Origin of the sequence: Sulfitobacter aestuarii, assembly GCF_042685005.1 — a bacterium.
Lineage (GTDB): Bacteria > Pseudomonadota > Alphaproteobacteria > Rhodobacterales > Rhodobacteraceae > Sulfitobacter > Sulfitobacter aestuarii.
This window is the reverse complement of the sequence record NZ_JBHUMP010000014.1, coordinates 1-55,287: the sequence shown is the minus strand read 5'-3', so window position 1 is coordinate 55,287 and position 55,287 is coordinate 1. Positions and strand designations below refer to the sequence as shown.

General features: G+C 63.9%; 57 protein-coding genes, 1 tRNA gene and 1 riboswitch (1 of these 59 only partly in view). Of the genes, 38 read left to right on the top strand and 20 right to left on the bottom strand.

Going from position 1 to position 55,287, the window contains the following annotated elements; genetic code table 11:
* The 3 genes from ACFSUD_RS14865 to fabA form a co-directional block, all read right to left on the bottom strand.
* Positions 1-114, bottom strand: the 5' portion of a protein-coding gene (locus ACFSUD_RS14865; protein WP_386375285.1) for an enoyl-ACP reductase FabI. Its footprint begins 678 nt before the window's first position; the window shows 114 of its 792 coding nt (coding positions 1-114); it begins with the start codon at positions 112-114; its stop codon lies off the left edge, out of view.
* A gap of 7 nt (positions 115-121) precedes the next feature.
* Positions 122-1,351: a beta-ketoacyl-ACP synthase I gene (gene fabB / locus ACFSUD_RS14860; protein ID WP_386375284.1), complete on the bottom strand. Its 1,230-nt coding sequence runs from the start codon at positions 1,349-1,351 to the stop codon at positions 122-124.
* A gap of 68 nt (positions 1,352-1,419) precedes the next feature.
* Complete coding sequence (gene fabA / locus ACFSUD_RS14855; RefSeq protein WP_386375283.1) at positions 1,420-1,929, bottom strand: bifunctional 3-hydroxydecanoyl-ACP dehydratase/trans-2-decenoyl-ACP isomerase; 510 nt, start codon at positions 1,927-1,929, stop codon at positions 1,420-1,422.
* 275 nt (positions 1,930-2,204) lie between these two features.
* On the opposite strand from fabA, the gene irrA reads away from it, so the two are divergent.
* A complete protein-coding gene (gene irrA, locus ACFSUD_RS14850) occupies positions 2,205-2,627 on the top strand; it encodes an iron response transcriptional regulator IrrA (RefSeq protein WP_386375282.1) in 423 nt (140 codons plus the stop codon).
* 38 nt (positions 2,628-2,665) lie between these two features.
* Here irrA and ACFSUD_RS14845 read toward each other — a convergent pair whose 3' ends face one another.
* The gene (locus tag ACFSUD_RS14845) at positions 2,666-3,535 is read right to left on the bottom strand and encodes a hypothetical protein (protein ID WP_386375281.1); all 870 of its coding nucleotides are present in this window, start codon (positions 3,533-3,535) and stop codon (positions 2,666-2,668) included.
* A 113-nt stretch (positions 3,536-3,648) separates the two neighbouring features.
* Here ACFSUD_RS14845 and miaB point away from each other — a divergent pair, with 113 nt between their 5' ends.
* The 9 genes from miaB (at position 3,649) to trmB (ending at position 12,252) form a co-directional block, all read left to right on the top strand.
* On the top strand, positions 3,649-4,953 hold the full coding sequence (gene miaB / locus ACFSUD_RS14840; protein ID WP_386375280.1) for a tRNA (N6-isopentenyl adenosine(37)-C2)-methylthiotransferase MiaB: 1,305 nt from the start codon (positions 3,649-3,651) through the stop codon (positions 4,951-4,953).
* Between the two features lie 209 nt (positions 4,954-5,162).
* A complete protein-coding gene (locus tag ACFSUD_RS14835) occupies positions 5,163-5,738 on the top strand; it encodes an OmpA family protein (RefSeq protein ID WP_386375279.1) in 576 nt (191 codons plus the stop codon).
* Positions 5,739-5,753: 15 nt separating this feature from the next.
* Entirely contained in the window at positions 5,754-6,074 is a 321-nt protein-coding gene (locus tag ACFSUD_RS14830; RefSeq protein ID WP_386375278.1) for a hypothetical protein, read from the top strand.
* A gap of 148 nt (positions 6,075-6,222) precedes the next feature.
* Positions 6,223-7,212: a PhoH family protein gene (locus ACFSUD_RS14825; RefSeq protein ID WP_386375332.1), complete on the top strand. Its 990-nt coding sequence runs from the start codon at positions 6,223-6,225 to the stop codon at positions 7,210-7,212.
* Positions 7,212-7,796 carry an rRNA maturation RNase YbeY gene (ybeY, locus tag ACFSUD_RS14820; RefSeq protein WP_386375277.1) on the top strand — a complete coding sequence of 195 codons (585 nt, stop codon included), beginning with the start codon at positions 7,212-7,214 and terminating at the stop codon, positions 7,794-7,796. The genes ACFSUD_RS14825 and ybeY overlap by 1 nt, the downstream gene beginning before the upstream one ends.
* 10 nt (positions 7,797-7,806) lie before the next feature.
* Complete coding sequence (locus tag ACFSUD_RS14815; protein WP_386375276.1) at positions 7,807-8,706, top strand: hemolysin family protein; 900 nt, start codon at positions 7,807-7,809, stop codon at positions 8,704-8,706.
* Positions 8,703-10,196, top strand: coding sequence for an apolipoprotein N-acyltransferase (gene lnt / locus ACFSUD_RS14810; protein ID WP_386375275.1), 1,494 nt, complete (start codon positions 8,703-8,705; stop codon positions 10,194-10,196). The genes ACFSUD_RS14815 and lnt overlap by 4 nt, the downstream gene beginning before the upstream one ends.
* 30 nt (positions 10,197-10,226) lie before the next feature.
* Positions 10,227-10,276, top strand: a riboswitch (SAM-SAH riboswitch).
* Positions 10,277-10,280: 4 nt separating this feature from the next.
* The gene (metK, locus tag ACFSUD_RS14805; protein WP_386375274.1) at positions 10,281-11,462 is read left to right on the top strand and encodes a methionine adenosyltransferase; all 1,182 of its coding nucleotides are present in this window, start codon (positions 10,281-10,283) and stop codon (positions 11,460-11,462) included.
* Positions 11,463-11,550: 88 nt separating this feature from the next.
* Positions 11,551-12,252, top strand: a complete 702-nt coding sequence (gene trmB / locus ACFSUD_RS14800; protein WP_386375273.1) for a tRNA (guanosine(46)-N7)-methyltransferase TrmB — start codon at positions 11,551-11,553, stop codon at positions 12,250-12,252.
* Between the two features lie 61 nt (positions 12,253-12,313).
* On the opposite strand, the gene ACFSUD_RS14795 is transcribed toward trmB, so the two are convergent.
* Positions 12,314-13,483, bottom strand: coding sequence for an aldehyde dehydrogenase family protein (locus ACFSUD_RS14795; RefSeq protein ID WP_386375272.1), 1,170 nt, complete (start codon positions 13,481-13,483; stop codon positions 12,314-12,316).
* 71 nt (positions 13,484-13,554) lie between these two features.
* Here ACFSUD_RS14795 and aroA point away from each other — a divergent pair, with 71 nt between their 5' ends.
* The 6 genes from aroA to ACFSUD_RS14765 all read left to right on the top strand — a co-directional run bounded on the left by aroA (position 13,555) and on the right by ACFSUD_RS14765 (position 19,048).
* Positions 13,555-14,907: a 3-phosphoshikimate 1-carboxyvinyltransferase gene (gene aroA, locus ACFSUD_RS14790; RefSeq protein WP_386375271.1), complete on the top strand. Its 1,353-nt coding sequence runs from the start codon at positions 13,555-13,557 to the stop codon at positions 14,905-14,907.
* Positions 14,908-14,929: 22 nt separating this feature from the next.
* A complete protein-coding gene (cmk, locus tag ACFSUD_RS14785; protein ID WP_386375270.1) occupies positions 14,930-15,550 on the top strand; it encodes a (d)CMP kinase in 621 nt (206 codons plus the stop codon).
* Positions 15,551-15,770: 220 nt separating this feature from the next.
* Positions 15,771-17,459: a 30S ribosomal protein S1 gene (gene rpsA / locus ACFSUD_RS14780; RefSeq protein WP_386375331.1), complete on the top strand. Its 1,689-nt coding sequence runs from the start codon at positions 15,771-15,773 to the stop codon at positions 17,457-17,459.
* Positions 17,460-17,734: 275 nt separating this feature from the next.
* Positions 17,735-18,019 (top strand): integration host factor subunit beta, encoded by a 285-nt coding sequence (gene ihfB, locus ACFSUD_RS14775; protein ID WP_386375269.1) that lies wholly within the window; start codon positions 17,735-17,737, stop codon positions 18,017-18,019.
* Positions 18,019-18,369 carry a lipopolysaccharide assembly protein LapA domain-containing protein gene (locus ACFSUD_RS14770; protein WP_386375268.1) on the top strand — a complete coding sequence of 117 codons (351 nt, stop codon included), beginning with the start codon at positions 18,019-18,021 and terminating at the stop codon, positions 18,367-18,369. The genes ihfB and ACFSUD_RS14770 overlap by 1 nt, the downstream gene beginning before the upstream one ends.
* Before the next feature lie 4 nt (positions 18,370-18,373).
* A complete protein-coding gene (locus ACFSUD_RS14765; RefSeq protein ID WP_386375267.1) occupies positions 18,374-19,048 on the top strand; it encodes a phosphoribosylanthranilate isomerase in 675 nt (224 codons plus the stop codon).
* Between the two features lie 92 nt (positions 19,049-19,140).
* On the opposite strand, the gene kdsA is transcribed toward ACFSUD_RS14765, so the two are convergent.
* From kdsA to ACFSUD_RS14745, 4 genes are all read right to left on the bottom strand, one after another.
* Positions 19,141-19,974: a 3-deoxy-8-phosphooctulonate synthase gene (gene kdsA / locus ACFSUD_RS14760; RefSeq protein ID WP_386375266.1), complete on the bottom strand. Its 834-nt coding sequence runs from the start codon at positions 19,972-19,974 to the stop codon at positions 19,141-19,143.
* The gene (locus ACFSUD_RS14755) at positions 19,971-21,794 is read right to left on the bottom strand and encodes a capsule biosynthesis protein (protein WP_386375265.1); all 1,824 of its coding nucleotides are present in this window, start codon (positions 21,792-21,794) and stop codon (positions 19,971-19,973) included. Before ACFSUD_RS14755 ends, kdsA begins: the two co-directional genes overlap by 4 nt.
* Complete coding sequence (locus ACFSUD_RS14750) at positions 21,772-22,431, bottom strand: ABC transporter ATP-binding protein (protein ID WP_386375264.1); 660 nt, start codon at positions 22,429-22,431, stop codon at positions 21,772-21,774. Before ACFSUD_RS14750 ends, ACFSUD_RS14755 begins: the two co-directional genes overlap by 23 nt.
* Positions 22,432-22,654: 223 nt before the next feature.
* Entirely contained in the window at positions 22,655-23,425 is a 771-nt protein-coding gene (locus tag ACFSUD_RS14745) for an acyl-homoserine-lactone synthase (protein ID WP_386375330.1), read from the bottom strand.
* Between the two features lie 271 nt (positions 23,426-23,696).
* Between ACFSUD_RS14745 and ACFSUD_RS14740 the strand changes: the two genes are divergently transcribed.
* Positions 23,697-25,136, top strand: coding sequence for a sensor histidine kinase (locus ACFSUD_RS14740; protein WP_386375263.1), 1,440 nt, complete (start codon positions 23,697-23,699; stop codon positions 25,134-25,136).
* Here ACFSUD_RS14740 and ACFSUD_RS14735 read toward each other — a convergent pair.
* The 3 genes from ACFSUD_RS14735 to ACFSUD_RS14725 form a co-directional block, all read right to left on the bottom strand.
* The gene (locus ACFSUD_RS14735; RefSeq protein WP_386375262.1) at positions 25,124-26,371 is read right to left on the bottom strand and encodes a Na+/H+ antiporter NhaA; all 1,248 of its coding nucleotides are present in this window, start codon (positions 26,369-26,371) and stop codon (positions 25,124-25,126) included. The two genes, ACFSUD_RS14740 and ACFSUD_RS14735, sit on opposite strands and share 13 nt — an antisense overlap.
* 122 nt (positions 26,372-26,493) lie before the next feature.
* Positions 26,494-27,396 (bottom strand): cation diffusion facilitator family transporter, encoded by a 903-nt coding sequence (locus ACFSUD_RS14730; protein WP_386375261.1) that lies wholly within the window; start codon positions 27,394-27,396, stop codon positions 26,494-26,496.
* Between the two features lie 81 nt (positions 27,397-27,477).
* Positions 27,478-28,365: an extensin-like domain-containing protein gene (locus tag ACFSUD_RS14725; protein WP_386375260.1), complete on the bottom strand. Its 888-nt coding sequence runs from the start codon at positions 28,363-28,365 to the stop codon at positions 27,478-27,480.
* A gap of 106 nt (positions 28,366-28,471) precedes the next feature.
* On the opposite strand from ACFSUD_RS14725, the gene ACFSUD_RS14720 reads away from it, so the two are divergent.
* Together ACFSUD_RS14720 and ACFSUD_RS14715 are read left to right on the top strand one after the other, a co-directional pair.
* Positions 28,472-29,068 carry a uracil-DNA glycosylase family protein gene (locus tag ACFSUD_RS14720; protein ID WP_386375329.1) on the top strand — a complete coding sequence of 199 codons (597 nt, stop codon included), beginning with the start codon at positions 28,472-28,474 and terminating at the stop codon, positions 29,066-29,068.
* Positions 29,061-29,843, top strand: a complete 783-nt coding sequence (locus tag ACFSUD_RS14715; RefSeq protein WP_386375259.1) for an SseB family protein — start codon at positions 29,061-29,063, stop codon at positions 29,841-29,843. The genes ACFSUD_RS14720 and ACFSUD_RS14715 overlap by 8 nt, the downstream gene beginning before the upstream one ends.
* Positions 29,844-30,009: 166 nt before the next feature.
* Here the strand turns inward: ACFSUD_RS14715 and ACFSUD_RS14710 are convergent, their stop codons facing one another.
* Complete coding sequence (locus tag ACFSUD_RS14710) at positions 30,010-30,588, bottom strand: GcrA family cell cycle regulator (RefSeq protein WP_386375258.1); 579 nt, start codon at positions 30,586-30,588, stop codon at positions 30,010-30,012.
* Positions 30,589-30,690: 102 nt separating this feature from the next.
* Positions 30,691-31,599: a DMT family transporter gene (locus ACFSUD_RS14705; RefSeq protein WP_386375257.1), complete on the bottom strand. Its 909-nt coding sequence runs from the start codon at positions 31,597-31,599 to the stop codon at positions 30,691-30,693.
* A 296-nt stretch (positions 31,600-31,895) separates the two neighbouring features.
* On the opposite strand from ACFSUD_RS14705, the gene ACFSUD_RS14700 reads away from it, so the two are divergent.
* Both ACFSUD_RS14700 and argF read left to right on the top strand, forming a co-directional pair.
* The gene (locus ACFSUD_RS14700) at positions 31,896-33,071 is read left to right on the top strand and encodes an aspartate aminotransferase family protein (RefSeq protein WP_386375256.1); all 1,176 of its coding nucleotides are present in this window, start codon (positions 31,896-31,898) and stop codon (positions 33,069-33,071) included.
* Between the two features lie 71 nt (positions 33,072-33,142).
* A complete protein-coding gene (gene argF / locus ACFSUD_RS14695; protein WP_386375255.1) occupies positions 33,143-34,048 on the top strand; it encodes an ornithine carbamoyltransferase in 906 nt (301 codons plus the stop codon).
* 66 nt (positions 34,049-34,114) lie between these two features.
* Here argF and ACFSUD_RS14690 read toward each other — a convergent pair whose 3' ends face one another.
* Both ACFSUD_RS14690 and ACFSUD_RS14685 read right to left on the bottom strand, forming a co-directional pair.
* A complete protein-coding gene (locus tag ACFSUD_RS14690) occupies positions 34,115-35,596 on the bottom strand; it encodes an inorganic phosphate transporter (protein WP_386375254.1) in 1,482 nt (493 codons plus the stop codon).
* A 249-nt stretch (positions 35,597-35,845) separates the two neighbouring features.
* A complete protein-coding gene (locus ACFSUD_RS14685) occupies positions 35,846-36,304 on the bottom strand; it encodes an NUDIX hydrolase (protein WP_386375253.1) in 459 nt (152 codons plus the stop codon).
* 147 nt (positions 36,305-36,451) lie between these two features.
* Between ACFSUD_RS14685 and gndA the strand changes: the two genes are divergently transcribed.
* On the top strand, positions 36,452-37,873 hold the full coding sequence (gndA, locus tag ACFSUD_RS14680) for an NADP-dependent phosphogluconate dehydrogenase (RefSeq protein WP_386375252.1): 1,422 nt from the start codon (positions 36,452-36,454) through the stop codon (positions 37,871-37,873).
* A 69-nt stretch (positions 37,874-37,942) separates the two neighbouring features.
* Here gndA and truA read toward each other — a convergent pair whose 3' ends face one another.
* On the bottom strand, positions 37,943-38,737 hold the full coding sequence (truA, locus tag ACFSUD_RS14675; protein WP_386375251.1) for a tRNA pseudouridine(38-40) synthase TruA: 795 nt from the start codon (positions 38,735-38,737) through the stop codon (positions 37,943-37,945).
* Positions 38,738-38,826: 89 nt separating this feature from the next.
* On the opposite strand from truA, the gene ACFSUD_RS14670 reads away from it, so the two are divergent.
* The 5 genes from ACFSUD_RS14670 to ACFSUD_RS14650 all read left to right on the top strand — a co-directional run bounded on the left by ACFSUD_RS14670 (position 38,827) and on the right by ACFSUD_RS14650 (position 45,237).
* On the top strand, positions 38,827-40,254 hold the full coding sequence (locus ACFSUD_RS14670; protein WP_386375250.1) for a YcjX family GTP-binding protein: 1,428 nt from the start codon (positions 38,827-38,829) through the stop codon (positions 40,252-40,254).
* Positions 40,251-40,724 (top strand): GNAT family N-acetyltransferase, encoded by a 474-nt coding sequence (locus ACFSUD_RS14665; RefSeq protein WP_386375249.1) that lies wholly within the window; start codon positions 40,251-40,253, stop codon positions 40,722-40,724. Before ACFSUD_RS14670 ends, ACFSUD_RS14665 begins: the two co-directional genes overlap by 4 nt.
* Positions 40,724-41,734, top strand: coding sequence for a YcjF family protein (locus tag ACFSUD_RS14660; RefSeq protein ID WP_386375248.1), 1,011 nt, complete (start codon positions 40,724-40,726; stop codon positions 41,732-41,734). Before ACFSUD_RS14665 ends, ACFSUD_RS14660 begins: the two co-directional genes overlap by 1 nt.
* Before the next feature lie 268 nt (positions 41,735-42,002).
* The gene (gene ileS / locus ACFSUD_RS14655; RefSeq protein WP_386375247.1) at positions 42,003-45,005 is read left to right on the top strand and encodes an isoleucine--tRNA ligase; all 3,003 of its coding nucleotides are present in this window, start codon (positions 42,003-42,005) and stop codon (positions 45,003-45,005) included.
* Positions 44,983-45,237 (top strand): DUF3253 domain-containing protein, encoded by a 255-nt coding sequence (locus ACFSUD_RS14650; RefSeq protein ID WP_386375246.1) that lies wholly within the window; start codon positions 44,983-44,985, stop codon positions 45,235-45,237. Before ileS ends, ACFSUD_RS14650 begins: the two co-directional genes overlap by 23 nt.
* A 20-nt stretch (positions 45,238-45,257) precedes the next feature.
* Here the strand turns inward: ACFSUD_RS14650 and ACFSUD_RS14645 are convergent, their stop codons facing one another.
* Positions 45,258-45,956 (bottom strand): CDP-alcohol phosphatidyltransferase family protein, encoded by a 699-nt coding sequence (locus ACFSUD_RS14645; RefSeq protein WP_386375245.1) that lies wholly within the window; start codon positions 45,954-45,956, stop codon positions 45,258-45,260.
* A gap of 184 nt (positions 45,957-46,140) precedes the next feature.
* Between ACFSUD_RS14645 and rpmB the strand changes: the two genes are divergently transcribed.
* The 3 genes from rpmB (at position 46,141) to ACFSUD_RS14630 (ending at position 47,393) form a co-directional block, all read left to right on the top strand.
* Positions 46,141-46,440, top strand: a complete 300-nt coding sequence (gene rpmB, locus ACFSUD_RS14640; protein WP_386375244.1) for a 50S ribosomal protein L28 — start codon at positions 46,141-46,143, stop codon at positions 46,438-46,440.
* Between the two features lie 103 nt (positions 46,441-46,543).
* The gene (locus tag ACFSUD_RS14635) at positions 46,544-46,888 is read left to right on the top strand and encodes a hypothetical protein (RefSeq protein ID WP_386375243.1); all 345 of its coding nucleotides are present in this window, start codon (positions 46,544-46,546) and stop codon (positions 46,886-46,888) included.
* A 37-nt stretch (positions 46,889-46,925) separates the two neighbouring features.
* Entirely contained in the window at positions 46,926-47,393 is a 468-nt protein-coding gene (locus ACFSUD_RS14630; RefSeq protein WP_386375242.1) for a copper chaperone PCu(A)C, read from the top strand.
* 65 nt (positions 47,394-47,458) lie between these two features.
* Here ACFSUD_RS14630 and ACFSUD_RS14625 read toward each other — a convergent pair whose 3' ends face one another.
* Both ACFSUD_RS14625 and ACFSUD_RS14620 read right to left on the bottom strand, forming a co-directional pair.
* Entirely contained in the window at positions 47,459-48,154 is a 696-nt protein-coding gene (locus ACFSUD_RS14625; RefSeq protein ID WP_386375241.1) for an NAD-dependent deacylase, read from the bottom strand.
* Between the two features lie 86 nt (positions 48,155-48,240).
* Entirely contained in the window at positions 48,241-49,206 is a 966-nt protein-coding gene (locus ACFSUD_RS14620; protein WP_386375240.1) for a LysR family transcriptional regulator, read from the bottom strand.
* A gap of 178 nt (positions 49,207-49,384) precedes the next feature.
* Between ACFSUD_RS14620 and ACFSUD_RS14615 the strand changes: the two genes are divergently transcribed.
* From ACFSUD_RS14615 to ACFSUD_RS14580, 8 genes are all read left to right on the top strand, one after another.
* On the top strand, positions 49,385-50,263 hold the full coding sequence (locus tag ACFSUD_RS14615; protein WP_386375239.1) for a carbon-nitrogen hydrolase family protein: 879 nt from the start codon (positions 49,385-49,387) through the stop codon (positions 50,261-50,263).
* An 81-nt stretch (positions 50,264-50,344) separates the two neighbouring features.
* The gene (gene infA, locus ACFSUD_RS14610; protein WP_005978431.1) at positions 50,345-50,563 is read left to right on the top strand and encodes a translation initiation factor IF-1; all 219 of its coding nucleotides are present in this window, start codon (positions 50,345-50,347) and stop codon (positions 50,561-50,563) included.
* 70 nt (positions 50,564-50,633) lie between these two features.
* A complete protein-coding gene (locus tag ACFSUD_RS14605; RefSeq protein ID WP_386375238.1) occupies positions 50,634-51,212 on the top strand; it encodes a Maf family protein in 579 nt (192 codons plus the stop codon).
* Positions 51,209-52,231: a ribonuclease E/G gene (locus ACFSUD_RS14600; RefSeq protein ID WP_386375237.1), complete on the top strand. Its 1,023-nt coding sequence runs from the start codon at positions 51,209-51,211 to the stop codon at positions 52,229-52,231. Before ACFSUD_RS14605 ends, ACFSUD_RS14600 begins: the two co-directional genes overlap by 4 nt.
* Positions 52,228-52,419 carry a DNA gyrase inhibitor YacG gene (locus ACFSUD_RS14595; protein ID WP_386375236.1) on the top strand — a complete coding sequence of 64 codons (192 nt, stop codon included), beginning with the start codon at positions 52,228-52,230 and terminating at the stop codon, positions 52,417-52,419. Before ACFSUD_RS14600 ends, ACFSUD_RS14595 begins: the two co-directional genes overlap by 4 nt.
* Before the next feature lie 103 nt (positions 52,420-52,522).
* A tRNA-Phe gene (locus tag ACFSUD_RS14590) sits at positions 52,523-52,597 on the top strand.
* A 163-nt stretch (positions 52,598-52,760) separates the two neighbouring features.
* The gene (locus ACFSUD_RS14585; protein ID WP_386375235.1) at positions 52,761-53,951 is read left to right on the top strand and encodes a tyrosine-type recombinase/integrase; all 1,191 of its coding nucleotides are present in this window, start codon (positions 52,761-52,763) and stop codon (positions 53,949-53,951) included.
* An 8-nt stretch (positions 53,952-53,959) separates the two neighbouring features.
* Positions 53,960-55,138, top strand: a complete 1,179-nt coding sequence (locus ACFSUD_RS14580) for a hypothetical protein (RefSeq protein ID WP_386375234.1) — start codon at positions 53,960-53,962, stop codon at positions 55,136-55,138.
* Positions 55,139-55,287 lie beyond the last annotated feature (149 nt).

Sequence of the window (55,287 nt, the reverse complement as noted above, 5' to 3'; positions counted from 1 at the left end):
GAAGGCGAGCTCGGCCCCGGCCTCGGCCGATGCCTTGGCGATGCCCCAGGCGATGGAGCGTTCATTGGCGACACCCATGATGAGGCCGCGTTTGCCTTTGAGCAGATCAGTCATAGCGGCCTCAGCCTTTGTATCTGGACAGGATCATCGAGCCATTGGTGCCGCCGAACCCGAAGGAATTGGTCATCACCGAATCGAGCCCGGCGTCATCGACGCGTTCGAGCGCGATTTCGGACGGATCAAGCGCGGGGTCGAGTTCCTGTATGTTGATCGAAGGGGCGATGAAATCGTCCTGCAGCATCAGCAGGCAGAAGATCGTCTCCAATGCACCGGCGGCGCCCTGGGCATGGCCGGTCATCGACTTGGTCGAGCTCACCGGCGGGGTGCTGCCCTGGCCAAAGACCCGGCGCACCGCCTCGATCTCGCCGACATCTCCGACCGGGGTCGAGGTGCCATGGGCGTTGATATAGCTGACTTCGCGCCCTTCGGGCAGGGTTTCGAGCGCCAGCCGCATGGCCCGCTCGCCACCCTCACCGGAGGGTGCGACCATGTCATGACCGTCGGAGGTCGCGGCAAAGCCGGTAACCTCGGCATAGATCCGCGCTCCGCGCGCCAGCGCATGTTCGAGATCCTCGAGAACCACCATGCCGCCGCCGCCCGAGATCACGAATCCGTCGCGGCCCGCGTCAAAGGCGCGCGAGGCGGTCTCGGGCGCGTCGTTATACTTGCTGCTCATCGCGCCCATCGCGTCGAACAGGCAGGACAGCGTCCAGTCGAGCTCTTCGCCGCCACCGGCGAACATCACATCCTGTTTGCCCAGCATGATCTGCTCGGCGGCATTGCCGATGCAATGCAGCGAGGTCGAGCAGGCCGAAGTGATCGAATAATTGATGCCATTGATCTTAAAGGCGGTCGAGAGGTTGGCGCTGACGGTCGAAGACATCGCCTTGGGCACCGCGAAGGGACCGATGCGCTTGGTCGCGCCGGTCTTTTCCACGGTGTCATGCGCAACCTTGATCGCCGAGGTCGATGGCCCGCCGGAGCCCGCGACAAGGCCGGTGCGCGGGTTGCTGACCTGATCCGCATCAAGCCCGGCATCGGCGATCGCCTGATCCATGGCGATATAGGCATAGGCGGCACCCGGACCCATGAAGCGCAGGGTACGCTTGTCGATATGCTCGGAAGGGTCGATCTTGAGCGTGCCCGCGATCTGGCTGCGAAAGCCGTGTTCGATCATTTCCGGGCTGGCCTCGATCCCGCTCTTGCCCGCTTTCAGCGAGGCGAGGACCTCTTCGGCATTGTTTCCGATGGATGAGACGATGCCCAGTCCTGTAACGACGACGCGGCGCATGGCGCACTCCTGTTTTTGAAAATCGCGGCTCTGAGGTGAGGGGGGCGCCGGGGGCGGCGCAGCACCGCTCAGCTTTCGGACAGAGCCACTTTCATGTCCTTGACCTGATAAATCACTTCGCCATCCGCCTCTACGATCCCGTCGGCGACACCCATGGTCAGGCGGCGGGTCTGGATCGCCTTGGTGAAATCGATCTTGTAGGTCAGCATCTTGCGGTCCGGGCGCACCATGCCGGTGAGCTTGACCTCGCCCACACCCAGCGCATAGCCGCGCCCCTGCCAGCCGCGCCAGCCAAGGTTGAAACCGGTGAGCTGCCACAGCCCGTCAAGGCCGAGACAGCCGGGCATGATCGGGTTGCCGGGAAAGTGGCATTCAAAGAACCACAGGTCCGGGGTAATGTCGAATTCTGCGGTGATATGCCCCTTGCCATGCGCCCCGCCATCGGCGGAAACATCGGTGATGCGGTCCATCATCAGCATCGGCGGCGCGGGCAATTGTGCGTTTCCGGGGCCGAAAAGCTCCCCCCGGGCGCATTTCAGCAGACCCTCTTTGTCAAAGCTGGTGGGGTAATCGGCCATAAAAGCGCGTCTCCTTCGAGGGTCACATCAGATTGGGCTGATCTAGCAGAGGCTTTGGGGCTCCTGCAAGGGCGGGCGGCGGCAGGCTGGACCAAACCTTAGTGCATCGGCAATGAAAATGATGCTGGTTTCATCGGATTAGCCCGAAATGAGCCGACGATTGCCGGGCCGCCGGGCGGCGGTTTCGGGCGGCTTGCCGAGCGCGAGGCAGATTTTCAATTGAAAACCGGCGTTTTCAGTCCTTATATACACAGTGAATTCGCAATGAGGCGGTGATGACCGACGCACAGCAACGCACCGGAACCGAATGGCTGGCCCGTGCCGGGTTGCGCCCGACGCGCCAGCGCGTCACCTTGGCGACCCTGCTGGTCGGCGACGGGCAGGACCGTCACGTCACGGCCGAGAGCCTGTTCGAGGCGGCCAAGGGGCAGGGCGAGGCCGTGTCGCTGGCCACGGTCTACAACACCTTGCGGGCCTTTTGCGATGCCGGGCTGCTTCAGGAGGTGACGGTGGACGGGTCGAAAAGCTATTTCGACACCAACACCCATGACCATCCGCATTTCTTCTGGGAAGACGAGGACCGGCTGAGCGATGCGCCCAGCGAGGAGCTGGTGATCGCGCGATTGCCCGACGCGCCCGAGGGGGCCGAGATTGCCAGTGTCGATGTCGTGATCCGCCTGCGCCGCAAATCCCGCTGACCCGCGCGCGGGCGTGTGTCCGCCTTAGAAGGCGTCGCTCAGAACCATTGCCCCGGCTCCATCAACCCCAGATCCAGCAATTGCCGCGAATGCCATTCGAACGGTGCTGAATTGTGCCACGTGAAACTTTCGATCTGATCGCTGCTTCCGGGATTGCGTTTCAGCGCCTTGGCGGTGCGGAAGGAACAGATCGCGGCAGTGATGTTGTGATGCCAGGGACAGGCGAAGGTGTTGTATTCCTCATCGTTGAACGTGTGATCGGCCCGCAGGCGCAGCCCGGGCTTGGCGCGAAACAGCGCGATGCGGTCGATCTTGCGCCGGGCGGGCGGCACATGCTCTTCATAACGCCAGCGCAATCCGCCGAAGAAATCGAGCTGACGGTCCTTGGGGCCGCCGTCTTGCGCCGGATCGATGCGCGCCAGCGCGTAATAGCCTGACCGGTCGAGATAGGCGCTGTCGAGCGAAACCGCATCGGGATGTCGGGCGAGGTCATCGGCATAGAGATCGACCACATAGGTAATCATCGCATCGCGGCGCTCTTCGCTGTGAAAGTCGAGCAGTTCCACAATGTTGCGGCTTTCGCAGAAGGGGTGGAACAGGTATTCCGCGTTGAAACAGTAATGCAGCCAAACTCCTGGGGCCGCCTCGATCAGTCGGTTCACCGCCGTTTCGACCGCCTGTTCGGCAGTGGCGTCGTAATCGATACGCAGCACGCTTTCCTGCAGATCGCGCGACAGGGGGAAGTCCGGTGGCATCAACGCCAGTACAGCGCGGAAACCGGCCTGTTGCAGGTGCCGCAGGGTCGTGTCGATCTCCACGTCATCCTCCACGAACACGATCGCGAGCGGCCCGGCGGCAAGCCGCGCGCCTGCTCCCCTGATGAGATGGTTAAGATTGCTGAACTGCATGTATCCTCGTCTGGCCTGGTCTGACGCAGACTTGGCCAATTCCCGCAGCATTGCAAGACGGGCGCGGCGCTGCTAGAGGACGGACCTGCCCCCATCATCCCCGGATTTCCGCCATGACCGCTCCGAAGAAGCTTTTCATCAAGACCTACGGTTGCCAGATGAACGTCTATGACAGCGAACGCATGGTCGAGGCGCTCGGCGAGCAGGGCTATGTCGAGACCAAGACGGCGGAAGACGCCGACATGATCCTGCTCAATACCTGCCACATCCGCGAGAAGGCGGCGGAGAAGGTCTATTCCGAGCTGGGCCGCCTGAAGCCGCTGAAGGCGCTGAACCCGAATCTGAAGATCGGTGTGGCGGGCTGCGTTGCGCAGGCCGAGGGCGAGGAGATCATGCGCCGACAGCCCGCGGTCGATCTGGTGGTCGGGCCGCAATCCTATCACCGGCTGCCGCAGATGGAGGCGAAGACGCGGGAGGGGAGCAAGGCGCTCGACACCGATTTTCCCGAAGAGGACAAGTTTGAACATCTGAAGTCGCGCCCCAAGGCGAAGCGCGCTCCGGCGGCGTTTCTGACCGTGCAGGAAGGGTGCGACAAGTTCTGCGCCTTCTGCGTGGTGCCGTATACCCGTGGCGCAGAGGTCAGCCGCCCGGCCGCGCAATTGCTGGACGAGGCGCGCAACCTGGTCGGGCGCGGGGTGCGCGAGCTGACGCTGTTGGGTCAGAACGTCAACGCTTACCATGGTGGCATGACTTTGGCGGCGTTGATCCGGGAGCTGGCCAAGATCGACGGGCTGGAGCGGATTCGTTACACCACCAGCCATCCCAACGACATGGGCGATGACCTGATCGCCGCGCATGGCGAGATCGAGAAGCTGATGCCCTATCTGCATCTGCCGGTTCAATCGGGCTCGGATCACATCCTCAAGCGGATGAATCGCAGCCATACCGCCGAGAGCTATCTGCGTCTGATCGAGAAGATCCGCGCCGCGCGACCCGATATCGTGATGTCGGGCGATTTCATCGTCGGTTTCCCTGAAGAGAGCGACGCCGATTTCGAAGCCACGATGGAGCTGGTCCGGCAGGTGCGCTACGGCTATGCCTATTCGTTCAAATACTCGACCCGCCCCGGCACCCCGGCAGCGGAACGCGCCCAAGTCGATCCGGCGGTCGCCGATGCGCGGCTGCAGCGGTTGCAGGGCCTTATTTTCGAGCAGCAGCAAGAGATCCAGCAGGGCATGGTCGGGCGCGAGCTGTCGGTGCTGGTGGAAAAGCCCGGTCGCAATCCGGGGCAGATGGTGGGCAAGTCGGAATATCTGCACGCGGTGCATATCGACGAGGCTAATGCCGCGATCGGCGACATCGCCAGGGTGGGAATCGTCGGCGCGCAGCGCAATTCGCTGACCGCCCGGGAAATCTGACCTGGTGCTCTTGCGCAGCTGAAACGCGGCACTGTTGCGATTGGTCTGACAGTCCACGCCAATCCTGGGGATTTGTTCTTATCGAACCACAATATATGGGATTTGGCGCTTTAAACGGCGGTTCGCTTGCCTTATTCTGACCGCAATCTTTCAAAACCCCGGCAAAAATGTGCCGGGGCGTAGCTTTGGTAAGTGGTGAGGTGAATATGGTGCTGGTGACGATTTCCAGTGTGATGCGCCGGGTGGCGGTTCCGGCGGCGGTCGTGTCTCTCGGTCTGCAGGTCGGGGCGGCGGACGCGCAGGCTTCCTCGCAGCAGGGCCGTGACGACGGTGTCTATGTCCCGGCGATCTGGGTCGATCCGGACGGCTGTGAGCACTGGGTGATGGACGACGGCGCGGAAGGCTATATGTCGCCGCATCTCACGCGGGAGGGCCTCCCGGTCTGTCGTCGCGGCAATATCTGCGGCGTCATGGAGACCGACCAGTTCTTCGCAACAGACAGCTATCGGATCAGCGCGCGCGGCAAGGCGCGGCTGGCGCAATTCTTCAAATCCACCACGGCGGTATCCTATATCGTCACCGGCCATACTGACAGCCGTGCCTCGGATGCCTATAACATGCGCCTGTCGCTGAACCGCGCCAATGCGGTGGCCCGCGTCGCGCAGGCCCACGGGGCCCGGATCGCGGATGTGCGCGGCTATGGCGAGCGTATGCCCGCCGCCCCCAACACAACCGCCGCTGACATGGCCAAGAACCGCCGCGTCGAAATCATCTGCATTCGCTGAGGGAAGGTCCGAGGGATGAACGGTAAACTGATTCTGATCACCGCCTGCGCTGCCGCCCTGTCGGCCTGCGTGGATTACGAAGCCGGGCCGGGCCGCGGCCATGGACCGGACAAGACCCATGACCGGGGTCTCGGGATGAAACATCTGAGCCAGTTGCAGGCCGGGATCTGGGTCGATCCCAATGGCTGTGATCACTGGATCATTGATGACGGGGTCGAGGGCTATCTCTCGGCGCGGCTCGACAGATTCGGCAAGCCGGTCTGCTCGGGCATCGCACCGCCAAACCACACGGTGGGCGATTTCAAACGCGGCTCCGACGTGTCGGATCCGAACTGACCTTGCGGCCCGTTTGCCACTTTTTTCGCCGGAGCGTTTGGCGCTCCGGCCTTTTTGCGTTTCAGGGGGCTGCGGCCGGGCCATGCTGCCCCTATATTGAGATTCTGAAATGCTTTAACAGGAGCAGGCATTGCATCCAAACGAGCTCATGACCCCGCCCTCCACCGCCAGCGAGCATGCGGTGGAATTTCCCGACAACCGGCTGCTGATCGATCTGTGCGGTGCCTATGATGCGCATCTGGCATTGATCGAAAAAGCCTTCGAGGTGCAGATCCTGCGGCGCGGCAATCATCTGTCCATCCATGGTGAGCCGGAGGCGATCGGCCAGGCCGAACAGGTGCTGAACGCGCTCTATGCCCGGCTCGAGGGCGGCCGTTCAGTCGAGACCGCCGATGTTGAGAGCCTGCTGAGGATGGGCAATTCGGAGGCCGATACCGGCGTGCGCGACGGCGATCAGCTGGAAATGCAGATCGCCGGGGGCATCGAGATCCAGACCCGCAAGAAACGCGTCGAACCGCGTACCGCCGCGCAGAAGGCTTATGTGCAGTCGCTGTTCGACAACGAGCTTGCCTTCGGCATCGGCCCGGCCGGTACGGGCAAGACCTATCTCGCCGTCGCGGTGGGCGTGTCGATGTTCATTACCGGACACGTGGACAAGATCATTCTCAGCCGCCCGGCGGTCGAGGCGGGGGAGAAGCTCGGCTATCTGCCCGGGGACATGAAGGACAAGGTCGATCCCTACATGCAGCCGCTCTATGACGCGCTGAACGATTTCCTGCCGGGCAAGCAGCTCGCCAAGTTGCTGGAGGAGAAGCGCATCGAGATCGCACCGCTGGCCTTCATGCGCGGTCGGACTCTGTCGAACGCCTTCGTCGTGCTGGACGAGGCGCAGAATGCCACGTCGATGCAGATGAAGATGTTCCTGACCCGTCTGGGCCAGGGGTCGCGCATGGTGATCACCGGCGACCGTACCCAGGTCGACCTGCCGCGCGGCACCGCCTCCGGTCTGGCCGATGCCGAGCGGCTGTTGAAGACGATCCCGAAGATCGGCTTCAATTACTTCACCTCCAAGGACGTGGTGCGCCATCCGCTGGTCGCGGCAATCATCGAAGCCTATGAAGCGGACGATGCGGCTTGATGTCGCAGTCTCCGCCATCGGTGCTTCCGCGGGACGAGGCGGTCACCGCGCTTGAGGCGCTGGAGCTGGTGATCGCGGATGACCGCTGGGCCGCGCTCGCGCTGGAACCGCTGGTGCAGCGCGCGGCCACGGCTGTTTTGGCGCGGTTCGGACTTGATCCGGCACTTGCCGAGGTCTCGATCCTGGCGTGCGATGACGCGCATATCGCCCGGCTCAACGGCGAATTCCGCGACAAGCCCCGCCCCACCAACGTGTTGAGCTGGCCCGCCGAGGAACGCGGTGCAGAGCAACCCGGCGATACGCCCGCGCAGATCGAACCCGGCTTTGACGGGATGATCGAACTCGGCGATATCGCGCTGGCCTATGAGACCTGCGCCGCCGAAGCCGAGGCGGCGAGCAAGCCATTTGCCGATCATGTGACCCATCTGACAGTGCACGGTCTGCTGCATCTGCTTGGATACGACCATCAGAACGAGGCGGATGCGCGCCTGATGGAGGGGCTTGAGGTGGAAATACTTGGCAATCTGGGTCTCGATGACCCATATAGGGATATTGAGGCGGGTCCGACCCGCTGCAACGATTAGACAGGACCCAATGGGCGACACAGACGGATCATCTGACGCGGCGCAGCGCGCGCTGTCGGATATCGACACGGACAACAATGATGCAGGCCAGGCGCGCGGCGGTGGATTTTTCTCCCGCATGTTCGACGCGCTGACTCCCTCGGAAACGGATTCGCACGAGATCCGGGAGCCCGCCCCCGACCGCTATGCCAGCCCGCCCGGCATGATCAACCTGCGCCGCATGCGGGTCGATGACGTGGCGGTGCCGAAGGCTGACATCACCGCCGTGCCGGTGAGCTACGGGCTCGACGAGCTCGTACAGGTTTTCAAGGAAAGTGGCATGACCCGGCTGCCGGTCTATGACGGCACGCTCGACACGCCGATCGGCATGGCCCATCTCAAGGATCTGGCGCTGAATTACGGCTTCAACGGCCATTCCGATGATTTCGACTTGCGCGCGCTGTTGCGGCCGCTGCTCTTCGTGCCGCCGAGCATGACGATCGGCGTGCTGCTGACCAAGATGCAGGCGGAGCGGCGCCATATGGCGCTGGTGATCGATGAATATGGCGGCGTGGACGGTCTGGTGACCATCGAGGATCTGATCGAACAGGTGATCGGCGAGATCGAGGACGAACACGACGTCGATGAAGGCAAATACTGGACCGTCGAGAAGCCGGGCAGCTATCTGGCGCTGGCCAAGACGCCGCTGGAGGATTTCGAGGCGGAGATCGGGTATTCGCTGACCGATCATGACCGCGTCGATGAGGAGGAGATCGACACGCTCGGCGGGCTGGTCTTCATGCTGTCGGGCCGGGTGCCGACCCGGGGCGAGGTGGTGCTGCATCCCGATGGGCCCGAATTCGAGGTGATCGACGCCGATCCGCGCCGGATCAAGCGGCTGCGGGTGCGTCTGCAGGGTTCGCACGGGTGATTTCGGGAAACGGCGCGATCTGGCGCTTCGGCGCCCCCTTCGGCTTGGGCGTGATCGCGGCGCTGGGGCAGGCGCCCTATGATCTGCCGCTGCTCATGCTGGCGGCGATGGTGTTGGTTATACGGCTCTTCGCGACGCGCGGGACGCCGTGGCAGGCGGCGTTGCTGGGTTGGCTCTTCGGGGCGGGATATTTTATTCATGCGCTGCGCTGGATCGTCTCGCCCTTCCTGGTCGACGTTGAGCGGCATGGCTGGATGGCGCCTTTCGCGCTGGTATTGCTGGGCGCGGGCATGGCGCTGTTCTGGGGGCTGGCATTTTGGGCCGCGCGCAGGCTGTCGCCGCGCGGCTGGGGGCTGATCTTGTGCTGGCCTGCCGTCGAATTGCTGCGGGCCTATATCTTCACCGGTTTTCCCTGGGCGCTGCCATCGCAGGCGCTGGTCGATGTGATGGCCGGGCAGGCGCTGGCCTGGGTCGGGCCCTATGGTCTGACGCTCTGGCTCGTGGCGCTGGCGGTGTTGCTCGGAATGCGCGCGCATGGCCGCAAGGCGCTTGTCGCTACGCAGATAGTCGCGGGGCTGGCTGGCGCGGCGCTGCTCCTGTTGCCGGTGCAGGCGCCGCCCGCGCCGCTGGGCGAGCGGGTGATCCGGCTGGTGCAGCCCAATGCGGCGCAGCGCGACAAGTGGGCGCCGGAGATGATCCCGGTTTTCTTTCGCCGTCAACTCGATTTCACCGCCGCAGCGCCGGAACGGGGGGGGGCGCCCGATCTGGTGATCTGGTCGGAGACCGCGATCCCCTGGCCGCTCGACCTGGCCGAACCGGCCCTGACGCAGATCGCCACCGCGGCGCGCGGCACGCCGGTGATGCTGGGCGTGCAACGCCGCGGCGCCACCCGGTTCTACAATTCCCTGGTGGTGCTCGACGGGGAGGGGGCGGTGGCGCAAAGCTACGACAAGCACCATCTCGTGCCGTTCGGCGAATATGTCCCCTTCGGTGATCTGCTCGGTCAATTCGGAATCCACGGTCTCGCGGCGCAGGCGGGCAATGGATACTCGTCGGGTCCCGGGGCGATGCTGCTCGATCTGCGCGGTATCGGTCCGGCGCTGCCGCTGATCTGCTACGAGGCCGTGTTCGCCCATGATGTCAACGCCGCGCCGACCCGTCCCGCGCTGCTGATCCAGCTCACCAACGATGCCTGGTTCGGCAAGAACGCCGGACCGCTCCAGCATCTCGCGCAGGCGCGGATGCGCGCCATCGAACAGGGGCTGCCGCTGGCACGGGCCGCCAATACCGGGGTTTCGGCAATGATCGACCCGCAGGGCCGGATCCGGGCGATGCTGCCGCTCAACGAGGCCGGGTTCCTCGATGCGCGGCTGCCGCTGCCCGGCGCGCCGACACTCTACAGCCGCAGCGGGGATTTGCCGCTGGCCCTGCTGTTGCTGGCAGGACTCGGCGTCGCGGCGCTGCGCGCGCGGCGCCGATTTGGCGATTGACGCGACCCGGCGGTCTGTTAAGCCTTCTCCATCCCGCCACAACGGCTTCCTGACGTGGCGGATGTATTCATATTGGAGCACGACATGTCCCGCCAGAATTATATCTTTACTTCGGAATCCGTTTCCGAAGGCCACCCTGACAAGGTCTGCGATCGCATTTCCGATGCGGTGCTCGACGCGTTTCTGAGCGAGGAACCCGAGGCGCGGGTTGCGGCGGAAACTTTTGCCACCACGAACCGCGTGGTCATCGGGGGTGAGGTCGGGCTGTCCGACAAGACCAAGCTGGGAGAATACCTCGAAAAAATCGAGGACATCGCCCGCGCCTGTATCAAGGATATCGGCTATGAACAGGCCGAGTTTCACCACGAGACCTGTGAAATCACCAATCTGCTGCATCCGCAATCGGCGCATATCGCGCAGGGTGTCGATGCGGGCGAGGGCAAGGACGAGGGCGCCGGCGATCAGGGCATCATGTTCGGTTTTGCCACGGACGAAACGCCTGAGCTGATGCCCGCGCCGATCCATTACGCCCATGCAATCCTGCGCCGCCTTGCCGAAGTGCGCAAGGATGGCAGCGAGCCGAGCCTGCGCCCGGATGCCAAGAGCCAGTTGTCGGTGCGCTACGAGGGCGGTCGCCCGGTCGGGGTGAGCTCGATTGTGCTTTCGACCCAGCATGCCGATGCCAGCCAGAGCAGTGCCGACATCCGCCATATCGTTGAACCCTATATTCGCGAGGTGCTGCCCGAGGGCTGGATCGATGCGGAAACGGTCTGGCATGTGAACCCCACCGGGACCTTCGTGATCGGCGGACCGGACGGCGATGCCGGGCTGACCGGGCGCAAGATCATCGTGGACACCTATGGCGGCGCGGCCCCGCATGGCGGCGGCGCGTTTTCCGGCAAGGACCCTACCAAGGTGGACCGGTCGGCGGCCTATGCCGCGCGCTACCTTGCCAAGAACGTCGTCTCGGCCGGTCTGGCGCGAAAATGCACCATCCAGCTGTCATATGCGATCGGGGTGAGCGAGCCTTTGTCGATCTATTGCGACACCCATAACAGCGGCGAGGTCGATGACGCGGCGATCGAGTTGGCGATCCGCGAGGTAATGAGCCTGACGCCGCGCGGCATCCGCGAGCATCTGCAGCTCAACCGCCCGATCTACCAGCGCACTGCCGCCTATGGCCATTTCGGCCGCGCGCCGGAGGCCGATGGGGGGTTCTCCTGGGAACGGGTCGATCTGGCCGAGAAGCTCACGGCCGCGCTCTGAGCACATCAGCCGCGCCCCGCCCAGGTCGGGGCGCGCGCCGCTCTGCCGCATGTTGCAGCGCCCCGCGCGCCGCGCTAAAGGCAGCGCCATGAACACACCGTCCAGACCCCGCCGCAATTTCTATGGCCGCCTCAAGGGCAAGGCCCTGAAGAAATCCCAGAAGGGCTATCTCGAGGAAGACCTCGCCGCGCTGTCGCCCGGTGCCGTCGATTGGGAGAGCAACCCGGAGCGCAGACCGCTCGACCTGCCGGACCTGTTCGGCGGGCGTCCGACCTGGCTCGAGATCGGCTTTGGCGGCGGCGAGCATCTGGTTCATCAGGCGCAGAGCAACCCGGATGTCGGGATCATTGGCTGTGAGCCCTATATCAACGGCGTGGCAATGTTGCTTGGCAAAATCCGCCGCGCCGGGGTCGATAACCTGGCGATCCACCCCGGCGATGCGCGCGACATGTTCGACGTCCTGCCGGAGGCCTCGATCGAGCGGGCCTTTCTACTCTACCCTGATCCCTGGCCGAAGACACGCCATCACCGGCGCCGTTTCGTCACGTCTGAACATCTGGCGCCGCTGGCACGGGTGCTGAAGCCCGGTGCGATCTTTCGGGTGGCGACGGATATCGAGGATTACGTACGCCAGACGCTGGAACAGGTCCCCCGGCACGGGTTCGCTTGGCTGGCCGAGGGCCCGACGGATTGGCGCGAGCCCTGGGATGACTGGTATTCGACACGGTACGAACAGAAGGCGCTGCGCGAGGGCCGGGTGCCGCATTACCTGACGTTTCGCAGGATGTGAGCGCCGGGGGGCTGTCTGCCCCCCGGACCCCCCGAAGGTATTTTGGGTCAGAAGAAGCGGCTCATTCGTCCATGACGAGAACGGCCTTGGTATTGGTGATTTCCAACATGCCGAAGCCGCCGTGTTCGCGCCCGTAACCTGAATCCTTGACGCCGCCGAAGGGCATGTTCGGGGTGGCGAGACCGAAGCCGTTGATGAAGATCATGCCGGTGTCGAATTCGGTTTCGGCCAGTTCGACGGCGCGTTGAACGTTTTGAGAGATGATGCCGCTGCCCAGGCCGAACTTGCTGTCATTGGCGATGCGCATGGCGTCTTCGTCGTCCTTGGCATGGATCAGCGCGGCGACGGGGCCGAAAAGCTCGTCGTCATAGGCGGGCTGGCCCGGTTTGACGTTGCCGAGCACGGTCGCGGGATAATAATGACCTTCGCTTTCTGGCAATCCGCCGCCGAAGAGGATTTCCGCGCCCTTTGCCACGGATTGCTGCACCTGTTCATGCGGGTCGTCGCGCAGGTCCTTGGGGGCCACGGGGCCGATGTCTGACTTCCCGTTCGTGGGATCCCCGGGTTTCAGCCCCTTGATCGCGGCCACGGAAGCGTCCTTGAAGACGTCATAGACAGCGTCGGCCACGATAAAGCGCTTGGCGGCGACGCAGGTCTTGCCGTTGTTGTAGATCCGTCCGGTGACGCAGATGCGCGCGGCTTTCTGCACATCGGCGTCCGAGAGCACCAGATAGGCGTCGTTGAAGTTGAGTTCGAGCACGGTCTTTTTCAGCTCCTTGCCGGCTTTCTGGGCGATCTCGCGGCCCGCATCTGGGCTGCCGGTCAGGGTGACGTCGCGTATGCGGCTATGGGCGATCTCGCGATCCTCGGGGGCCAGCACGTCGGGGCCCTGTTCGGCGGTATAATCGCAGATCGCAGCGCAGAGCGCGATCTCCTGTTCGGATTGGCCCAGGAGTTTGCCCATTTCCCGGGTCATCAGCGCGGCGAGCTCGTCCTTGCGCGCGCGCAGGACTTCGCCGATGGCTTGAATGATCTTGCCGCGCTCCGCGTGGGATTTCAGACGCCAGTCGCGGAATGCCGCGTGGCAGGCCTCGATCCTAGCCTCGAGTGCGCTGTCCTCGAGATAGCGATGGGTGGCGATGGTCTCTTCAGTGGCGGGGTTGATCGTGTCGAACTGCTTGGTCGTGGAGTGCTCCTTCTGGCTTGGGGGGGCAACCCCGGGGCGCGGCAAGCGTTCCGTGCATGGACGGGGGCTGATCGCTCCGTTAAGACTCGGGCCAGAAATTTTTTGCAGGTATCCGCATGTCCAGCCACAGCTCTCCGATTCCGATGACCTCCTCTGCCTGCGGCCCGTTGAGCGGCCGGGCCGATGTGCCGGGGGACAAGTCGATTTCCCATCGTGCGCTGATCCTCGGGGCGATGTGCGTCGGCGAGACCACGATCAGCGGCCTGCTTGAAGGGCAGGATGTGCTCGACACCGCCAGGGCGATGCGCGCCTTCGGGGCCGAGGTCAGCGATCTAGGCGGCGGGCGCTGGTCGGTGCATGGCGTCGGGGTTGGCGGTTTTGCCGAGCCGGAGAATGTCATCGACTGCGGCAATTCCGGCACCGGGGTGCGTTTGATCATGGGGGCCATGGCGAGTTCGCCGATCACCGCCACATTCACCGGGGACGCCAGTCTCAACGGGCGGCCGATGGCGCGGGTCACCGGTCCGCTGGCGCTGTTCGGGGCGCAGGCGGTGGGGCGCGCGGGCGGGCGGCTGCCGATGACCATCGTCGGGGCGCGGGAGCCGGTGCCGGTGCGCTATGTGGTGCCGATGCCTTCAGCGCAGGTGAAATCGGCGGTGCTGCTGGCTGGGCTGAATGCGCCGGGCAAGACGGTGGTGATCGAAGCTGAGGCGACCCGCGATCATACGGAACGGATGCTGGCCGGTTTCGGTGCCGAGATCAGCGTCGAGGAGACGGAAGAGGGCCGGGTGATCACCCTGACAGGGCAGCCCGAGCTGCGCGCCCAGCACATCGATGTGCCGCGCGATCCGTCCTCGGCAGCGTTCCCGGTCTGCGCGGCGCTGATCGTGCCGGGCAGCGACGTGCTGGTGCCGGGGATCGGGCTCAACCCGACGCGGGCCGGGCTGTTCACCACGCTGCGCGAGATGGGCGCCGACCTCACATACGAGAACGAACGCCTCGAAGGTGGCGAGCCGGTGGCCGATCTGCGGGCGCGGTTCTCGCCCGAGATGAGGGGGATCGAGGTGCCGCCGGAGCGCGCGGCGAGCATGATCGACGAATATCCGGTGCTTTCCATCGTGGCCGCCTTTGCACAGGGGACAACGATGATGCGCGGGGTCAAGGAATTGCGCGTGAAGGAAAGCGACCGGATCGATGCCATGGCGACCGGGCTGCGGGCCAACGGGGTCAGCGTGGAGGAGGGGCCGGATTGGTGGTCGGTGGCGGGGCTCGGGGCAGGCGGGGTGCCTGGCGGCGGGCTCTGTGCCAGCCATCTCGACCACCGCATCGCCATGTCCTTCCTGATCCTGGGCATGGCCGCGCAGCAGCCGGTGCGCGTCGATGACGGCGGGCCGATCGCGACATCCTTCCCGATCTTCGAGCCGCTGATGGCTGAGCTGGGCGCGCAGGTCTCGCGGGAGGTCTCATGAGCCGCAGGTGGGGGAAAACGGCATGGTGACAGGAGGCTTCACCGTCGCGATCGACGGGCCGGCGGCGTCGGGCAAGGGCACGATCTCCAGGGCTTTGGCGGCGCATTTCGGTTTCGCCTATCTCGACACCGGGCTGCTCTATCGGGCGGTCGGGGCCAAGGTGCTCGATGGCATGATGCCGGAAGTGGCGGCGCGGCAGCTTGAGAAGGACGATCTGGAAAGCGATGCGTTGCGCAGCCCCGAGGTCGCGCAGGAAGCCAGCCGCGTGGCGGCGCTGCCCGAGGTGCGGGCAGCCTTGACCGATTTCCAGCGCAGCTTTGCCGCGCGCGCGGGGGGGGCGGTGCTGGACGGGCGCGATATCGGCACGGTGATCTGCCCCGAGGCGCAGGTGAAGCTGTTCGTCACCGCCAGCGCCGAGGTGCGTGCGCAGCGCCGCTATGCGGAGTTGAGCGGCAAGGGCATGGCGGTGACGCTCGAACAGGTGCTCGCCGATGTGTTGGCCCGCGATGCCCGCGATTCGACCCGCGAGGAGGCCCCGCTGAAACCGGCGGCGGATGCGGTGCGCATCGATACGACCGAATTGGCGATCGCCGATGCGGTGGCGGCGGCGGTCAAGTTGATCGAGGCGGCGCAGCGCCGCTAGGGGTGCAAGGCCGCTCCGGCTTCGGCCTTGCGGCGCGACGGCAATTGACTTATATCGGACGCTGTCTAAGGGGCGGATACAGCTTCGGGCGCAGATAACGGGCAGGGTCGGTCACTACCGGCCCTCTTTCTTTTGCGTCGCGAAACTGCTTTGCGGACCAATTTCATCCCAAGACCGGCGGAGACAACCGCACGGCCGGAAACATGCTCAAAAGGAAACGATAAGCTACATGGCTCAAACTAAAGCAATGGACGAATTCGAAGCGCTGTTGAACGAAAGCTTCGAAATGGACACGCCCCAAGAGGGGTCTGTCGTCAAGGGCAAGGTGATCGCGATCGAAGCGGGCCAGGCCATCATCGACGTAGGCTACAAAATGGAAGGCCGCGTCGAGCTCAAAGAATTTGCCGATCCCGGTGAGTCCCCCAAGATCGCGGTTGGCGACGAGGTCGAAGTCTTCCTGCGCCAGGTCGAGAACTCCCGTGGTGAAGCCGTCATCTCCCGCGAGATGGCCCGTCGCGAAGAAGCCTGGGATCGCCTGGAGAAAGCCTATGCCGCGGAAGAGCGCGTCGAAGGCGCCATCTTCGGCCGCGTCAAAGGTGGTTTCACCGTCGATCTCGGCGGTGCCGTGGCCTTCCTGCCCGGCAGCCAGGTCGATGTGCGCCCCGTGCGCGACGCCGGCCCTCTGATGGGTCTCAAGCAGCCGTTCCAGGTTCTGAAAATGGACCGTCGTCGTGGCAACATCGTGGTTTCGCGCCGTGCGATCCTCGAAGAGAGCCGTGCCGAACAGCGCGCCGAAGTCATCGGCAACCTCTCCGAAGGTCAGACCGTCGACGGTGTGGTCAAGAACATCACCGAATACGGTGCCTTCGTTGACCTCGGCGGCGTTGACGGTCTGCTGCACGTCACCGACATGGCATGGCGCCGGGTCAACCATCCGTCCGAGATCCTGTCGATCGGCGAGACCATCAAGGTTCAGGTCATCAAGATCAACAAGGAGACTCACCGTATCAGCCTCGGCATGAAGCAGCTGCAGGAAGATCCGTGGGATCTGGTTGGCGCCAAGTATCCGCTGTCCTCCGTGCACACCGGTCGTGTCACCAACATCACCGATTACGGCGCATTCGTCGAGCTGGAGCCGGGCGTTGAAGGTCTGGTTCACGTATCCGAAATGTCCTGGACCAAGAAGAACGTGCACCCCGGAAAGATCGTTTCGACCTCCCAGGAAGTCGAAGTCATGGTTCTGGAAATCGACGGTGCCAAGCGCCGCGTTTCGCTCGGTCTCAAGCAGACCATGCGCAACCCGTGGGAAGTCTTTGCAGAGACACACCCCGAGGGCACCGAAGTCGAAGGCGAAGTCAAGAACATCACCGAATTCGGTCTGTTCGTCGGCCTGCCGGGCGACATCGACGGCATGGTTCACCTCTCCGATCTCAGCTGGGACCAGCGCGGCGAGGAAGCGATCCAGGACTACCGCAAGGGTGACGTGGTTCAGGCCGTGGTCTCCGAAGTGGACGTCGAGAAGGAGCGCATCTCGCTCTCGATCAAGGGTGTCGGCGGCGACAAGTTCGCCGAGGCGGTGGGCGGCGTGAAGCGCGGCTCGATCGTGACCGTGACCGTGACCTCGATCGAAGACGGCGGCATCGAAGTGGAATATGAAGGCATGAAATCCTTCATCCGCCGCTCCGACCTCAGCCGTGACCGCGCCGAGCAGCGCCCCGAGCGTTTCTCGGTCGGTGACAAGGTCGACGTGCGCATCACCAATGTCGATACCAAGGCGCATCGTCTCGGCGTGTCGATCAAGGCGCGCGAGATCGCTGAAGAGAAGGAGGCGGTCGAGCAGTATGGCTCCTCCGATTCCGGTGCATCACTGGGCGACATCCTCGGTGCCGCGCTCAAGGGCGACGAATAAGCGCGCTTCGGCGACAGCCTGAGAAAAACGAAAGCCCCGCATCGCAGGATGCGGGGCTTTTGCGTGCCGAATCGTGGCTGTCCTGCAGGGTGCGGCGGCGCCGCGATTGCCACGCCGCAAATGGAAATCGCGGGGTCGGCGCAGAAAAGATTCGCGAAAACAGAAGCTTCCCGGCGAAAAAGCGCAGGGCGCGGGCAGCGATCACTTTCCGAATGGCCGGTTTTTCCATATAGTTCGCCAGACTTCTGCAAACAACGAGCCTTGGGGGAATCACGATGATCCGGTCTGAACTGATCCAGAAGATTGCCGATGATAATCCGCATCTCTACCAGCGCGACGTGGAACGGATCGTCAATACCATCTTCGACGAGATCACCGGAGCCATGGCCAAGGGGGATCGTGTCGAGCTGCGCGGCTTCGGGGCTTTCTCGGTGAAGAAACGGGATGCCCGCGTCGGGCGGAACCCGCGCACCGGCGAGACCGTTGATGTCGAGGAAAAACATGTGCCGTTCTTCAAGACCGGCAAATTGCTGCGTGATCGTCTGAACGGGAAAGCCTGATGCGTTATATCCGCTATATTTGTATCGCCATCTTTGCGCTGGCGCTGATCTCCGTCGCTCTGGCCAACCGTGCCGTCGTGCCGCTGAAGATCCTGCCGACCGAGGTTTCCGGCTGGTTCGCGCTGAACCCGCAGATCGAACTGCCGCTGTTCATCGTCATCCTCGCCAGCCTGCTCGCCGGGCTGCTGGTCGGGTTCGTCTGGGAATGGATCCGCGAACACGGGGAACGTGCCGAAAAGGCGCGCTTGGCCCGGGAGCGGCGGCGTCTCGAGCGCGAGGTGGCGCGGCTCAGGGGCGAGAAGCACCAAGGCAAGGACGACGTGCTGGTCCTGCTCGACGAAACCGCCTGACCTGATGTCGGGGCGAGAAAACGCGCTGGCGCCTGCCATGGTCAACGTCAAGATCTGCGGCCTGACCGAGACCGCCGATCTGCCTGCTGCCATCCTCGGCGGGGCGCGCTACCTCGGTTTCGTGTTCTTCGCCAAATCACCGCGGAACGTCACCCCGGAAGAAGCCGCTTTCATGGCCGCTACGGTACCGGAAGGGATCTGCAAAGTGGCGCTGACCGTCAATGCCGATGACGAATTCCTCGACGCGCTGACCGCGCGGGTGCCCTTGGACATGCTGCAATTGCATGGCAGCGAAAGTCCGGAACGGGTCAGCGCAATCAAGGCGCGCTATGGACTGCCGGTGATGAAGGCGGTCGGCGTGGCCGATGCCCAAGATCTTGCGGCGCTTGAGCGCTATGGCAGAGTGGCGGACCAGCTTCTTGTCGATGCCAAGCCGCCGCGCGATGCGGTGCTGCCCGGGGGCAACGGGCTGGCCTTCGACTGGCGGCTGATTGCCGGACGGCGCTGGCCGGTGCCCTGGATGCTGGCAGGCGGGCTGACGCCTTACAATGTTGCGGAGGCGATCCGGGTCACAGGGGCGCGTCAGGTCGATGTTTCCTCCGGCGTGGAGAGCGCACCCGGGGTGAAGGACGCAGCCAGGATCGCGGCCTTTTGCGAGGCGGCCCTGGCCGCGGGATAAACGCCACAGGCGACCACGGGGCGAGCGCCGGGGGGCTGTCTGCCCCCCGGGCCCCCCGAAGGTATTTCAAGTCAGAAGAAACGGGTTCGTGCTCAGAGGCGGATCGGGTCGGCCTTGGCCAGCTTGTCAAATTGCATCAGCGAGGCGATCAACTTCGGCATCTGGTCGAGCGGAATCATATTCGGCCCGTCGGAGGGGGCGTTGTCAGGGTCTTCATGAGTCTCGATGAAGACCGCGGCCACGCCGATCGCTACAGCCGCGCGGGCCATCACCGGGGCGAATTCGCGCTGACCGCCGCTCGAGCCGCCCTGGCCGCCGGGTTGCTGCACCGAATGGGTGGCATCCATCACGACCGGATAGCCGGTCTTTGCCATCTGCGGCAGGCTGCGCATGTCCGCGACGAGCGTGTTATAGCCGAATGAGGTGCCGCGTTCGGTGAGCAGGATACGTTCGTTGCCGGTCGATTCGATCTTGGCGATCACGTTGGGCATGTCCCAGGGAGCCAGGAACTGGCCCTTCTTGACATTGACCACCTTGCCGGTTCTTCCGGCGGCGAGCAGAATGTCGGTTTGGCGACACAGGAAAGCGGGGATCTGCAGGATGTCCACGGCCTCGGCCGCTGCCGCGCATTGCGCTTCGCTGTGCACATCGCTGAGAACCGGCACGCCGACGCTCTGTCCGACCGATTGCAGCACCTTGAGCCCGGCATCAATTCCCACGCCGCGGCGCCCGGAAAGCGAGGTTCGATTGGCCTTGTCATAGCTTGCCTTGAAGATGAACTGGGCGCCTGCTGCGTCGCAGGCCTCCTTCATCCGTCCGGCGATCATCTGGGCATGATCTTCGCTTTCGAGCTGGCAGGGGCCTGCGATCACGGTAAGCGGGCACTCGTTGCCGATACTCAGTTCGCGGATGGTGACTTGGGTCATGAGGTTACCTGTTCTCTGAGAATGGATGCGGTAAGCGACAGCATAAGGTAAATGCCCGCAAAGATCAGGAAAGCCAAGATCGTGTTCTCGAACCGGCGCGGATAGCTCGGTTCCTGCGGCGCCACGGGGCGTACCGCGACGGTAAGGTAGCGGACCTGGCGACCGGCCTCGGTGCGGGCCTGGTCCATCTGGGTCTGCGCGGCCTGCAGGGTGACGTCGGCGGCGGCGAGGTCGGCCTGGGCGAGTTGCAGGCTGACCGCCTGCTGGGCCAGCGAGTTTTCGCCCTCCGTCGCGCTGCTCATGCGGTTGTTGAGCTTGTCGAGCTGGGCCTGGATCCGGCGCAGGTCGCCCGTGACGCCATCGACCTTGGCGCGGTTCGGTCGGGCGTTGTCCATCAGCGCCGCCAGCTCCAGCTCCTTCTCGATCATCAGGGCTTCGTAATTGCTGATCTGGCCGCGGATCGCCATGATCACCGCATCCGGATCGACACCGTTCTCGACCTGCAGCTTGATCAGCGCCTCCTGCGCGGCGCGCCGTTTGCGCTCTGCCTCTTCGTAACCGGCGCGCGCGTCGCGCATCGTGTCCTCGCGTTTCTGCCGGGACAGGCCGTTGACGCGTTCCTCGGCATAGGCCAGCAGCTTGCGCGAGAAGGTTTCCGAGACCTGCGGATCGGCGGCGATCACCTCCATGCGTATCACGCCTTCGGTGGGGTCATAGCCGATCTTGACGTTTTTCTTGTAGGTCTTGTAGGCTTCTTCATTGGTCGGATCTGCGCTCAGGCGCTGGATCGGGTCGACGGCCGGATCGGAGAAATGCGCCTTGAACCCGGCGTCCCGGTCAAGACGCAGCATCGCATCCTTGGATTGCAGATAGGCCTGGGTGGCGATGCTGTCCGCGGAATTGGCGAATTGGGTGGGCAGGAGCCCGCCGAGCGGGCTGCTGCCGCCGGATCCCTCGTTCTGGATGATCAGGAACTGGCTGTTGGTGCCATACATCGGCGTTGCGACGCGGTAGAAGTAATAGCCCGCAACGATCGTCGGCAGCAGCACGAAGAAGGCCAGCCGCACCAGCAACAGGCCGATCTTGCGGCGCCGACGTTTGGTGATGTCCTGCTGGATCTGTGAGATCTCGCGCATCCGCCGTTCGGCGGGGCTGGCATGTTCGGTCGAGGGCAGGTTGCGCCGACCGCTCGGCACCGTCTGGGGCAGCTGGTGGCGGCGCGTGTCGGGATGTCCGGGGAGCTGCGCCAGCGCATCGCCGGGGCTGCCGTCGCGCAGTTCGCCCCCGGCCTGGGGCACGACCAGTTCCAGCATGTTGGAGCGCTGGAACGGGTCGATCCCCTGCGCGCGCAGCAGCCGCACAGCGTCGAAATCGGAGGTCGGGGCGAGCCCGTGTTTCTGCGCGACCCGGCGGGCCATGCGCAATTGCCGTCCCGTCAGCCCCTCGCGGCGGATCGCGTCGATGTTGAGCTCGCCGGAGACTTCCGCCGCCGAGGAGACCTGACCGGCGCGGGGGGGCTCGCTTGCGGTGTCAGCGGCGTCAGAACTGTGATCGGGCCCTGCCGGTTCCCTGGCTTGGGATGGTTGCGGTTGCTCCGGCTGCGCGGGGGCTGCGCGAGGCCCGGCATCGAGATTGCCCTCGGCCGCCGGAGCGTCCGCGGCGCCGGTGTCGGACCCCGCAGACGCGGCCTGGCGCAATGCGGCGAGCTTGTCTTCGTCGGGCATGGCATGGGCCGACGCGCCAGACTGCGTCCCGCTGGCCGCCGCAGCAGGCATGTTGCGCTTGATGCGGAATTTCCTAGCTTTGGGTTTCGTAGTCATAAAGCTGCTTCGCTTCTTCCAATGTATCGAACATGTACAATTGCCCACCGAGCAACACCGCTGCGGAGCTGGCGAATTTCTCCAGCGTCTGGGCCTGATGCGAGACGATGATGATGGTGGTGGTGCGCAGCCGTTCCTGCAGGATTTCCCCGGCCTTGCGGTTGAATTCGACATCTGTGGTGGCGGGCATGCCCTCGTCGATCAGATACATGTCGAAATCCAGCGCCAGCATCAGCGCGAAGGAGAACCGGGCGCGCATCCCGGCCGAATAGGTGCCGAGCGGCTGGTCGAAATATTCGCCGAGATTGCACAGCCAGCGACAGAAGCTTTCCACGTAATCCGGGTCGAGCCCGTAGAGGCGGGCGATGTAGCGGGCGTTTTCCATCGCCGAGACCTTGGACACGACGCCGCCCATGAAACCGAGTGGGAAGCTGATGTTGCAGCCCCTGCGGATCTCGCCCTCGTCGGGTTTCTCGAGCCCGGCCATCATGTTGATCAGCGTGGTCTTGCCCGTACCGTTGGGCGCGAGGATGCCGAGCGAGCGGCCGAGATCGACCCGAAAGGAAACCCTGTCGAGGATGACCTTGTGCTGGGATCCAGTCCAAAAGGACTTGGATACATTCTCGAATTCCAGCATGCCCTGCTCCGGTTGCTCCTGCGCGGCCTTCGTTCGGACCTGCTTATCAGAGGTTTCTTAATGGCTTATGCCACGAATTTGACCGTATTATGTCGCAAAGAACGGCCAAATGGCACTGCCGGGTAAGCAGTGCCGTCTTTCGCGTCTCGCCGCAAGCCTTGCAGGGCGCCGTATGGAGCAGATCATTGCCGAAATGCGCGATATGCCGGGCCGGGCGGGGCGCTCAGGCGCCGCCGGTGACATCCATCAGCGCGGCTTGAGTCTTTTCGCCGTCGATGTGATGGACCGGGCCCACCGGCACCGCGCTCATCACGCCGAGCCTGGTCATCCAGCGGCTGAACACTGCCGGGACGATTCCTATCACGTGGCGCGCGCCGAGCTCGGAGGCGGTGGCGGCCATATGGGCCAGCAGCAGCTTCTGAAGCTCCATCCTGCGGCCTGCAGGCAGCTTGGCGGAGAGGAACAGACGCGTGGCCTCCCAGATATCATCGCGCACCGGGGCCTTGAAGAACAACACGTCCTGGGGAATCGAATCGAGCAGGCCGTCCTGCGCGTCACGGATCATGTAGCTGTACTGACCGCATTGCGACGTGGTGGGGGAGAGGCGCACGCCGCCGAGCACCTCGCCATATTCATGCAGCACGATCCAGCGGGCGCGCGGTGTGTCGTACTGGTCAAATTCCATGCCATCGACCTCGGGCAGTTCCCAGCCCTTGGCGCGGATGAAAATTTCCTTGCGGGCGCGCAGCAAATTGACGAAGAGCTCGCCGTGATTATGCATGTTGAGCACCGAAAGCGTCGTGGCGCGGACCTGCTGGTTCTGCGGGGAGACCGGCGCGAGTGGCCGCTCGCCGCCGTCGGGATCGCCCTGGCCGCGCCGCGGGCGGATCGCCTGGCGCTGCAGCCGGTCCGGATCGAGTTCTTCCTGCGGGATCAGCTCCGGAAAGATATGCTGCCAGCCGCGTCTACCAAGAATATTGCCCTCGATACCCATGTTCACATACCGCCCTGAATACCCGTTAACGATTGCAGGCTAACCTTAAGTAGAAACATTTTGCCATAGTTTTGACCAGATTTCGTGCAAGGTTACGTTGCACGTGGTCTGCGTGCCACAGTATCGGCCATTGTCGGTAGCAATAACAGATGGTTATGAGTGCCCTGGCCAGTGAATCGGCGCCCGGGACAAAGGAAAGAAGGCCCGGACGGTGTTGAATGAAAGTACGGTACCCGTCTTCAGGAACACCGAAACAGAGGCAGCCGACCTGATGACGGTCCGCCAGATTCGCGATTATTGCAGCGTCGGCATCGACATGTTCTGGCAACGCCAGTTGGTTTTTGCCGCGGCAATCGGACTGGCGGCCTATTATTACGACCTGTGGCTGTCGCTGACGACGATGCTGCTGATCTCGATCTCGGAAATCTACGATTACATCCTGTTCCGGCAGGTGCGGGTCTGGAACGGGCGGGGCGCCCGGGTCGCGCGTCATTTCATGCAGCGGATCTATGTCGGCACGGTCCTCAGCGCCGCGGTGATCAGTTTCTACGCGATCGGCATTGCGCTCGAACAGGGGCCGACGACCCATTTCATGTCGCTGTTCTTTCTCTTTGCCGCGGCACTCTTCGCGGCAATGAACAACCATCATATCCTCAGGGTCCTGATCCTGCGGCTGGCGATCTATGGGGCGACCTTCCTGTTCATTCCGGTCTGGGACATCCTGCGCACCGGCGCACCGATTGAATCAGAGCTGTGGATGCAGCTCTTCACGGTGATCTTCGTGCTCTATTTCATCATCGATTGCTCGCGGATCTTCCTGCGCCTCTACCGCACCAACGTGCAGCAGCTCGAGGAGCTGAAGGTGGAGCATGAGAAGACCAAGATCGCCTTTCAGGCCAAGACCGAGTTCGTCTCGACCATCAGCCACGAGCTGCGCACGCCGATGACCTCGATCAAGGGATCGCTCGACATGACCTGCGCCGGGGCATTGGGCGAGTTGCCACCGAATGTGGAGAAAGTGCTCAAGATCGCGCAGCGCAATTCCGTGCGCCTGACCGCGATCATCAACGAGATCCTCGACCTGCAGAAATTCGAGGCCGGGCGGATCGTCCTTGACATGCAGAAGCGTGATCTCGGGACGATGATCATGGATGCGATCGACATGAACCGCGCCTATGCGCAGACCCTGAATGTTGAGCTGCGCGCAGGGCATCTCGATAAGGACGTGGAAATCTTCGTCGATGAGCAGCGCATCCAGCAGGTGATGGCCAACCTGCTGTCGAACGCATCGAAATTCTCCCATGTCGGTGCCAAGGTGGTGATCTGTACCGAGATTGCGCCGCAAACGGTACGCATCCTCGTGATCGACGAGGGCATCGGCCTCTCCGAGGAGAGCCGGACCAAGGTCTTCGAGGAATTCTCCCAGGTCGATTCAAGCGACAAGCGCGCTGTAGGCGGGACCGGGCTCGGCATGAACATCTCGCGCCGGATTGTCGAGGCGATGGGCGGCAGCATCGATTATCGCCGCAATGTCGATGTCGGCACAACGTTCTTCGTCGATCTGCCCCGCGTACCGGCGCAAGCCGAGGAGCAGCTTGATGCCGATGCTGGTGGACCGGCTCTCCATCGGTTCCTTGGCAAGCTGCGCGACAAGATTACCGGCGCCTTGCCAGCGGATACCGGCGGCAAGGAATCCGGTCAGCTGCGCTGACGGGTTACCCCGGCAAGCCGCCCGGCCAGCAGGCTGAGCGCCGCCCCGGCAAAGGAGAACAGCGCCCCCATCTTGGCCGCATCCTGCACCGGACCGGTATCAAAGGCGACCGAGGCGACGAAGAGCGACACAGTAAACCCGATACCGGCAACGCAGCCGATCACCGCCAGGTCACCGATCCCCATCCCGAGCGGCAGGCCAAGCCGCAGCGGATGCGCCGCCAGCCAGCCAAAGGCGACGATCCCCAGCGGCTTGCCGATCAAGAGCCCGGCCAGAACCAGCCAGGTGGCGGGGCCGATGGCGCTGAACTGCACCCCGGCATTGAACAGGCCGAAGAAGAACAGGATAACTTCAACGGGATGTTTCAGCAGATGTTCGATCTGGTTGAGCAGATCGGTCAGGTAACGCTCCGCCTCCGAAAAGATGCCGAAGGCGCGTTCGGCATGGGGGATGGTCGGAACGATGGGCAACAGCCCCAGCGCCGGATGCAGCCCGGCACGCATGAACCCGTACCAGCTCACCATCCCGGCCAATAGATAGGGCAGGACATGCAGCTTTTTGCGGACCCAGGTCGAGCGGCGGCGCAGTTGGTCGTGCCGGTCGAGCCGCCGGGGCAGCCAGTTCGCCAGCAGGAAGACCACCAACGCCGTGGCCAGAGAAAGCAGCAGCCATTGCGGCGCCAAGTCGCTGCTCGGATAGAACACCGCCAGGATGATCAGCCCCGCAGCATCGTCGGCAATGGCCAGCAACAGCAGGAAGCGTACTGCCGGATGCCCGGCACCGAAGACCAACCGGCCAATGAGATAGGAAAACGCGATATCGGTGGCCGTCGGGATCGCCCAGCCTCGCGTCACCGCGTCGAAAGTCTGCGATCCCAGGAGCGCGGCAAGGCCGAGATAGATCGCCACCGGCCCGACCATGCCGCCCAACGTCGCAATCAGCGGCGTCGCCGCCCGGCGACCCCGCAGCGCACCGCTGCGCAGCACCACCGCTTCCCATACCTCCTTGGCGGCGATGGCAAAGAACAGTGCCATCAGCATGTCATTGACCAGGTAATGCAGTGTCAGGCTGCGATGCCCGTCATGCAGATGGCCAATCGGCGCATCTTTCCAGAGGGTGAAATCAACGAAGCTGCGATAGCTCGTCTCATCGAGATTTGCCCAGACCAGCGCGAGGAGCGCGCCGATCACCAGCAGCAGCGAATAGCGGGTCAGAAAGCTCCAGACACGGTACATAACGTTCACCCGATCAAAGCCACTTGCCAAAGCCTAGATCAGCGCGACCGCCACTACAACGATGCCGACGGCCTGACCTGTGTCAGCCGTCCCGGGTTTCGGCCCCGACCAGCGAGGCCAATTCAGTGACCGATTACCTGCGCATCCCGGCATCGTTCGGCGGCGTTTTCGATTTCGAGCGTCGAATGATGCAGATGATATTGTCTTGCCAACCGCTTCTTCACCGCTCCGGCGCTTCCCGACGCCTGCGACTCCAGCACCAGATGCGCATTGAGCGCGTTTTCGTGCTCGCCCATCATCCAAAGATGCACGTGATGGACTGAACCGACGCCTTCGACCTCCAGCATCGTCGCAATCACCGCCTCGGCGTCGATCTCGGGCGGCGAGCCCAGCATCAGAATGCGCACGACAACGGGCATCTCAAGCGCCGACTGCCACAGGATATAGCCCGCGATCAGCAGGGTGGCCGCCGGATCGACCCAATGCCAGCCGAACCAGATCACCAGACTGCCCGCTACGATCACCGCCACCGAGCCGAGCGCATCGGCCAGGTTGTGCAGGAAGGCCGCACGGATATTGACGCTGCTCTTGCTCATCGAATAGGTCAGCGCCGCTGTCGCCAGATCGATCAGCAGGGCAATCCCGGCCACAACCACGATGATCCATCCGGTCACCGGGGAAGGTTCGAAGAAGCGCCAGATGGCCTCGTAAACGAGGTAGAGCCCGATCACGATCAGGGTGGTGTAATTGATCAGCGCCGCCACCGCCTCGATACGGCCGTAACCGAAGGTCATCCGCGTATCGGCGGGCCGCCGGGCGATCTTGCGCGCGGCGAAGGCGATGATCAGCGCGATCGCATCGCTGAGATTGTGCAGCGCATCGGCGATCAGCGACAGGCTGCCCGCGACGATGCCGCCGATAATCTGCGCCAGCGTCAGGGCGAGGTTGATCGCCACCGCCAGCGCGACCTTCAGATCGCCGCTTTCCGGATCGACGTGGTGATGATGGTGATGCCCCTGCGCCACGGCTGGACTCCTGCCCGGGTTTTTTGCCGATCAACATGACGTCGGCATCGGCGAAGACAAACGGTTTCCCTGCGTCCCGATCTATTGACAGAGCCGGAACCCGCCCTTGCGTTCCTTGATATCGAAATGCAGATGATCCGCATGGGCGGCGTCGCTTCCCGGGCCGAGCACCGTGGTGAAGGACAGGCAGGCACCGGCGCGGATCGCATCTTGAAATGCCTCTTCCAGCGTCCCCTCCCTTTCGCGCGGCTCGATCACCAGGGTCGAACCACCGGCGAAAGTGAGCCCCATCACGTCAATGGCACTGCCAAATGCATGTTCCGAAAGCTTGCCTTCCGGCAGGTTGTTGCGCCGCCGACAGACATAGGAAGAGCCGTGCCGCACGCCGGTGACCTCGCCACGTTCCTCCAGTACTTCGGATGCCGGGATCACCACACGTTTCAGCCAAGCTGCCAAAGCCAGAGCGGTTTCGCAGCGCAACAGCGTGTCCGGGCGCATCGCCACGCCGGGGGCCGCCTCTTCGAGCAGCACCGGCTCCGCGATGCCGCAGGCGCCATCCTCGGCATCGGCAATGCGCGGCCGTTTTTCGAATACCGCGCCCATCTCGGCAAGTGCCTCGGTGCAAGCGGCGAAAGCTTCGGGGTCGGCCTCTGGCGGGGCAACCGCTTCGTTCTCCTCCGCATCCGCCTCCGGCTCATCGTCTTGCAGAGATGGTTGCTCCGGCACGTCTTCGTCAGGTTTCCTCGGTGGTGGCCTTGTCGCTTCCGGCGCCGCATTCTCCTGTGTCTCGGGCTCCGACGCCTCGGCCTCCGGCGTCTCAGGCTTCGATCCTTCGGCCTCCGGCGTCGCGCCCACCTGCGGCCTCTCGGGCGGTAATGGAGAGGTTTCGGGCGGCAGATCCTGGGCCAGAAGCGGCAGTGGCAGGGCCAGCAGCAGCACGGCGAAACGGCGGGGCAGGGGGTGCGGCATGGGGATCCTTTCACCTGGGCCGGTTCGGGACCAACCGGCGGCGCCACGGCAAGGTTCCGCGCCACCGGTCTTTTGCAACCGGGATCGCGTGCCTATCTATGGCCCCATGCACCCGAACCCGGATATCCGCCTCGAATTGCAGGCCTGCAGGATCTGCGCCGAGCGTTTTGCCGCGACCAGAACCGCGCACCGCCCCAATCCGGTGGTCTGGTTCGCCCCGCAGGCGCGTCTGCTGATCGCCAGCCAGGCGCCGGGGCTGCGGGTGCACGAGGCCAATACGCCGTTCTGGGACAAATCCGGCCAGCGTCTGCGCGACTGGCTCGGGGTTGACGAGGCGACCTTCTATGACCGCTCGAAAGTCGCGATCATCCCCATGGCATTCTGCTTTCCGGGCTATGACGCGAAGGGCAGCGACCTGCCGCCCCCACCGATCTGCGCGCGCACCTGGCGCGCCGCCGCGCTCGACATGGTGCCGCAGATCCGCCTGAGGGTGCTGATCGGCGCCTATGCGATGAAATATCACTTGCCTGACTTCAAGAACGTGACCCAGGCTGTAGCAGGCTGGCGCGATCATCCGCCCGGCGTCTTTGCCTTGCCTCATCCTTCCTGGCGCAATACCGGATGGCTGAAGAAAAATCCGTGGTTCGAGCAAGAGGTCGTCCCACGTCTGCGAACGGCCGTGAAAGAGGTGCTGGATGACTGAGACAACCCCGCTCGATACCGCTCATGCCCTGATGCAGGCCGCGCCCGAGGATGACGCGGCGCGGCTGCGGTTTTACGAACGCATCGCCGACGTGGAATTGTTCCTGCTGCTCGAAGCGGAGCCCGAGGGAGATCAGATCAGCCCGGTGCTGCTGGAGGGCGAATATGTGATCGTCTTCGACCGCGCCGCGCGTCTGGCTGCCTATGTGGGGGAGGCCGCACCCTATGTGGCGCTGTCAGGCCGCACGATCGCCGGGATGCTGGAGGGGCAACCGCTCGGCATGGCGGTCAATATCGGCGTCGCGCCATCGGAGATATTGCTGCCCGCAGGGGCAATGGACTGGTTGCGCGATACGCTCGCCCATGCCCCCGGAGAGGTCGAGGCGAAGATCGCCCAGGTGCTGCCGCCGCGGGGCCTGCCCGAAAGCCTGATCGCGGCGATCGACGCCAAGCTCGCCACCGCTACCGGCATGGCCGCCGGGGCGTTTTTGGTCGGGGTGGAATACGAGGGCGGCGGGCGCGGTCATCTGCTCGGCTTCGTCGGGGCGATCCTGCGCGCGCAGGACGCGCTGGTGCGGGCCGCCTCCGAAGCGCTGACCTTTTCCGGCATCGAGGCGGGGGCGATGGATGTCGGCTTCTTCGGTCCCGATGATCCGGTCGTGCCGAGGCTCGCCCGCGTCGGGCTGCGGTTCGATCTGCCCCAGCCCGAACCGCTGCAACAGACGCCGCGCATGGCCCCGGGCAGCGATCCGTCAAAACCGCCGATCCTGAAGTAACCTGCGGACCCGCGCTTCCGATCACCCTGCAGGTTTCTGCCGCAATCGCCACGCCAAACGCTTGTCGGCAATCAGTGTCGCAAAGGAGGTGATCCGAAATGGCGCGGCTACCGATAGGGGGCGAGCACCGTTCCGGCGCTGCAACCCGGGATCGGAGAGCTGCGCCTCAGCGGCGCCGGTCGCGCCTTGCGCTCATCGGCTGGAACGCCACGCCGACATGGGCTTCGCAATAGGGCTTGCCCTGTTGGACGGGCAGTCCGCAGAACCAGAAATCCTCGGTCGCCGGATCGCCGACCGGCCATTTGCAGGTCCGCTCGGTCAGCTCCATCAGGCCGATCTTCTTGGCCTTCTTCTCGATCTCGCTGACTTTGGCCAGGGCCTCGGGGCTGATCTCGTTGGCCGAGGGCTGCGGCGGCAGCGGCTGACCGGCGGGAATGATCTGCTTGCGCGCGGGCAGGCTTGGCTTCGGCGCTTCCGCGGCGGGCTCGGGTGTGCTCTCGGGCTCGATCGGTTTCGGCGCGGGCTTGGGCTTGGCCGCCTCGACCTTCGGCGCCGGTTTGGCCTTGGGCTCGGGCTTGGGCGCTGCGGCGCCGGGTGCCGTGCGATTGGACAGGCCCAGCCGGTGCACCTTGCCGATCACCGCGTTGCGGGTAACGCCGCCAAGTTCCTTGGCGATCTGGCTGGCCGACTGGCCTTCGCTCCACATCTTCTTCAACGTCTCAACGCGCTCGTCAGTCCATGACATTCGGGGTTCCCCAGCTAAAAAGCGGCCCAAACAGCGGACCGCTTCGTCATCTTTCAGCGCCCTATACTAAACCTTGGGGCCTGAGGTGCAAGCGCGTAAGACTCAGACCGCCGTATGCGGGCGCACCGGCACGGGTTCGAGCCGCGCCTCGCGCAGCGCAAGCATTACTGCCCCGGTGATGATGATCCCGGCACCGGTCCACGTCACCACGTCGGGGATCACTCCGTAAAACAGTACGTCATAGAGCGCCGCGAAGATCAGCGTGCCATAACTGAAGGGCGCCACGAAACTCGCATCGGCCCGTGCCATCGCATTGACGAAACAGGTCTGCGCCACCGCCATGCACAGCCCGATTGCCACCAGCAGCGCCCATTGCGCGGGGCTCGGCATTTGCCAGACCGCCAGCACCGCAACCGTCGAGATCCCGAGCCCGATCGCATTGTTGATCAGCAGGATCTGAAAGGGGCCTTCGCGCCCGGCAAGCTTCTTGATGAAAATGAGCTCAAATCCCATCGACAGCGCCGCCCCGAGGGCCAGCAGCGCGGCAGGCTGGAAACTTTCCGGGGTCGGGCGCAGCAGGATCAGCGCCCCGGCCAGCGCCATGGCCGCCGCCGACCAGCGCACCCGCCCGACGCGCTCGCCCAGCAGCGGGATCGCCAGCATCATCGCGAAAACCGGATTGAGAAACGAGATCGCCGTAGCATCGGCCAACGGAATGAAAGCCACCGAGGCAAACATCAGCGTCACCCCGCCCCAGCCGCAGAAGGTGCGCGCCACATGCAGCCCCCAATGGGGCCGCGCCGGTCGCGGCCGCAGCACCGCGGCGGCCGAGCCAAGCGCCAGAAATGCAAACAGAAACCGCCCCTGGCTGATCTGCAGCGCATGCAGCGGGTCCCCGAAAGCATCCGACCCCAGCGCCTTGGCCATCAGCGTGGTGGCGGCGATAAAGGCGGTGGCGAGAGCGATCAGGCTGGCGGCGAGCGCATTATTGGGTTTTTTTGCATGATACATGCGCGCAGCTATGGCGACAGCTTGGGCGCCCGGCAAGCCCCGAAACCCGAGGTTGTCCCGCGTTAGTGCTGCGAAATTCACCTTTGCAAAACGCCCCGTCGCATTCTATGCCTGACCTCATGAGCACGCGCCCCCATACCCGTCTGCGACGACGCCACGGCTGACCCCGTCTCGCGGCCCCACTTCGGGGCGTCCCGCGCAGCAGATCCGGTGCGCATCTCCAAAACCTTGTTGACCATGCGTCGCCCTCATGCCCTTCTGGCGCCTTGACGCGATTTAACCATAGGATGATCCTCATGATCCCTGCCATTCTGCCCACCTATTCCCGCGCGCCGCTGAGCTTTGTCAGAGGCGAAGGCAGCTGGCTGATCGAGGCGGATGGCCGACGTTTTCTCGACCTCGGTGCCGGAATCGCGGTCAACGCGCTGGGCCATGCCCATCCGGCGCTGGTCAAGGCGCTCACCGAGCAGGCAGGACAGCTCTGGCACACGTCCAATCTCTATAAGATCCCTCAGCAACAGGCGCTGGCCGAACGGCTGGTCGAACTCAGCTTTGCCGACACGGTATTCTTCACCAATTCCGGCACCGAGGCCTGCGAGCTGGCGGTCAAGATGGCGCGCAAGTATTTCCATGATCAGGGACAGCCCGAGCGCGTCGAGATCATCACCTTCTCCGGCGCTTTCCATGGCCGCTCCTCGGCGGGTATCGCCGCTGCCGGGTCGGACAAGATGACCAAGGGCTTCGGCCCGCTTCTGCCCGGTTTCAAACATCTCGATTTCGCCGATCACGAGGCCCTCACCGTGGCGATCACCGAAACCACGGCGGCGATCCTGCTCGAACCGGTGCAGGGCGAGGGCGGCATCCGCGCGCTGCCCGATTCCTGCCTGAAGGGGCTGCGTGACCTGTGCGATGAACACGGCATCCTGCTGATCCTTGATGAGGTGCAATGCGGCGTCGGACGTACCGGCAAACTCTTTGCCCATGAATGGGCCGGGATCGCGCCCGACATCATGATGGTCGCCAAGGGCATCGGCGGCGGCTTCCCGCTCGGCGCGGTGCTGGCCAATGAAAAGGCCGCGTCAGGCATGACCGCGGGCACCCACGGCTCGACCTATGGCGGCAACCCGCTCGGCTGTGCGGTCGGCTGCGCGGTGCTCGACATCATCGCCGCACCCGCTTTCCTCGCCGAGATCAACCGCAAGGCCGGGTTGCTGCGCCAGAAGCTCGAAGGGCTGGTCTCGGCCCATCCCGAGGTATTCGAGGAAGTCCGCGGTGCCGGGCTGATGCTCGGCCTCAAATGCAGGGCTGCGAACAGCGACGTGGTGGCGGCAGGCTATGCCCATGAGCTGATCACCGTCCCGGCGGCAGACAATGTCATCCGCCTGCTGCCGCCGCTCAACATCACCGATGACGAGATCGCGCAGGCCATTGCCCGCCTCGAGAGCGCCGCCGCCAGCCTGACACCTTCCTGACTTCACCCTTTTCATAAATACTCCGGGGGACCGGGGGCTGGCCCCCGGCACTCTCCAAGCAGAGACACATCATGAACCATTTTCTCGACATCCACCAAACCCCGCGGAGTGACCTCCGCGCCATCATCGATAACGCCGCGGCGATGAAAGCCGCCCGCAACGGCCGCCCGCGCGGTGCGCCTGATGACGACCAGCCGCTGAAGGACCATATGGTCGCGCTGATCTTCGAGAAACCCTCGACCCGCACGCGCATCTCCTTCGACGTCGGGGTGCGTCAGATGGGCGGGCAAACCATGCTGCTGTCGGGCACCGACATGCAGCTGGGTCATGGCGAGACCATCGCCGATACCGCGCGGGTGCTCAGCCGCTATGTCGATCTGATCATGATCCGCACCTTCGAGGAACAGACCCTGCTCGACATGGCCGAATATGCTTCGGTGCCGGTGATCAACGGGCTGACCAACCGTACCCATCCCTGCCAGATCATGGCCGACATCCTCACCTTCGAGGAACACAACGGCCCGATCAAGGGCAAGAAGGTGGTCTGGTCCGGGGATGGCAATAATGTCTTCGCCAGCTTTGCCCATGCCGCGAAACAATTCGATTTCGAGCTAATCTTCACCGGCCCGCCGCCGCTCGATCCCGAACCGGCGCTCGACGGACTCTACAGCACCGAGCGCGATCCGAAAAAGGCGGTGCAGGGCGCCGATCTGGTGGTCACCGATACCTGGGTGTCGATGCATGACCCGCAATCGGCGCGTGAGCGGCGCCACAACCAGCTGCGCGGTTATCAGGTCAATGATGCGCTGATGGCGCAGGCGAAACCGGATGCGCTGTTCATGCATTGCCTGCCCGCGCATCGCGACGACGAGGCGACCAGCAGCGTCATGGACGGCAAACATTCGGTGATTTTCGACGAGGCCGAGAACCGGCTGCACGCGCAAAAGGCGGTGATGCGCTGGTGTCTCGGGAAGTGAACGGCATTGCGGCGCCCCACGGGGCGCCGCAATTTTCCTGAAGATGATGTGTCAGGCCTGCCGGGCTCAGTTGACCAGCGCGTTCAGCGCCCAGAATACCAGCGCCGACATCAGCGCCGCGGCCGGTACGGTGATCACCCAGGCGGCGACGATCGTCATGAAATGGCTGCGCCGCACCAGCTTGCGGCGACGCCGCTCTTCGGGGGCGATGCGCTTGACCTTGCCGGTCTCGGCGCCGGGGCGGCGCAGGCGGCGCTCCATGTGCCATTCCCGGTAGAACCCGACTCCGAAGACCCCGCCGACGGCGATATGGGTCGAGCTGACCGGCAGGCCGAGCCAGGATGCGATGATCACCGTGATCGCCGCCGAGAGCGCCACGCAATAGGCGCGCATCGGGTTGAGCTTGGTGATCTGGCTGCCGACCATGCGGATCAGTTTCGGGCCGAACAGGAACAGGCCGAAAGAGATCCCAAAGGCGCCGATGATCATCACCCAGGTCGGGATCTGCACCTTGTCCTCGAAACCGCCGAATTCGCTGGCATGGACGATCGCCGCCAGGGGGCCGACCGCATTGGCCACGTCATTTGCGCCATGGGCAAAGCTCAGGAGCGCCGCAGAAAAGACCAGTGGCAGGCCGAACAGCACCTTCACCGACTTGTTGCGGTTCTCCATGCCGACGGAGGCGCGGCGGATCATCGGGGCGGAGATCGCATAGACTAGGATTCCGACGGCCAGACCGATGAGCAGCGCCATCGGCATGTCGATCTCGACGATCTTCTTCAGCCCCTTGAGCGCCAGGTAGACGGCGAAAACTCCGGCCATGATCCCGACCAGCACCGGCACCCAGCGGCGCGATGCGGCGATCTTGTCGTCCTTGTAGAGGATCTGCGCCTTGATGAAGGCGAGGAACAGCGCCGCCACCGCGCCGCCGAGCACCGGCGAGATGACCCAGCTCGCCGCGATCATGCCCATCGAGGGCCAGTTCACCGCCGTCAGCCCCGCCGCCGCCATGCCCGCGCCCATCACGCCGCCCACGACCGAATGGGTGGTCGAGACCGGCGCGCCGATCCAGGTGGCGAGGTTGACCCAAAGCGCCGAGGAGATCAGCGCCGCCATCATCGCCCAGACAAAGACCTGCGTATCGGCGATCGAGGCCGGGTCGATGATGCCCTTGGAGATGGTCGAGACCACGTCGCCCCCGGCCAGCAGCGCGCCCGCGCTTTCGCAGATTGCGGCAATCAGGATGGCGCCGCCCATGGTCAGTGCGTTGGCCCCGACCGCCGGCCCCATGTTGTTGGCGACATCGTTGGCACCGATATTGACCGCCATGTAGGCGCCGAAGGCGGCCGCTGCGACGACCACGAAACTGCCCGTTGTCTGACCGAAGAACACCGCGGCAGCCGCGCCCGCCAATACGATGAAGGCCAGCGCGATGCCGGGCCCGACGAGGGGGCGGGCCACATAGCTCGTGGCCAGCTCGACCTGGCTGATACGGTTAAGATCGGTATCCAGCGTCTTCCACTGGCTGCCTTTCGGATCGTTGCTCATCGATGCTTGTCCCCCGGGACCTCTGACAATCCCGAGGGGGTTGGCACAGGCTGGGCTGCGGTGCAAGTCATCCTGTCGCGGGAATCTCATGGCCCTGCGCCGCAGGCGGGCTTTACTGGTGGGTGCACAGGCCGTGGAGACAAGGTTCGCATCCGGGCCGCGCAGCGCCGGGCGGGTAGAGGTATTTGAAGTCAGAAGAAGCGCCGGGCCGCGCTGTCAATGGCACCGTTGGGCTGCGCGCGGGCCCGTTCAGATGGTGCCGAGAATCGCCTTGAGGTCGGGCTCGTCGACCAGTTCCGCGGCTTCCTTCGGGGCAAACCAGGCGCGTTTGCGCAGGCGGGCGTCGGGGTAATCCTCCTCGAGATGGCCGACCCGTGTCAGGTAGACCTGGGTTTCCACCGGCACGGTCAGCCCTTCGCCGAGTCCCTTGGCATATTCGTAAAAGCCGATCGGCTCGCTTTCGATATCGGCCTCGGTGACCCCGGCTTCCTCCCAGGCTTCCTGAAGCGCCGAGCCCGGCCCGTCGAGCCCGTCGATCGGCCAGCCCTTGGGCACGATCCAGCGCCCGGTGTCGCGGCTGGTGATCAAAAGCACGCGCCGCCCTTCTGGCGTGTCACGGTAGCACAGGGCAGCAACCTGCACCCGTTTGGGACGTTGCAGCAGGGGCAGGACCACCTGGTCCCAGGCGCGTTTGAGCTTTTGCATCATCTTGGTTTTCCGGCCGCCTCGGTCTATTTGTTTTATCATTGATAGCCAGATATACCCCAATTCCTGCCGCTATTCAAATCGTTACCACTTTCTCGCGCGGCGGGCCGCCCCGGCGCCCCGGCGCGACCCAACCCAGACGGAGAGGCCATGGCCAAGACCACAGAAGGCGCGGATATCGGAGTTTACGGGCTGGGCACCATGGGCAGCGCCCTGGCGCTGAACCTCGCGGAACAGGGGTTCGATGTTGCCGTGGCCAACCGTGAGAGCGACTGGATCGTCGATTTCCTGCTCGAGGCAGGGCCTCTGTCGGTGCGGCTGACCGGCTGCGAGACGCTTGAGAAATTCGTGCGTTCCCTCGCAAGGCCGCGCAACATCCTGTTCATGATCCCCTCCGGCCCGCCGCTCGATGCGATGATCGAGGCGATCACCCCGCTGCTTGAAGAGGGCGATACGCTGATCGATGGCGGCAATGCCGATTTTCACGACACGCGACGGCGGTCCGTGGCGCTCGCCGAACAGGGACTGCATTTTGTCGGCATGGGCGTCTCGGGTGGCGAAGAGGGCGCGCGGCACGGCCCGTCGATGATGGTGGGCGGGACCGAAACATCCTGGCAGTCGCTGCGGCCGATGTTGGAGGCGATATCGGCGAAGTTCGAGGGCGAACCCTGCGTGGCGCATCTCGGCCCCGACGGCGCCGGGCATTTCGTCAAGATGGTGCATAATGGCATCGAATATGCCGACATGCAGATGATTGCCGAGATCTATGGATTGTTGCGCGACGGGGCCGGGCAATCGGCGGATGAGATCGGTGCGATGTTCGAACGCTGGCAGGACGGGCCTCTCGATTCCTATCTGGTCGAGGTGACGGCGGCGACGCTGAAGAGCGCCGATGCCGGGAGCGGCGGGCCGCTCGTCGATGTGATCGAGGACCGCGCCGGGCAGAAGGGCACCGGTCGCTGGACGTTGATCGAGGCGTTGAAGATGGGCCAGTCGGCCAGCACGATCGAGGCGGCGGTGGGCGCCCGGAGCTGGTCGAGCGAGAAGGAGAGCCGCGGGATTGCCGAGGGGCTCCTGGTGGCCGGGACGCAGCAAGCGTCATTGCCCGGCGAGGCCGATCTGGAGCTGGCGATGCTGGCCGGGCGGATCCTTGGCCATACGCAGGGTTTCCGGATTCTCTGGGCGGCGGCGGGGGAGTTCGACTGGCCGCTCGACCTGGCGCGGATATCGGAGATCTGGCGGGCGGGCTGCATCATCCGCTCGGCGCTGCTCGATGAATTCGCCGCGGCGTTCCGGGGCGAACTCCCGGCGCAGCATCTGATCCTGGCGCCGACGATGCGGGCGCGGCTGGAGGCGAGCATTCCGGCTCTGCGGCGGGTGGTGGCGGCCGGGGCACTCTGCGGCGTGGCGCTGCCTGCGTTGTCGGCAGCGCTGGCCTGGTATGACACGATGCGCCGGGCGCGCGGCTCGGCCAACCTGATCCAGGCGCAGCGCGATTTCTTCGGTGCACATGGGTTCGAGCGGATCGGGGAATCGGGGAAGTTTCACGGCGAATGGTCGCCGCTAGGCTGATGCATGGCTGAGGCAGGGATGTTTCGCATGCGAAACGTTGTGGGTTAGCAATATGTTAACCCTTTCGGATCACGGTCCGGACCGCTCTGCCGCATCCGACTGGAACGGATCGTCAGGGTAGGTGACGTCGGCGAGGTAGAGCCCCTGGGGCGGGCAGACCGGGCCACAGGCGGCGCGGTTTCGTGCAGCGAGGGCCTTGGCCACATCCTCGGGGGTCCATGATCCGGCACCGACGCGTTCGAGCGTGCCGACGAAGCTGCGCACCTGATTGTGCAGGAACGAGCGGGCGCGCACGTCGAAGTGGATCTCGGTGCCGCCGGGGGTCTCGACCCGGGAAATGCCGAGGTGATCGAGGGTCTTCACCGGGCTTTCGGCCTGACAGATGGTCGAGCGGAACGTGGTGAAATCATGTTGCCCCACCAGGAGATCGGCGGCCTGTTGCATCGCGTCGATATCGAGCGCCTGTTTGACCTGCCACACCAGCCCGTCCTGATGGGTGGCGGGCGCACGGCGACTGAGAATGCGGAACAGGTAACGCCGCTGCAGCGCCGAGAAACGGGCGTGAAAATCAGCCGGAGCGCGGGCGCAGGCGGTGATCGCCACAGGCTGTGGTTTCAGATGGTAATTCAGCGCTTCGCAGAGGCGGAAAGGCTCCCAGTCGCGCTCCATGTCGCAATGGGCCACCTGGGCGAGCGCATGGACGCCGGCATCGGTACGCCCTGCGGCGGCGATGGTATGGGGGCGCTTTTCGAGCCGGGACAGCGCTGTCTCGATCGCGCCCTGTACCGAGGCGAGGTTGACCTGGCGCTGCCAACCGACGAAGGGCGCGCCGTGATATTCGATTTTCAGAGCATAGCGATACATGGCGGGCGTTTAGCCCCGCGCCGGGGTTCTGGCAATCCCCGGCGGGCGCCCCTATGTTGCGCTGAGGCAGTTTACGGGGCGGTGCAGGTTTGGGACTGATTGGGATTGCCGATGGCATCTGGCGGCAGGTCGAGAATGTGCAGGAAACGGTATCGGAGACTTTCTTCGAACCGGTGATCCGGCTTGGCGTGACCGGGCTGGCGCGCTCGGGCAAGACCGTGTTCATCACCTCGCTGGTGGCCAACCTGCTGGACCGGGGCCGGATGCCTAGTCTCGTGGCGCAGGGTGAGGGGCGGATCGTCGCGGCGTTTCTGCAGCCGCAGCCCGATGACACGGTGCCGCGCTTTGACTACGAGACCCATCTGGCGGCGCTGACCGGCAGGACACCGCGCTGGCCGGACAGCACACGGGCGATTTCGGAGCTGCGCCTGTCGCTGCGGGTACGCCCGAACGGATTGCTGGCCGGGTTGCAGGGGCCGCGCACGATCCATATTGATATCGTCGATTACCCGGGGGAATGGCTGCTCGATCTGGCGCTGCTCGATCTGAGCTATGGCGAATGGTGCGCGCAGGTGTTGGCGCGGATTGAGCACCGCGACGAGGCGGCGGCCTATCTCGCGCTGATGCGGCGGGTCGATCCGCAGGAGGGTTTCGAGGAGCCGCAGGCCAAGGCGCTGGCCGAGGCTTTTGCCGCATATCTGCAGCAGGCCCGGGCCAATGGCTATTCCGACTGCACGCCCGGGCGGTTCCTGCTGCCCGGTGATCTGGCCGGATCGCCGGTGCTGACCTTCGCGCCGTTGCCGGGTGGTGACAGCGGGCCGCGCAAATCGCTGATCCGCGAGATGGCGCGGCGATTCGAGGCCTATAAGCGGCAGGTGGTGCAGCCGTTCTTTCGCGAGCACTTTGCCAAGATCGATCGGCAGGTGGTGCTGGTCGATGCGCTGGGCGCGATCCATCAGGGGCCGCGGGCCGTCGAGGATCTGCGCGCCGCGATGGGTGACATCCTGAGCGCCTTCCGGCCCGGACAGAACGGATTTCTGAGCAATCTGCTGCGCGGTCGGCGGGTCGAGAAGATCTTGTTTGCGGCGACCAAGGCGGATCATCTGCATCATGCGCAGCACCCGAAGCTGAGTGCGATCATGGAGGCGCTGACCCGCGAGGCGCGCGACCGGGCGCAATATGCCGGGGCCGGGACCGCCGCCATGGCGATCGCCAGTCTGCGCGCCACCACCGAGGCCAATATGAGCCATGACGGCGAGCAGCTTGACGTGGTGCGCGGCACCCTGCTGGAAGCGGACGGGGGCCGCGGCCGTGAGGCGGCGTTCTATCCCGGCGATCTGCCGCAGGACCCGGCGCATCTGCTCAACCCGGCACGCGCTGGAGCGGCGCATTGGCTGGATCAGGATTATCGGGTGATGCGGTTCGCCCCGGCGGTGCTGACCCTGCGCCCCGGTGATGGCTTGCCGCATATCCGGCTGGATCGGGCGGCGGAATTCCTGATCGGGGACCGGCTGTGAGCCGCGAGCGCCGCCCGGTCGCCAGCGCGCTGCAGATCGGGCCCGCGCGGGTGCTGGATGCCGGGAGAGTGGCGGAGGTGATGGGGCAGGCCAATGACCGGCTGGCCTGGCTGCCGCGGCTGATTTCACGGGCCGAGGAGCTGCACCTCGTCGGGGGGATGATCGATCAGGGCTGGGTCGAGGTGGCGCGCGGCGAGGACGGGATCGTTGGTTTTCTGGCGCGCGAGGCGCGCGAGATCCACGGGCTTTACCTGCTGCCCTATGCCCAGGGCCGCGGTATTGCGCGGCGGCTGATGGACAGCGCCAAGGCGCAGAGCGACAATCTGGGCCTGTGGAGCTTCGAGGCCAATGCGCGGGCGACGCGTTTTTACCGGCGGGCCGGGTTTGTCGAGGTGCGGCGCAGCGATGGCAACGGCAATGATGTCGGGCTGCCGGATATTCGCTTTGAATGGCAAAGGGAGACGGATTGATGGCCAGGGGACCGGTGCTGTTTGATCTGGAAAGCGATGCCGCGGCGCGACCCAGTGTCGTGGATGCGCCGCCGGTGCCTGATCTCGGCGCGGAATTGCCGCCGCGCGGTCAGGCGATGCAGGTCGCGGCGCAACTTGCGGCGCGGCGCCCGTCGCTGCTGGTGCGGCTGTTCTGGGCGCTGGCGGGGGCGCTGATCGGGGCGCTGGTGTCGATCGCGGCGTGGAATTTCGTTACCGACCTGATTGCGCGCTATCCGCTGCTGGGCTGGGCGATGAGCGCGCTGATCGCGGCTTTCCTGTTGGTGCTGGCGCTGATCTGTCTGCGCGAGATGGCGGCTTTCGGTCGGCTGGCGCGGCTCGACGGGCTGCGTCATGACGCGGGCGAGGCGCTGGCGCAGCGGGATCTGGGCAGCGCTCGGGCAGTGACCGACCGGCTGGTGGGGCTTTACTCGGGGCGCGAGGACACGCGCTGGGGCCGGGACCGGCTGAGCGAGCTGCGCGGCGATCAGCTTGACGCGGCGGGTCTGTTGGGGCTGGCGGAGGCCGAGCTGCTCGGGCCGCTGGATATTGCCGCGCGCCGCGAGGTCGAGGCGGCGGCGCGGCAGGTGGCGGCGGTGACGGCGCTGGTGCCGCTGGCACTGGCCGATGTGGCGGCGGCGCTGACCAGCAATTTACGGATGATCAGGCGCATCGCCGAGATCTATGGCGGGCGGTCGGGGTTTCTCGGGTCCTGGCGGCTGACGCGGGCGGTGATGGCGCATCTGGTGGCGACCGGCGCGGTGGCGGTGGGCGACGATCTGCTGGAGCCGGTGCTGGGCGGTTCGCTGCTGGCCAAGCTGAGCCGACGTTTCGGAGAGGGGTTGGTCAACGGTGCGCTGACCGCACGGGTCGGGGTGGCGGCGATCGAGGTCTGTCGGCCCCTGCCGTTTTCGCCGGGCAAACGGCCGAAGGTGCGCGGGATCATCCAGAGCGCGCTTTCGGGGTTGATGGGGCAGGGCCGGGCCGGGTGACAGGGCCGCGCGCGTCTGTCCCGATGCCGAGCGCGGCCGGGGGCCAGCCCCCGGACCCCCGAGGTATTTTTGGCCCGGAGAAGCGGGGCGCGGGCTTGCCGTGTCTTCGGGGGCTGCTTATAAGCCTGCCATGATCCGGATTTCCGCGCTCATTATACGAATTACTTTCCCGGCGCTCTGATTTATCGAGACGCCGGGCCGAGGTGTTTGAGACGCTCGCACCGCATTGATCCTATTTCCGCCATATCCCATCCGAAGGACGCCCCTCATGTGCGCCGACACGCCCCAGACGCCCGAATATAAATCCACGCTGAACCTGCCGAAGACAGATTTCCCGATGCGGGCCGGCCTGCCGACCCGCGAGCCGAACTGGCTGGCGCGCTGGGAGGAAATCGGGATTTATGACCGGTTGCGCGAGAAGAAGGGTCGCAAGCCGTTCACGCTGCATGACGGGCCGCCCTATGCCAACGGCAACCTGCATATCGGTCACGCGCTCAACAAGACCATCAAGGACATGATCGTGCGCAGCCATCAGATGATGGGTTATGATGCGCGCTATATCCCCGGCTGGGATTGTCACGGCCTGCCGATCGAGTGGAAGATCGAGGAGCAGTACCGCCAGAAGGGCCGCGACAAGGATCAGGTGCCGATCAATGATTTCCGCGGTGAATGCCGCAAGTTCGCCGCCGGTTGGGTCGATGTGCAGCGCGAGGAATTCAAACGGCTCGGGGTGACCGGCAATTGGCAAGATCCCTATCTGACCATGGATTTCCATGCCGAGCGGGTGATTGCCGAGGAATTCATGAAGTTCCTGATGAACGGCACGCTCTATCAGGGCTCCAAGCCGGTGATGTGGTCGCCGGTGGAGAAGACCGCGCTGGCCGAGGCCGAGGTCGAGTATCACGACAAGGAGAGTTTCACGATATGGGTGAAATTCGAGGTAACGGATTTCGCCACACCCGATCTGGAATTGTCCGACGAGGAGGAGACCGACGAGGCGCGTGCCGCAATTGCGGCGGCAACGGCGGATGCGGCCGGTGATTTTGTCGGCGCGCATGTGGTGATCTGGACCACGACCCCCTGGACCATCCCCTCCAACAAGGCTGTCGTCTTTGGTGAGGACTTTGGCTACGGCCTTTATGAAGTGACAGACGCGCCGGAAGAATGCTGGGCGGCTGTCGGTGATCGCTTCATCCTTGCCGACAAGCTTGCGGGTGAGGTGTTTGGCCGGGCGCGGCTTGAGGAAGGCATGTACCGGCGGCTGCGCGATGTGACTTCCGCCCAGCTTGGCGGGATGACCCTGCGTCATCCGCTCGCCGGGGCCGAGGGAAGCAACGGCGAATGGGACGCGCCGCGCGATTTCCGGGCTGCCGATTTCGTCACGGATACCGAAGGCACCGGCTTCGTGCATTGTGCGCCGAGCCATGGTCTGGAGGAATACGAGCTTTATCGTGATCTCGGCATGCTGGGTGAGGTGATCACCTATAATGTCATGGAAGACGGTCGTTTCCGCGATGATCTGCCGTTCTTTGGTGGCAAGGCGATCCTCAAGCCGAATGGCAAGGAGGGCAATGCCAACGCTGCGGTGATCGACAAGCTTGCCGAGGTCGGCGGGTTGCTGGCGCGCGGCAAGATCAAGCATTCCTATCCGCATTCGTGGCGTTCCAAGGCGCCGGTGATCTATCGCAACACACCGCAATGGTTTGCCGCGATCGACAAGGTGGTCGGTGACGGGCTCGACATGCATGGCAGGACGATCCGTGCGCGGGCGTTGGCCGAGATCGACAATGTGAACTGGGTGCCGCGGTCGGGGCGCAACCGGTTGCATTCGATGATGGAGGCCCGGCCCGATTGGGTGCTGTCGCGCCAGCGCGCCTGGGGCGTGCCGCTGACCTGTTTCGTGAAGAAAGGGGCGCTGCCGACGGCGGAGGATTTTCTGCTGCGCAATGAGGAAGTCAATGCGCGGATCGTGGCGGCCTTCGAGGCGGAGGGTGCCGATGTCTGGTATGAAGAGGGCGCCAAGGCGCGCTTCCTCGGCGGCATCGTCGCGCCGGAAGATTACGAGCAGGTGTTCGACATTCTCGACGTGTGGTTTGATTCCGGCTCGACCCATGCTTTCGTGCTGCGCGACCGCGAGGACGGCTCGGAAGACGGGATTGCCGATGTCTATATGGAGGGCACCGACCAGCATCGCGGCTGGTTCCATTCCTCGTTGCTGCAGTCGGTCGGCACCACCGGGCGCGCGCCCTACCGCAATGTGGTGACCCATGGTTTCACGCTCGATGCCAAGGGCATGAAGATGTCGAAGAGCATCGGCAACACAATCGTGCCCGAGACCATCGTCAAGCAATACGGCGCGGATATCCTGCGGCTGTGGGTGGCGCAGACCGATTATACCGCCGACCAGCGGATCGGGGACGAGATCCTGAAAGGGGTGGCGGACAGCTATCGCCGCCTGCGCAATACCATGCGCTACATGCTTGGTGCGTTGAACGATTTCAGCGAGGCGGATCGTATCGAGCCCGGCGAGATGCCGGAGCTGGAGCGTTTCGTGCTGCACCGTCTGGCCGAGCTCGACAACGTGGTGCGCGACGGATTTGCGCGGTATGACTTCCAAAACGTTTTCCAGGCGGTCTTCACCTTCGCGACGCTGGACCTGTCGGCGTTCTACTTCGATATCCGCAAGGATGTGCTTTATTGCGATGGCGACACGCTGGAGCGACGCGCGGCGCGTTCGGTGCTGGATATCCTGTTCCATCGGCTGACCACCTGGCTGGCGCCGATCCTGGTGTTCACCATGGAGGAAGTCTGGCTGGAGCGGTACCCGGGCGAGCAGAGTTCGGTGCATCTGGTGGATATGCCGCAGACGCCCACGGTCTGGCTTGACCCGGCGCTGGCGGCGAAGTGGACGCAGGTGCGCCGCGCCCGTCGAGTGGTCACGGCCGCGCTGGAAGTGCAGCGCAGCGACAAGGTGATCGGCTCCTCGCTGGAAGCAGCGCCGGTTGTGCATGTCGAGGATGAAGTGACGCTCGCGGCGCTGAAGGCGCTGCCCTTTGCCGATATCTGCATCACTTCTGGCGTATCGCTGACGGCGGATCCGGCTCCGGCGGAGGCGTTCCGTCTGGCCGAAGTGCCGGGGGTTGGCGTGGTGTTCGAGACTGCCGAAGGTGAGAAGTGCCAGCGCTGCTGGAAGATCCTGCCGGATGTCGGTCACCATGCGCATCCGGGTCTCTGCGGGCGCTGTGACGATGCCGTCTCGGAACTCGATTGAGGCAGAAATCGCGGCGCAGGTCGCCGCGCGGGGGGCAGGCAAGACGATCTGCCCCTCGGAGGTCGCGCGGGCGTTGAGCGATGATTGGCGCGGGCTGATGCCCGAGGTCCGCGCGGTGGCCGGGGCCATGGTGCGTGATGGGCGGATCATTGCGACGCAGGGCGGCGCGGTCATCGACCCCGAAAGGGCCCGGGGGCCGATCCGTCTGGGGCTGCCCGAGTCGCGTGGCTGATGAAACGTCTGTAAGCCGGGTCAGTCCTGCGTGTTGCCTGGGATGATCTGTTGGGCGATCCCGGCAAAGATCAGATAGACCGACGTTACGATCAGGCCCCAATGCGCCCAGCTTTCGGGGTGGAAATCGACCCAGGCGGCCCAGCCGGCAAAAAAGGTCCATGCCAGAGCCATCGGCAGGGTCACGCCGCGCCAGCGCTCGGTGCGCACAGGGTGGACGAACTTCAGCGGCAGGAACATGGTGATCGCCAGGAAGGTGACCAGCACCAGGCTGACCCACCATTCCGGTTTCAGCGCAAAGAGCACCAGAACCAGCATGTTCCAGCAACCCGGAAAGCCGGAAAAGGAATTGTCCTTGGTCTTCATCCGCGTATCGGCGAAATACATCGCGCTGGCGAAAGTGATGATGATGATCATCACCCAACCGCTCCACCCGTCCATCAGACCCGATTCGAACAGGGCGAAGGCCGGGATGAACACATAGGTCAGATAATCGATTATCAGGTCGAGCAGCACGCCGTCGAACTCGGGCGCGTTGGCTTTGACGTCATATTTGCGCGCCAGCGGCCCGTCGATGCCATCCACGAAGAAGGCCACCACCAGCCAGAGGAACATCATGTCCCATTCCCGATTGACGGCGGCGAGCATTGCCAGCATGGCAAAAACGGCGCCTGTGGCGGTGAACAGGTGGACGAGAAGGGCACGCATGTGAATTGTCATGTCACTGCATCGCAAATCTCGGGAACCTATGCAAAAGGAAAAGCAGGCGTCGTTTCGGTGCTTCGGCTTGACGCGCAGGCCGATTCCCACTAAAGCCAGCGGACGAATTCAGGCTCGCTTTGTGCGGCCTTTATAGGTGTTATGCCGGAGCGCCGGTAAGACCCGACAGCAAAAGGAAAAACCCATGTCGCGCCGTTGCGAATTGACCGGAAAAGGCCCGATGTCGGGCAACAATGTTAGCCACGCCAACAACCGTACCCGTCGTCGGTTTCTGCCGAACCTGAACGACGTGACCCTGCAGTCGGAAAAGCTGGGTCGCGGGTTCAAGCTGCGGATCTCGGCTGCTGCCCTGCGCAGCGTCGATCACCGCGGTGGCCTGGACAAGTTCCTCGCCAAGGCGAAGGACACCGAACTTTCCGACGCGGCACTGAAGATCAAGAAGGCGATCGCCAAGTCGAGCGACACCGCCGAAGCGCTTTCCTGAGCCACGACGCTCACCGGTGATTTTTCGCAACCCCGGCTGTGATGGCCGGGGTTGCGTCGTTTTGCGCCTCGTCTTGGCGCGTCGCGCAGGCTAGACCCGCGACATGAATTTGCACATGGTCATAGCTGTCGGGCTGGCGCTGATGCTGGGGCTGACGAGCCAGTCGATGGCTCTCGCCCGCGGCAATGAGGCGGTGACGGGGCAAATGGTGCTCTGTACTGGCGCGGGCCCGGTGGCGGTCTTTGTCGATGCGCAAGGCGAACCTACCGATACACCGCATATCTGTCCCGATTCCGCGCTCAACCTCGTATTCGTACTGGCGTTGCCCAACCCTGACAGGCCGCAGCGCCTGATCAGCGCGCGCTATCATACGGTCCTGCCGCCGCCGGTGCCGGCGTCGGCTCTGCGGCTCTTGCCGCCCAGCCGGGCCCCACCTCGGATGATCTGACGACACCGACATGTTTACAGATACCAAGGAAAATATGATGACGATCACCAGATTCACCAGCGCGGCCCTGACCGGCCTGATCCTGACCGTGGCCCCGGCACTTGCCGAGGGCTTCGTTGCGCACGACGCTTATGTCCGTGCCTCGACGCCGACAGCGACCAGCGCGGCCGCCTTCATGAAACTCGAGAACCGCAGCGGCAGCGAGGACCGGCTGATTGCCGTTGCCTCGGATATCGCCGAGCGCGTCGAACTGCACAGCCACAGCGAAGACTCCAACGGCATCATGCGTATGGGCGAGATCGAGAACGGGGTGACCTTGCCTGCCGGAGAGACCCATGTCTTCGCGCGCGGCGGCGATCACCTGATGTTCATGGGGGTTTCCGAGCCGCTCGAACAGGGCGGCGAGATCAGCGTGACACTGACCTTCGAGCAGGCGGGCGACGTGCATCTGCAGATCCCCATCGATCATGAACGCAAACCGGATCACAGGGCGATGTCGCACTGACAATGCTGGAACAGCCGTTTTCTTGAAGAAAACGGCACGGACTTTCTCAAAAAGTCCGGAGGTGCTCAGCCGCGGCTGAGCACCTCGTCGACCCAGGCGGCGACGGTCTGCGAGGCCGGACCGGTGCGGTGTTCTTCGAACATGTTGCCGACGCTGGAGCGTTCGAGGTTGAATTCGATCGTATGCGCCCCGGCGCGGCGCGCTTCGGCGACGAAACCGGCGGCCGGATAGACATTTCCCGAGGTGCCGATCGCCGCAAAAATGTCGGCCTCGCCGAGCAGTTCGAAGATCAGGTCCATCTCGTAGGGCATCTCGCCGAACCAGACGATATCGGGCCGCGCCTGCGGGCTGCCGCAGGACGGGCAGGCATCCCCCGGCGCCATCACCATCGGAGCGGGCCAGCGGTGTTCGCAGGCCGCACAGAGCGCAGATTTCAGCGCCCCATGCATATGCATCACCTTCCGTGAACCGCCTCTCTCATGCAGGTCATCGACATTCTGGGTGATCACCACCACCGAGCCTTCATGCTCGGCTTCCAGTTGGGCAAGAGCCTTGTGCGCCGCGTTGGGCTCAACCTCGGATGCCTGTTGGCGGCGGGCGTTGTAGAAATTGACCACGAGGCCCGGATCGCGCGCGAAACCCTCCGGCGTGGCGACGTCCTCAACCCGGTGCTGCGCCCACAGTCCGTCCTCGGCGCGGAAGGTATCAAGGCCGCTTTCCGCGGAAATGCCGGCCCCGGTCAGGATGACGATATTGCTCATGGGCGGGAATTCCTTCTGCGTCTGCATCTGTGCCTGTGGATCATGTCGCGCGATTGAAACAGCTGGACCGCCGGGCTGCAAGCGGCTCAGCTGTCCAGAAGACGAAAGCTGTCGGCGAGCCAGGGCAGGCGTGCGGTTGCCGGGGCGATCTTGTGTGTCTGGATCAGGCGGCGCATGGTCTGGGCGATCTGGCGCGGCACCGGGCCTGACCAGTCGGCCCCGGCGAAGAGCGAGATCTGGCGTGCCAGCGATGGCAGCGGCAGGGCGAATGCGTCGAGTTGATCATGCAGGCGCTCGGCGCGCATGAAGCCGAGCGGCGTGGTGATGCTCCAGCCGATCCCGCGCGCCACCATCGCCATCAGCGCCAGGTGGCTGCCGATCTCGAACCGCCCGGACAGGGAGATGTCATGCAGCGCCAGATGCGCCTCGATCTGCCGGGCGATCAGCTGATCGGCTTCATAGCGCAGGAAGGGCAGGGGATGAGCGGGGCGCAACAGGGCTTCGCCCTCGCTCACTGCGCCGACCGGGGCCACCAGGATGAAGGGGTCGCGGGCCAGCGGATATTCGTCGATCCCCTCTAGCGGCCCGTCGATGCGCGCAGAAATTGCCATGTGCAGGTTCTTGTCGCCAATCGCCTGCGCAAGTTCGTTACTGCCGACGGTAATCATCTTGAAGCGACAGCCGGTCATGCTTTCGGCAAGGATGGTGGCGAGGCGGGGCGAGAGGTCATTGTCGAAATCGTCGATAACACCGAGGTTCAGCGCCTCGACATGGGCCAGATCCATCACCGTGACCTCGCTCTGGGCTTGACGCAGCTGCGACAGGGCGGCCTCGGCCCGGCGCAGGAAAAGCTGACCGGCGGAGGTGAGCCGCATCGGACGACGCGCGTGATCGACCAGATCGGCCCCGAGGGCGGCTTCGAGGTTGCGCATCTGCTGGCTGACCGCTGGTTGACTGAGCCCGGTGCGCGTCGCGGTCTGCGCCACCGACCCGGTCTGCGCCAGCACTTCGAAGACTTCAATTCCGCGCAGGGTCACGCCTTTCCTGAGCATTTGTCGTCCTCCTCAAGTTTCGGGTTTTTGAGACCTTTGCGCGGTCGCGGTCAAGATAACATATCCTGCTCTGTCGCCCGCCTGTCGAAAATCAGAATGGAGTCGGCCGGTCTTAGCGGTACTTGAAGCCCCGGGTAAAGGCGCGCAGGATAGGCTCTGTTCCGCTGGAGACCCGTTGATGAAAATCGCTACCGCCGCCTATCCGCTCGATGTGCTCAGCTCCTGGGCGCAATATGAAGACAAGCTTGCAGGCTGGGTCCGGGAAGCCGCGGCGCAGGGTGCGGACCTGCTGGTCTTCCCTGAATATGGCGCGATGGAATTGGCGACACTGGCGGGACCGGAAGTGGCCGGGGATCTGGAGCAATCGCTCTTTGCGGTCTCGGACCGGTTGGAAGAGGCCGATGCGCTGCATGCAAGGCTGGCGGCGGAACATGATGTTCATATCGTTGCGGCCTCCGGCCCGGCGGCGACCGGTGCGGGGCGTCCGGTGAACCGCGCCCGTCTCATCACCCCGGGCGGGCGTATCGGGGTGCAGGACAAGCAGATCATGACCCGTTTCGAGCGGGAGGTCTGGGATGTCACCGGCGGCAATGCACTGCAGGTCTTTGAGACCGATCTTGGCAAGATCGGCATATTGATCTGCTATGACTGTGAATTTCCGCTGCTGGGACGGGCGCTTGCGGATTGTGACGTTATCGCCGTGCCCAGCGTCACCGAGGCGCTCGCCGGGTATTGGCGCGTGCGGATCGGGTCGATGGCGCGTGCGCTGGAGAATCAATGCATCACCGCGATGTCCTCGGTTGTCGGACCGGCGGATTGGTCCGAAGCCCTGGGGGATTCCTTCGGTGCCGGAGGGATCTTCTGCCCGCCTGACACCGGCTTTCCCGAGACCGGGGTGCTGGCGGTGGCCGAGATCAACAGGCCAGGCTGGACCTATGCGGAGGTCGATCCCGCGCAGGTTGCACATGTACGCAGCGAGGGTGTGGTGCTGAACCGTGATCACTGGGCCGACCAAACCGGGCGTGACGGGATTGCGATAAACGTCAACTTGCGTTGAATCACCCTTGAAAAGCGGGGCAAAACCCCCCATTTAAGCCTGCGCCCCCAGTTTGCGGGGCTTACAGTACAAGGAGAAACCATGGCCAAGGAAGATACGCTCGAATTTCCCGGTGTCGTCAAGGAACTCCTGCCCAATGCGACATTTCGGGTCGAGCTTGAAAACGGCCATGAAATCATCGCGCACACGGCAGGCAAGATGCGGAAGAATCGCATCAGGGTTCTGGCGGGCGACAAGGTTCAGGTCGAGATGACCCCCTATGATCTGACCAAGGGTCGGATCAACTATCGATTCAAGTAAACAGGTCCACATCCCGTGAGGTGATGTCCGGTACGCCGGAATGTCAGACCGGAAAGATTGGGGTGAGGACATGAAGTTCATTCTGGGTTCAGGATCACCGCGCCGCAAGCAATTGCTGGCGCAGATCGGCGTTGTGCCGGACGAAATCCGTGCGCCGGATATCGACGAAACCCCCGAAAAAGGCGAACTGCCGCGGCCCTATTGCGCGCGAATCGCGCGCGACAAAGCAGCGGCGCTGACTGTCGAATCCGGGGATATCGTGCTGTGCGCCGATACCACCGTAGCGCTTGGGCGGCGCGTTCTCGGCAAGCCGCGCGATCGTGCGGAGGCGGAAACCTTTCTGCGCGCCCTGTCTGGGCGACGTCACAAGGTGGTGACAGCGGTGGCCCTGCGCAGGGGAGACAGGCTTTGGGAGCGCGATGTGCAGAGCATCGTGAAGATGAAATCGCTCTCGGATGAAGAGCTGAACGCCTATCTCGACACAAACGACTGGCAGGGCAAGGCCGGGGGCTACGGCATTCAGGGGGCGGCGGCGGCGTTGATCCCCTGGATGAGCGGGTCCTTTACCGGCATCGTTGGTCTGCCCTTGGCAGAGACCGCCAATCTGCTGCGCGCTGCCGGATACCAATGGAAAGGAACCGCGCCATGAAGGGTCGCACGATCATTCTGGATCACCTTGGCGACGTCGAAGCTGCTGCCTTGATGGTGGACGGGCAGCTCGACGATCTGCTGCTCGACAGCAACGCGCCGCGCCCCGGCACGATCTATCGTGCCATTGCCGATCGTCCGGTGAAGGGGCAGGGGGGCATGTTCCTCAAGACACCGGATGGTGCCGCCTTTCTGCGGCAGGTCAAGGGGCTGGCCCCGGGTCAGGAGATCCTAGTGCAGGTCAGCGGTTTCGCCGAGCCCGGCAAGGCGATCCCGGTGACCCAGAAGCTGCTGTTCAAAAGCCGCTTTGCGATCGTCACGCCGGAAGCGCCGGGGCTCAACATCTCGCGCAGCATCCGCGACGAGGAAGAACGCGACCGGCTGCTCGAGATTGCCCATGAGATCGCGGGAGAGAGCGCCTATGGCGTGATCCTGCGCTCTGCCTGTGCCGGGGCCGATGCCGAGGAGATCGCCGAGGATATCGGCGCAATGTTGTCGCTCGCGGAAACGGTGATGCAGGATGACGGAACCGGGATGGAAACGCTCAGCGAAGGTGACGGGCCGCATCTGCTTGCCTGGCGCGACTGGGCCGCCCCTGCGGAGGTGGTGACCGAAGCGGGCGGTTTTGAGCTGCATGGGGTGCTCGACATGCTCGATCAGGTCGAAGGCGCGGGAGTCCCGCTCGGCGGTGGCGCCTCGATGTATGTGGAGCCGACCCGCGCGCTTGTCGCGGTAGATGTCAATACCGGCAGCGACGCTTCGCTGGCCGCCGGAATCAAGGCCAACATGGCCTGCGCCCGCGCCCTCCCGCGCGCCCTGCGCCTGCGCGGCCTCGGCGGTCAGATCACGCTCGACCTCGCGCCGATGCCCAAGAAGGACCGCAAGACCTTCGAAGCCGCCCTGCGCCAGGCATTGCGCGGCGACGAGGTCGAGACCACCCTCGTGGGCTGGACGCCACTGGGTCATTACGAACTGCAGCGCAAACGCGTCCGGGCGCCGCTCAAATGGCCCGGCGCATGAGCTGCCCGATCTGCAAGAAGGCGACTGAGGCGGCCTACCGCCCCTTCTGCTCGCGACGCTGCGCCGATGTCGACCTAGCCAAGTGGCTCAACGGCAACTACGCCGCCCCCTCCCGGGATCCCGAAGACATCGAAGCCGCGCTGGAGGCCAGCGAAGAGGCCCTGACACGGACCCGAAAGCCCCAGTGACGCGGCAATTCGATGCTTCGCAAATTTCCTTGAAAAAGAGGCTGGACACCCCCGCCCCAACGCCCTAGAACCCGCTCACCCGACCACTTCGGTGGCCTCCCGTGCCCGGGTAGCTCAGGGGTAGAGCAGTGGATTGAAAATCCTCGTGTCGGTGGTTCGATTCCGCCCCCGGGCACCACTTTATCTTTCAGTTGCGTCCGATATTGTCCGATAGTAGCCTCTACTTGCAGGATAATTCTGTTTCGGTTGTTTCATGTTGTCCTGTCACGTTCAGCCCAGTCTACCCCATTTGGGGGCATTTATAGGGGTACGTGTCTCGCAGCAGTTTGGAAGATACCCCCATGAGTGTTTTGAGTGACGCTAAGATTCGGGCCATCAGTCCCAAAGCCAAGCCATTTAAGCGCGCGGACTTTGACGGGTTGTACCTTTTGGTGAACCCTGGCGGTTCAAAACTTTGGCGCTTTAAGTACCGATTGCACGGCAAGGAAAAGCTACTAGCGCTGGGCAAGTACCCCGACATTTCATTGGCCGGTGCTCGCAAGCTCCGCGACGAGGCAAGAGGGTTGGTAGCGAATGGCATGGACCCCTCCGCCAAACGGAAGGCACAACAGCGACAGGAAGCTGCAGAGCAGCAAGACACCTTTGCACTTCTCGCAGCGGAGTTGCTTCAGAAGAAGCGTAAGGAAGGCCGCGCCGAGGCGACGCTTAGCAAAACCGAATGGCTGCATCGGTTGCTCAACGCAGACATTGGCCACATGCCAGTGACCAAGATCACAGCACAAGATGTCCTCATCCCCCTGCGCAAGATGGAGAAGAAAGGCAACCATGAGAGCGCCAAGCGATTGCGCTCAGCTGCGGGTGCGGTTTTTCGCTATGCAATCGCGCTAGGCAAGGCAGAGAACGATCCGACTTACGGTCTGAAAGACGCGTTGATCCAACACAAAGTCACGCACAGGGCAGCTATTACCGACCCTAAGGAGGTTGGGGCTCTGATGCGCGCTATCGACGGCTTTTCAGGACAGAGAACGACACGGCTCGCGCTGCAACTGCTCTCCATCACCGCCGTACGGCCCGGCGAGCTGCGCCTCGCCATGTGGGACGAATTTGATGAAGATAACGCCTCTTGGACCATCCCCGAAGAACGCACCAAAATGCGGCGAGAGCATACGATCCCCCTGCCACGTCAAGCGCAGACTTCTTTGAGGGAGCTTAAGGCGCTCACCGGTTGGGGGAAGCTTCTATTTCCCTCTGTGCGTTCTTCGCAACGCGCCATGAGCGACAACACCCTAAACGCCGCCCTCCGCCGCATCGGATACAGTAAAGACGAAATGACTGCTCACGGGTTTCGCGCGGTGTTTTCGACCTTGGCGAACGAATCTGGTCTTTGGCATCCCGACGCAATTGAACGGGCGTTGGCGCATGTTGAGCAGAATGAAATTCGCCGAGCATATGCCCGGGGCCAGCACTGGGACGAGCGCGTAAAGCTGGCCCAGTGGTGGGCCGACAAACTTGATCAGCTACGACAGGACTAAAGAACTAGATGAAAGATGCGGTTATGCGCCCCGCCAAACCAACAGAACACCTCATGCAGGCTTGGATATATCAGGAATTTTGGACTACACGAAACGCGCTGCTCCTGGCGCTGGGCATTTCGCCAGATGCTGGGGACGCTGAGGAGCACCTCACGCCGCAAAAGGCGCTCTTGGACAGGACAATACGCGACGGGATACGATCAGGTTCACCAGAAGACTGGCTGTGGTGGGGAGAGAAAAACGGTGTCTCGTTTCACAGCGATTGGTGGATAGCGATCATGCCTCGAGGCCCCATTGGTTTTGACGGCCAGCACTTTGCCTTGCAGCGCGAAGAGATGCTCTCGGACGCCTACTTGCAGCAGGAACGTCGCCTGATCACCAAATGGGCGCGCAAGCCCTATTGGACGCCTCGTGAGGCAATCGACCTCTCGCTGAACTTCGATCCATTTACCACCGATAGCTGGCGAGGGGAGGAACCTGAGTTCGGCGACACAATTAGGGAGCGGGATGATCGGCTCCAAATGTTGGAGCGCGCAGTTGAGGCTGGTGACATATCGGAGAAAGCCAGTCCGAAGGACTATGTACGCTGGTTGGACAAGTGCGGTTACATCATTTCAAAGGCTTGGCGGCGTGCTGTAGAGGCAGAGAGCAAAAATCATGAGAAAGTGGATGTCGACAAGTTCACGGCCTTAACAGGTGAGAATGCCCAGTTGCGGAGGGAATTGGCGAAGCAGATAGCGAAGGGGATCGAGCAAGAAGACATGGCCCAGCAGCTTGCCGCGCTGGGCGAAGAGAACGAAAACCTGCGGAAAAGGGTGCTGGAACTGACCCAAGAAACGCAGAAGCTGGGACAGCGGACACCAAAATCAAAAAGCGAAGATGGTGAGCCTGAAGTGATCACAAAACTAAGAAAGCGAATCAAGCTCCTTTCTGGTAAGCCAGCCAACCATAACGAGGTCAGCGCTATCACGCGTAGGGTCGGTCTTTTGGAGATCGCTCTACTGGCCGCTGCTGTAGACGGACACTCCTACAATCCCCGTGTGGGAAAGTCCCCTGTACCAAAACAAATCGCAGACAAAACTGCCGAGCTAGGTCAGCCCATGGCGGCCATTACGGTTCGAGCATACCTGCAAGAAAGTAGCGCCGCGCATGTCGAGCCTCACGTTTGGACCGAGATGTACCCTTAAAAATATGGAAGCCAAAGTGGTGGCACTTTGGACAAGGTGGCACAACCCAAACCGATTTCGGACTAAGCGAACCGTAAGCGGTCGCGGGATAGCACTGTCGGTTCAGCTTGACGTCCTGAAGTTCCACGGCAGCAGATCGTCGATGCGGC

Coding starts and splice junctions, on each gene's coding strand:
- ileS (WP_386375247.1), top strand. CDS start 42,003: ATGTGCGCCGACACGCCCCAGACGCCCGAATATAAATCCACGCTGAAC.
- ACFSUD_RS14825 (WP_386375332.1), top strand. CDS start 6,223: ATGACCCCGCCCTCCACCGCCAGCGAGCATGCGGTGGAATTTCCCGAC.
- ACFSUD_RS14635 (WP_386375243.1), top strand. CDS start 46,544: ATGAATTTGCACATGGTCATAGCTGTCGGGCTGGCGCTGATGCTGGGG.
- rpmB (WP_386375244.1), top strand. CDS start 46,141: ATGTCGCGCCGTTGCGAATTGACCGGAAAAGGCCCGATGTCGGGCAAC.
- truA (WP_386375251.1), bottom strand. CDS start 38,737: ATGTATCGCTATGCTCTGAAAATCGAATATCACGGCGCGCCCTTCGTC.
- ACFSUD_RS14685 (WP_386375253.1), bottom strand. CDS start 36,304: ATGATGCAAAAGCTCAAACGCGCCTGGGACCAGGTGGTCCTGCCCCTG.
- ACFSUD_RS14645 (WP_386375245.1), bottom strand. CDS start 45,956: ATGACAATTCACATGCGTGCCCTTCTCGTCCACCTGTTCACCGCCACA.
- irrA (WP_386375282.1), top strand. CDS start 2,205: ATGACCGACGCACAGCAACGCACCGGAACCGAATGGCTGGCCCGTGCC.
- ybeY (WP_386375277.1), top strand. CDS start 7,212: ATGTCGCAGTCTCCGCCATCGGTGCTTCCGCGGGACGAGGCGGTCACC.
- ACFSUD_RS14600 (WP_386375237.1), top strand. CDS start 51,209: ATGAAGGGTCGCACGATCATTCTGGATCACCTTGGCGACGTCGAAGCT.
- fabB (WP_386375284.1), bottom strand. CDS start 1,351: ATGCGCCGCGTCGTCGTTACAGGACTGGGCATCGTCTCATCCATCGGA.
- ACFSUD_RS14845 (WP_386375281.1), bottom strand. CDS start 3,535: ATGCAGTTCAGCAATCTTAACCATCTCATCAGGGGAGCAGGCGCGCGG.
- ACFSUD_RS14725 (WP_386375260.1), bottom strand. CDS start 28,365: ATGCCGCACCCCCTGCCCCGCCGTTTCGCCGTGCTGCTGCTGGCCCTG.
- gndA (WP_386375252.1), top strand. CDS start 36,452: ATGGCCAAGACCACAGAAGGCGCGGATATCGGAGTTTACGGGCTGGGC.
- ACFSUD_RS14815 (WP_386375276.1), top strand. CDS start 7,807: ATGGGCGACACAGACGGATCATCTGACGCGGCGCAGCGCGCGCTGTCG.
- ACFSUD_RS14745 (WP_386375330.1), bottom strand. CDS start 23,425: ATGGGTATCGAGGGCAATATTCTTGGTAGACGCGGCTGGCAGCATATC.
- ACFSUD_RS14750 (WP_386375264.1), bottom strand. CDS start 22,431: ATGCTGGAATTCGAGAATGTATCCAAGTCCTTTTGGACTGGATCCCAG.
- cmk (WP_386375270.1), top strand. CDS start 14,930: ATGGTGACAGGAGGCTTCACCGTCGCGATCGACGGGCCGGCGGCGTCG.
- argF (WP_386375255.1), top strand. CDS start 33,143: ATGAACCATTTTCTCGACATCCACCAAACCCCGCGGAGTGACCTCCGC.
- miaB (WP_386375280.1), top strand. CDS start 3,649: ATGACCGCTCCGAAGAAGCTTTTCATCAAGACCTACGGTTGCCAGATG.
- ACFSUD_RS14705 (WP_386375257.1), bottom strand. CDS start 31,599: ATGTATCATGCAAAAAAACCCAATAATGCGCTCGCCGCCAGCCTGATC.
- metK (WP_386375274.1), top strand. CDS start 10,281: ATGTCCCGCCAGAATTATATCTTTACTTCGGAATCCGTTTCCGAAGGC.
- infA (WP_005978431.1), top strand. CDS start 50,345: ATGGCCAAGGAAGATACGCTCGAATTTCCCGGTGTCGTCAAGGAACTC.
- ACFSUD_RS14625 (WP_386375241.1), bottom strand. CDS start 48,154: ATGAGCAATATCGTCATCCTGACCGGGGCCGGCATTTCCGCGGAAAGC.
- ACFSUD_RS14595 (WP_386375236.1), top strand. CDS start 52,228: ATGAGCTGCCCGATCTGCAAGAAGGCGACTGAGGCGGCCTACCGCCCC.
- aroA (WP_386375271.1), top strand. CDS start 13,555: ATGTCCAGCCACAGCTCTCCGATTCCGATGACCTCCTCTGCCTGCGGC.
- ACFSUD_RS14585 (WP_386375235.1), top strand. CDS start 52,761: ATGAGTGTTTTGAGTGACGCTAAGATTCGGGCCATCAGTCCCAAAGCC.
- ACFSUD_RS14630 (WP_386375242.1), top strand. CDS start 46,926: ATGACGATCACCAGATTCACCAGCGCGGCCCTGACCGGCCTGATCCTG.
- ACFSUD_RS14770 (WP_386375268.1), top strand. CDS start 18,019: ATGCGTTATATCCGCTATATTTGTATCGCCATCTTTGCGCTGGCGCTG.
- ACFSUD_RS14720 (WP_386375329.1), top strand. CDS start 28,472: ATGCACCCGAACCCGGATATCCGCCTCGAATTGCAGGCCTGCAGGATC.
- ACFSUD_RS14580 (WP_386375234.1), top strand. CDS start 53,960: ATGAAAGATGCGGTTATGCGCCCCGCCAAACCAACAGAACACCTCATG.
- kdsA (WP_386375266.1), bottom strand. CDS start 19,974: ATGACCCAAGTCACCATCCGCGAACTGAGTATCGGCAACGAGTGCCCG.
- ACFSUD_RS14735 (WP_386375262.1), bottom strand. CDS start 26,371: ATGTACCGTGTCTGGAGCTTTCTGACCCGCTATTCGCTGCTGCTGGTG.
- ACFSUD_RS14615 (WP_386375239.1), top strand. CDS start 49,385: ATGAAAATCGCTACCGCCGCCTATCCGCTCGATGTGCTCAGCTCCTGG.
- ACFSUD_RS14660 (WP_386375248.1), top strand. CDS start 40,724: ATGGCCAGGGGACCGGTGCTGTTTGATCTGGAAAGCGATGCCGCGGCG.
- ihfB (WP_386375269.1), top strand. CDS start 17,735: ATGATCCGGTCTGAACTGATCCAGAAGATTGCCGATGATAATCCGCAT.
- ACFSUD_RS14830 (WP_386375278.1), top strand. CDS start 5,754: ATGAACGGTAAACTGATTCTGATCACCGCCTGCGCTGCCGCCCTGTCG.
- trmB (WP_386375273.1), top strand. CDS start 11,551: ATGAACACACCGTCCAGACCCCGCCGCAATTTCTATGGCCGCCTCAAG.
- ACFSUD_RS14690 (WP_386375254.1), bottom strand. CDS start 35,596: ATGAGCAACGATCCGAAAGGCAGCCAGTGGAAGACGCTGGATACCGAT.
- ACFSUD_RS14765 (WP_386375267.1), top strand. CDS start 18,374: ATGTCGGGGCGAGAAAACGCGCTGGCGCCTGCCATGGTCAACGTCAAG.
- ACFSUD_RS14710 (WP_386375258.1), bottom strand. CDS start 30,588: ATGTCATGGACTGACGAGCGCGTTGAGACGTTGAAGAAGATGTGGAGC.
- fabA (WP_386375283.1), bottom strand. CDS start 1,929: ATGGCCGATTACCCCACCAGCTTTGACAAAGAGGGTCTGCTGAAATGC.
- ACFSUD_RS14605 (WP_386375238.1), top strand. CDS start 50,634: ATGAAGTTCATTCTGGGTTCAGGATCACCGCGCCGCAAGCAATTGCTG.
- ACFSUD_RS14650 (WP_386375246.1), top strand. CDS start 44,983: ATGCCGTCTCGGAACTCGATTGAGGCAGAAATCGCGGCGCAGGTCGCC.
- ACFSUD_RS14755 (WP_386375265.1), bottom strand. CDS start 21,794: ATGACTACGAAACCCAAAGCTAGGAAATTCCGCATCAAGCGCAACATG.
- ACFSUD_RS14715 (WP_386375259.1), top strand. CDS start 29,061: ATGACTGAGACAACCCCGCTCGATACCGCTCATGCCCTGATGCAGGCC.
- ACFSUD_RS14700 (WP_386375256.1), top strand. CDS start 31,896: ATGATCCCTGCCATTCTGCCCACCTATTCCCGCGCGCCGCTGAGCTTT.
- ACFSUD_RS14740 (WP_386375263.1), top strand. CDS start 23,697: ATGACGGTCCGCCAGATTCGCGATTATTGCAGCGTCGGCATCGACATG.
- ACFSUD_RS14620 (WP_386375240.1), bottom strand. CDS start 49,206: ATGCTCAGGAAAGGCGTGACCCTGCGCGGAATTGAAGTCTTCGAAGTG.